At 36.1% G+C, this 57,671-nt stretch carries 45 protein-coding genes (2 of these 45 cut by a window edge); 18 read left to right on the forward strand and 27 right to left on the reverse strand.

Annotated elements, in window-relative coordinates; all coding sequences use genetic code 11:
• The 4 genes in view from ACFS3A_RS09335 to ACFS3A_RS09350 are tightly spaced (each overlapping or abutting the next) and all read right to left on the reverse strand, a layout consistent with a single transcriptional unit that may run on beyond the window.
• Positions 1-646 carry the 5' portion of an RnfABCDGE type electron transport complex subunit D gene (locus ACFS3A_RS09335; RefSeq protein ID WP_379825143.1) on the reverse strand. It extends 440 nt beyond the left edge of the window, so the window shows 646 of its 1,086 coding nt (coding positions 1-646); its start codon is at positions 644-646; the stop codon falls past the left edge of the window.
• Positions 643-1,917 (reverse strand): electron transport complex subunit RsxC, encoded by a 1,275-nt coding sequence (gene rsxC / locus ACFS3A_RS09340; RefSeq protein ID WP_379825145.1) that lies wholly within the window; start codon positions 1,915-1,917, stop codon positions 643-645. Before rsxC ends, ACFS3A_RS09335 begins: the two co-directional genes overlap by 4 nt.
• Positions 1,896-2,825, reverse strand: coding sequence for an FAD:protein FMN transferase (locus tag ACFS3A_RS09345; protein ID WP_379825146.1), 930 nt, complete (start codon positions 2,823-2,825; stop codon positions 1,896-1,898). The genes rsxC and ACFS3A_RS09345 overlap by 22 nt, the downstream gene beginning before the upstream one ends.
• Positions 2,806-3,129, reverse strand: a complete 324-nt coding sequence (locus ACFS3A_RS09350) for a hypothetical protein (RefSeq protein WP_379825147.1) — start codon at positions 3,127-3,129, stop codon at positions 2,806-2,808. Before ACFS3A_RS09350 ends, ACFS3A_RS09345 begins: the two co-directional genes overlap by 20 nt.
• Before the next feature lie 186 nt (positions 3,130-3,315).
• Here ACFS3A_RS09350 and ACFS3A_RS09355 point away from each other — a divergent pair, with 186 nt between their 5' ends.
• Complete coding sequence (locus ACFS3A_RS09355; RefSeq protein ID WP_379825148.1) at positions 3,316-3,477, forward strand: hypothetical protein; 162 nt, start codon at positions 3,316-3,318, stop codon at positions 3,475-3,477.
• A gap of 698 nt (positions 3,478-4,175) precedes the next feature.
• Here the strand turns inward: ACFS3A_RS09355 and ACFS3A_RS09360 are convergent.
• The 7 genes from ACFS3A_RS09360 to ACFS3A_RS09390 form a co-directional block, all read right to left on the reverse strand.
• A complete protein-coding gene (locus ACFS3A_RS09360; protein ID WP_379825149.1) occupies positions 4,176-4,742 on the reverse strand; it encodes a biliverdin-producing heme oxygenase in 567 nt (188 codons plus the stop codon).
• A gap of 83 nt (positions 4,743-4,825) precedes the next feature.
• On the reverse strand, positions 4,826-5,845 hold the full coding sequence (locus tag ACFS3A_RS09365; protein ID WP_379825150.1) for a hypothetical protein: 1,020 nt from the start codon (positions 5,843-5,845) through the stop codon (positions 4,826-4,828).
• A 239-nt stretch (positions 5,846-6,084) separates the two neighbouring features.
• Positions 6,085-6,765 carry a hypothetical protein gene (locus tag ACFS3A_RS09370; protein ID WP_379825151.1) on the reverse strand — a complete coding sequence of 227 codons (681 nt, stop codon included), beginning with the start codon at positions 6,763-6,765 and terminating at the stop codon, positions 6,085-6,087.
• Positions 6,766-6,854: 89 nt separating this feature from the next.
• Entirely contained in the window at positions 6,855-7,565 is a 711-nt protein-coding gene (locus ACFS3A_RS09375) for a hypothetical protein (protein ID WP_379825152.1), read from the reverse strand.
• 130 nt (positions 7,566-7,695) lie between these two features.
• Positions 7,696-8,487, reverse strand: coding sequence for an HmuY family protein (locus tag ACFS3A_RS09380; protein ID WP_379825153.1), 792 nt, complete (start codon positions 8,485-8,487; stop codon positions 7,696-7,698).
• An 8-nt stretch (positions 8,488-8,495) separates the two neighbouring features.
• Positions 8,496-9,218 (reverse strand): HmuY family protein, encoded by a 723-nt coding sequence (locus tag ACFS3A_RS09385; RefSeq protein ID WP_379825154.1) that lies wholly within the window; start codon positions 9,216-9,218, stop codon positions 8,496-8,498.
• Positions 9,219-9,277: 59 nt separating this feature from the next.
• A complete protein-coding gene (locus ACFS3A_RS09390; protein WP_379825155.1) occupies positions 9,278-11,728 on the reverse strand; it encodes a TonB-dependent receptor in 2,451 nt (816 codons plus the stop codon).
• Positions 11,729-12,038: 310 nt separating this feature from the next.
• Here ACFS3A_RS09390 and ACFS3A_RS09395 point away from each other — a divergent pair, with 310 nt between their 5' ends.
• The 3 genes from ACFS3A_RS09395 to ACFS3A_RS09405 are packed head-to-tail and all read left to right on the forward strand — an operon-like array spanning position 12,039 to position 15,808.
• Positions 12,039-12,887, forward strand: coding sequence for a heme/hemin ABC transporter substrate-binding protein (locus ACFS3A_RS09395; protein WP_379825157.1), 849 nt, complete (start codon positions 12,039-12,041; stop codon positions 12,885-12,887).
• Positions 12,888-12,894: 7 nt separating this feature from the next.
• Positions 12,895-13,938 carry a FecCD family ABC transporter permease gene (locus ACFS3A_RS09400; RefSeq protein WP_379825158.1) on the forward strand — a complete coding sequence of 348 codons (1,044 nt, stop codon included), beginning with the start codon at positions 12,895-12,897 and terminating at the stop codon, positions 13,936-13,938.
• Positions 13,939-13,957: 19 nt separating this feature from the next.
• Positions 13,958-15,808, forward strand: coding sequence for a heme ABC transporter ATP-binding protein (locus tag ACFS3A_RS09405; RefSeq protein WP_379825160.1), 1,851 nt, complete (start codon positions 13,958-13,960; stop codon positions 15,806-15,808).
• Here ACFS3A_RS09405 and ACFS3A_RS09410 read toward each other — a convergent pair.
• Together ACFS3A_RS09410 and ACFS3A_RS09415 are read right to left on the reverse strand one after the other, a co-directional pair.
• Positions 15,805-16,824 (reverse strand): helix-turn-helix transcriptional regulator, encoded by a 1,020-nt coding sequence (locus ACFS3A_RS09410; protein ID WP_379825161.1) that lies wholly within the window; start codon positions 16,822-16,824, stop codon positions 15,805-15,807. The genes ACFS3A_RS09405 and ACFS3A_RS09410 overlap by 4 nt on opposite strands.
• A gap of 855 nt (positions 16,825-17,679) precedes the next feature.
• The gene (locus tag ACFS3A_RS09415) at positions 17,680-18,309 is read right to left on the reverse strand and encodes a nitroreductase family protein (protein WP_379825162.1); all 630 of its coding nucleotides are present in this window, start codon (positions 18,307-18,309) and stop codon (positions 17,680-17,682) included.
• Positions 18,310-18,576: 267 nt separating this feature from the next.
• Here ACFS3A_RS09415 and ACFS3A_RS09420 point away from each other — a divergent pair, with 267 nt between their 5' ends.
• The 4 genes from ACFS3A_RS09420 to ACFS3A_RS09435 all read left to right on the forward strand — a co-directional run bounded on the left by ACFS3A_RS09420 (position 18,577) and on the right by ACFS3A_RS09435 (position 22,382).
• Positions 18,577-19,629, forward strand: coding sequence for a DUF1852 domain-containing protein (locus ACFS3A_RS09420; protein ID WP_379825163.1), 1,053 nt, complete (start codon positions 18,577-18,579; stop codon positions 19,627-19,629).
• A 30-nt stretch (positions 19,630-19,659) separates the two neighbouring features.
• On the forward strand, positions 19,660-20,691 hold the full coding sequence (locus tag ACFS3A_RS09425) for a methionine synthase (protein ID WP_379825164.1): 1,032 nt from the start codon (positions 19,660-19,662) through the stop codon (positions 20,689-20,691).
• A 58-nt stretch (positions 20,692-20,749) separates the two neighbouring features.
• Positions 20,750-21,742, forward strand: a complete 993-nt coding sequence (locus tag ACFS3A_RS09430; RefSeq protein WP_379825165.1) for a bile acid:sodium symporter family protein — start codon at positions 20,750-20,752, stop codon at positions 21,740-21,742.
• A gap of 187 nt (positions 21,743-21,929) precedes the next feature.
• Entirely contained in the window at positions 21,930-22,382 is a 453-nt protein-coding gene (locus tag ACFS3A_RS09435) for an Lrp/AsnC family transcriptional regulator (RefSeq protein ID WP_095929232.1), read from the forward strand.
• A gap of 184 nt (positions 22,383-22,566) precedes the next feature.
• On the opposite strand, the gene ACFS3A_RS09440 is transcribed toward ACFS3A_RS09435, so the two are convergent.
• Complete coding sequence (locus tag ACFS3A_RS09440) at positions 22,567-22,944, reverse strand: hypothetical protein (protein ID WP_379825166.1); 378 nt, start codon at positions 22,942-22,944, stop codon at positions 22,567-22,569.
• 55 nt (positions 22,945-22,999) lie between these two features.
• Here ACFS3A_RS09440 and ACFS3A_RS09445 point away from each other — a divergent pair, with 55 nt between their 5' ends.
• Positions 23,000-24,502: a S41 family peptidase gene (locus ACFS3A_RS09445; RefSeq protein ID WP_379825167.1), complete on the forward strand. Its 1,503-nt coding sequence runs from the start codon at positions 23,000-23,002 to the stop codon at positions 24,500-24,502.
• Between the two features lie 456 nt (positions 24,503-24,958).
• Here the strand turns inward: ACFS3A_RS09445 and ACFS3A_RS09450 are convergent, their stop codons facing one another.
• The 5 genes from ACFS3A_RS09450 to ACFS3A_RS09470 form a co-directional block, all read right to left on the reverse strand.
• The gene (locus ACFS3A_RS09450) at positions 24,959-26,296 is read right to left on the reverse strand and encodes a phosphatidylinositol-specific phospholipase C domain-containing protein (RefSeq protein WP_379825169.1); all 1,338 of its coding nucleotides are present in this window, start codon (positions 26,294-26,296) and stop codon (positions 24,959-24,961) included.
• Positions 26,297-27,571: 1,275 nt separating this feature from the next.
• Entirely contained in the window at positions 27,572-28,051 is a 480-nt protein-coding gene (locus ACFS3A_RS09455; RefSeq protein ID WP_379825170.1) for a (R)-mandelonitrile lyase, read from the reverse strand.
• Positions 28,051-28,623, reverse strand: coding sequence for a sugar O-acetyltransferase (locus ACFS3A_RS09460; RefSeq protein WP_379825171.1), 573 nt, complete (start codon positions 28,621-28,623; stop codon positions 28,051-28,053). The genes ACFS3A_RS09455 and ACFS3A_RS09460 overlap by 1 nt, the downstream gene beginning before the upstream one ends.
• A gap of 34 nt (positions 28,624-28,657) precedes the next feature.
• Positions 28,658-29,710, reverse strand: a complete 1,053-nt coding sequence (locus tag ACFS3A_RS09465) for an alpha/beta hydrolase (RefSeq protein WP_379825173.1) — start codon at positions 29,708-29,710, stop codon at positions 28,658-28,660.
• An 86-nt stretch (positions 29,711-29,796) separates the two neighbouring features.
• Positions 29,797-30,675 (reverse strand): helix-turn-helix domain-containing protein, encoded by an 879-nt coding sequence (locus ACFS3A_RS09470; RefSeq protein ID WP_379825174.1) that lies wholly within the window; start codon positions 30,673-30,675, stop codon positions 29,797-29,799.
• Between the two features lie 1,294 nt (positions 30,676-31,969).
• Here ACFS3A_RS09470 and ACFS3A_RS09475 point away from each other — a divergent pair.
• Positions 31,970-32,788, forward strand: a complete 819-nt coding sequence (locus ACFS3A_RS09475) for a formate/nitrite transporter family protein (protein WP_379825175.1) — start codon at positions 31,970-31,972, stop codon at positions 32,786-32,788.
• 125 nt (positions 32,789-32,913) lie between these two features.
• Here the strand turns inward: ACFS3A_RS09475 and ACFS3A_RS09480 are convergent, their stop codons facing one another.
• A complete protein-coding gene (locus ACFS3A_RS09480) occupies positions 32,914-33,432 on the reverse strand; it encodes a hypothetical protein (protein ID WP_379825176.1) in 519 nt (172 codons plus the stop codon).
• 839 nt (positions 33,433-34,271) lie between these two features.
• On the reverse strand, positions 34,272-34,919 hold the full coding sequence (locus ACFS3A_RS09485) for a hypothetical protein (protein ID WP_379825177.1): 648 nt from the start codon (positions 34,917-34,919) through the stop codon (positions 34,272-34,274).
• Positions 34,920-35,102: 183 nt separating this feature from the next.
• On the opposite strand from ACFS3A_RS09485, the gene ACFS3A_RS09490 reads away from it, so the two are divergent.
• The 5 genes from ACFS3A_RS09490 to ACFS3A_RS09510 all read left to right on the forward strand — a co-directional run bounded on the left by ACFS3A_RS09490 (position 35,103) and on the right by ACFS3A_RS09510 (position 49,094).
• Positions 35,103-35,804 (forward strand): outer membrane beta-barrel protein, encoded by a 702-nt coding sequence (locus ACFS3A_RS09490; RefSeq protein WP_379825178.1) that lies wholly within the window; start codon positions 35,103-35,105, stop codon positions 35,802-35,804.
• A 10-nt stretch (positions 35,805-35,814) separates the two neighbouring features.
• Positions 35,815-36,546: an outer membrane beta-barrel protein gene (locus ACFS3A_RS09495; protein ID WP_379825179.1), complete on the forward strand. Its 732-nt coding sequence runs from the start codon at positions 35,815-35,817 to the stop codon at positions 36,544-36,546.
• A gap of 30 nt (positions 36,547-36,576) precedes the next feature.
• A complete protein-coding gene (locus ACFS3A_RS09500) occupies positions 36,577-38,544 on the forward strand; it encodes a T9SS type A sorting domain-containing protein (RefSeq protein ID WP_379825181.1) in 1,968 nt (655 codons plus the stop codon).
• A gap of 79 nt (positions 38,545-38,623) precedes the next feature.
• On the forward strand, positions 38,624-48,520 hold the full coding sequence (locus ACFS3A_RS09505) for a SpvB/TcaC N-terminal domain-containing protein (protein ID WP_379825182.1): 9,897 nt from the start codon (positions 38,624-38,626) through the stop codon (positions 48,518-48,520).
• 1 nt (position 48,521) lies between these two features.
• Positions 48,522-49,094: a hypothetical protein gene (locus ACFS3A_RS09510; RefSeq protein WP_379825183.1), complete on the forward strand. Its 573-nt coding sequence runs from the start codon at positions 48,522-48,524 to the stop codon at positions 49,092-49,094.
• A gap of 619 nt (positions 49,095-49,713) precedes the next feature.
• Here the strand turns inward: ACFS3A_RS09510 and ACFS3A_RS09515 are convergent.
• Together ACFS3A_RS09515 and ACFS3A_RS09520 are read right to left on the reverse strand one after the other, a co-directional pair.
• Positions 49,714-50,070 carry a M23 family metallopeptidase gene (locus tag ACFS3A_RS09515; protein WP_379825184.1) on the reverse strand — a complete coding sequence of 119 codons (357 nt, stop codon included), beginning with the start codon at positions 50,068-50,070 and terminating at the stop codon, positions 49,714-49,716.
• A gap of 700 nt (positions 50,071-50,770) precedes the next feature.
• Positions 50,771-51,316, reverse strand: a complete 546-nt coding sequence (locus tag ACFS3A_RS09520; protein ID WP_379825186.1) for an AAA family ATPase — start codon at positions 51,314-51,316, stop codon at positions 50,771-50,773.
• Between the two features lie 302 nt (positions 51,317-51,618).
• Here ACFS3A_RS09520 and ACFS3A_RS09525 point away from each other — a divergent pair, with 302 nt between their 5' ends.
• Positions 51,619-52,434, forward strand: coding sequence for an oxidoreductase (locus tag ACFS3A_RS09525; RefSeq protein ID WP_379825188.1), 816 nt, complete (start codon positions 51,619-51,621; stop codon positions 52,432-52,434).
• 7 nt (positions 52,435-52,441) lie between these two features.
• Positions 52,442-53,239 (forward strand): helix-turn-helix domain-containing protein, encoded by a 798-nt coding sequence (locus ACFS3A_RS09530; RefSeq protein WP_379825190.1) that lies wholly within the window; start codon positions 52,442-52,444, stop codon positions 53,237-53,239.
• Positions 53,240-54,130: 891 nt separating this feature from the next.
• On the opposite strand, the gene ACFS3A_RS09535 is transcribed toward ACFS3A_RS09530, so the two are convergent.
• The 3 genes from ACFS3A_RS09535 to ACFS3A_RS09545 form a co-directional block, all read right to left on the reverse strand.
• A complete protein-coding gene (locus tag ACFS3A_RS09535; RefSeq protein ID WP_379825191.1) occupies positions 54,131-54,526 on the reverse strand; it encodes a DoxX family protein in 396 nt (131 codons plus the stop codon).
• Between the two features lie 29 nt (positions 54,527-54,555).
• Positions 54,556-55,275: a DsbA family oxidoreductase gene (locus tag ACFS3A_RS09540; protein WP_379825193.1), complete on the reverse strand. Its 720-nt coding sequence runs from the start codon at positions 55,273-55,275 to the stop codon at positions 54,556-54,558.
• A gap of 97 nt (positions 55,276-55,372) precedes the next feature.
• The gene (locus ACFS3A_RS09545) at positions 55,373-56,239 is read right to left on the reverse strand and encodes an SDR family oxidoreductase (RefSeq protein WP_379825194.1); all 867 of its coding nucleotides are present in this window, start codon (positions 56,237-56,239) and stop codon (positions 55,373-55,375) included.
• 108 nt (positions 56,240-56,347) lie between these two features.
• Between ACFS3A_RS09545 and ACFS3A_RS09550 the strand changes: the two genes are divergently transcribed.
• Complete coding sequence (locus ACFS3A_RS09550) at positions 56,348-56,701, forward strand: winged helix-turn-helix transcriptional regulator (protein WP_379825195.1); 354 nt, start codon at positions 56,348-56,350, stop codon at positions 56,699-56,701.
• A gap of 198 nt (positions 56,702-56,899) precedes the next feature.
• On the opposite strand, the gene ACFS3A_RS09555 is transcribed toward ACFS3A_RS09550, so the two are convergent.
• A protein-coding gene (locus ACFS3A_RS09555; RefSeq protein ID WP_379825196.1) for an alpha/beta fold hydrolase crosses the window boundary here: on the reverse strand, positions 56,900-57,671 show its 3' portion. Its footprint extends 173 nt past the window's final position; the window shows 772 of its 945 coding nt (coding positions 174-945); its start codon lies off the right edge, out of view; it ends in the stop codon at positions 56,900-56,902.

The following is a 57,671-nucleotide window of genomic DNA, read 5'->3' on the forward strand; positions in this document are numbered from 1 at the left end:
ATAGCAGCAGTGTAAAAACGGCTAAAAGTGCAAAAGGAATATGCCAGCTGATTCTGCTGCGTATTAACAAATAGAATCCGCCCAGAACTATAAAGAGAATAGAATATTCACCTACGGCACCGGAAGTTTTATAAACTATAGAACTCAGATATTCGCTCAGAACTGAATGGTTCATAGCCGGAAAAAGCTGATCGGTTGTTGTTTTTACAAATTCTTTTGTTTTCCATATATCAGAAGAGATCATAACCGAAGAAAAAAAGACGCTCATAAATTCTCTGCCGACAAGTGCAGGATTGAAGGTATTTTTGCCCAAACCTCCCCACAATATTTTTCCAAATAATATAGCAGCAGCAGCGCCAAAAGCTACTACATGTAACGGAACCAGCGGCGAGAGTGTAAGAACCAGCAGTAACGCAGAAACCAAAGCAGAACCATCCAGTATAGTATTGTATTTTTTTAGTAGAAAAACAGAAAATAGAAATTCTGTAATAAGGGCTGCTGTTATAGCAGTTATGAACTGCATCATTACCAGTCTTCCATACGCAAGACAGCCAATAATGACCAGTGGTAGTAATGCCAGCACAACGTCAAGCATCACCATTTGTGTGCCGTTGAATTTAGGTTTTATAAAAGGAGCTGTTTTCATTGTAGTGTTTTTTCTGCCGATGCAGACAGTTTTATTTTACCTTCAAAAATATTTTCCATCAATGCCACATTGCTGGGACAGATATAGGCACAGGCACCACATTCAATACAATCCTGTAAGTTAAAAGTACGGAGAGCTTTAAGATTTTGATCAATATTATGCCTTACGAATTCCAAAGGCATCAGTTTCTGCGGACAAACATCAATACATAGACCACATTTAATACAGTTATTTTCTGTTGCGTTCAGTTTTTTCAGAATCAGTAAACCACCGGATCCTTTTTCTATTGGCTGCAAAGGCGAATCGATGCTTTTTCCCATCATAGCACCTCCCATAACTACCGTCTGTTTTTCGGGATTCCATTGGTTATCAGTCAGATTTAAAATATGAGAAACCGGCGTACCTATTTTTACTTTGAAAATTCCACTTTTAGATGCGCTATTTCCGGAAACAGTAACAATACGGTCTATCATGGGACGCGATTTGAAAATGGCATTATAAACTGCCCTCAATGTCCCGATGTTATTGACCAGAATACCATGCCTTGAAGGAATAGTGCCTTTTCGAAGTTCCAGCTTTGTGATCGATTTAATAAGCTGCAATTCACCTCCCTGCGGATAAGTATCAGGAAGAATTTTCACTTTTATAGCTAATTTTATTTTCTGTGCATTTTCTAAAAGATGTACTTTTAAGGCTTTATTGTGTTTTTCAATACCAAAAACTATTTCAGTAGCACCAAGAACTTTTTGCAAAACTTTAGCGGCCTGCAAAAGTTCGGAAATTTCATATTTCATCAGCGCAGTATCACTGCTTAAATAAGGCTCACATTCGGCACCGTTAAAAATCAGGGTATTAATTTTTTCTTTTACTAAATTGTATTTTAAATGCGTAGGAAATTGTGATCCTCCAGCTCCTTTAACACCGCAGTCAAGAAGTATTTCCTGCAATACTTCAAGATTTATTCCTGAAAGATCAAAATAAGGAGCAGGCAGTGCAGTTTCTTTAAAATCATTTATCAAATGAACAACTGTTTTATTTCCAATACTGGTAAAAGCATTAATGATTCCTGAAGCAGGAGCATGTATTTTTCCGACAGCAATATCAGATCCTGCTGCAATTATTTGATATTTTTTAACAGCCTCTCCAATTTTTACAAGGGGTTCCATCGAGTCTTTGTATCCGGACAAGGGAATATAAAAATCTGACGGATCTGCTATAGATTCGATTTGTTTCTTCTTAGTCTCTTTCTTTAGCGAAGGTATTGAAAGCATTCTGTAAATGTTTTTTTATTGTCGTTGTCTATAATAAAATATTCAAAGTCAAAATCTTTTTTCAATTCGGCTATCACTTCATTTCGCATTACAGCCGGAACCGTGAAAAGCGCAGTAGAAAGTACATCTCCTACAAAGGCACTTTTTGTGAGCACTCCTGTTTGAATACTTTCAGCAGGATATCCGGTTATGCAGTTCAGGATATGACCATATTTTTTCCCGTCAATTATCAGATGATTATCCACGCTTCCTGAAAGGCTGAACGTCTGCGAGTTTATCTGCAGTCCGGTTTTAAATGCATCCTTAATAAAAGGGTCAGGAATATTAACTTTCCAAACTGGATGAGACGTATCATTTAATGAGGATATGGTGCTGCCTCCTGCATTTATTACAGCATCTGTAACGCCTTGTCCTTTAAGAAACTCAATAGCTTTATCAACCGCAAAAGCTTTTATAAAAGAACCGGTAATGATTTCCTGTTCAGTACCTATTTTAACTTTCAGACCGTCTGTAAGGATGGATCGAAAATCGACTTTTTCAAGTGCAGAAAGGAGTTCATTACTTTTCGGCAGTTTATGATTGTTTTCTTTATAAAATCCCCAGAGTTTTAGCAGTGGCATACATGTAATATCATAATGTCCTTTGGTAATAACCGAAACCTTTTGGATTGTGTTGATCATCTCAATGCAATCTTGGTCAACAGTAAACCAGTTTCCTCTCCTCTCATTGATGCAGCTGAAATAGGAACCGAATACATACGAATTATACTTTCGATCTATTTCTTCAAGCAATTCAAAAGATTTTTCCAAAAGCTGTTCACCATGTTCTATTGGAATCTTAATTTTGCAATTACAGTGGAAGATTCTTCGGGTCTGAGCCAGATATTGTTTAGGAGCTTTCTGAAGCATTTTCATCATCGTTTGTTTCCACAACAGTTTTGTTTTTCAGGGCTTTAAAGTTAATACTGCCGGTATGTATGGTTTGAAAATAAAGGGAGTTGTTTTTCCATATACGTTTAACAGAATCATATTGCAGTTTCTGAATCTCGAATTTCTGAGAAAAGGCTTCCTGTGCTTCTTTTCTTAGTTTCAGTGCTTCTTTTTTATCTTCTGCTTCCTTCAACAGACTTTCCCAAAAATTACGCTGTCCAAAAATCAACAACAGAATTCCCAGAATATAAAGAGCAATATATTTCGTTTTTATTTTAATCATTTTTATAGAAGAATTATAGCAATAGGGACTTATCAAAAATAAAATACCTCTGCTGAAAAGAAGGAAATTCAATGTTTCATTGAATTTATCAATGATGAATTGAATTGGTCATCAGTTTATTTGTGCAGGCTTTACGTTTTATTAAGAAAAAATAATGATCAAAATTGGTTTTTATAAAAAAGGATAATGAAAAGTATTCTTTATCACATGTATTTTACTTTCTCTCAGTTTTGTATTGGAGTTACGGGATTTTATCCGGATCATATCCAAAACGGCAGACCCATAATAAAAATTGCAGGAATTCCCAAAGTCTTATGGTTTATCAAAAACATCTTTTATGTTGCGTGAATCGTAAGATAAAAAGCTGAACTATTGAGAAATATTTTATAAAGATCAAAACACAAAACGGAATTGATCTGGAGGTTTGAAGGAAATACTTAAAAGCTTTACATCAAGTGTAACAAAAATTAGGGAAAAGGTCTTTAGTATAAAAATATGATGAAAAAACATCTTTTTTTATAATATTCTCTCTTACGTTTCATTTGGACAAAAACAATTCTCTAATTTAAATGATTAAAAGGATTATGTACGATGGGGAGATTAACTTGTTTATGATCTAAATTAAAAAAAGGGAGCATTTGCCTAATCAGCTTTAGTCAGGAGTATATAGACTTTACAATAATGTTAGCCGATTCAGATGAAAAAAAATAATGTAAGTATATCAGGCAAGGCTGGGGGGGAATCTTAGTGTTTATTTTATGACTGTTTTTGTGTACTGTTTTATTGGCCGGATATTTGTTTTTAGTTTGCATTTTTGATTATGTATTCCGGTTTTCAGTATATCAGGATCTCTTTTTTCTTTCGGGTAATGGTAAGGGCGTTACCAAATAAGCTACTATAAATACAGGTATTTTTTGTATTGCGTTACTTTCTGTGCTTGCTTATTGTAAATCAAAATCATTTGTCATCTGATAGTTATTCAGAAAACTATTATTTCTTTGAAGATAAAGGCGCTGTATAGCGCCTTTATCATTGATATGAGATTTCTATTGAACCTGAATCGGGGATGCTGTTTCAAATACATCACCAAACCTGCTGAAAGTTTCTCTGGCTGCATCTACTGCTTTTGCATTATCTGATTCTGTTTGTGGAAGAATATTCAAAGCTACCGTGAACGATGCCCATTTTAATCCGGATTCACTACCATAGCCGCTGAAGAATGAGAATCCTTTCTCAATCCCTTTTTTCTGAAGCATCTGTACAATGTAGGGACCGCCCATAATGGAGCCTTCAAGTACATACAAAGCGCCCATTGCCTGTATTGGATCTTTAATTTCGGTAGCAGCTGCCACCGGCAGTCTATCGATACTGCCGCCTAGCTCTTCTATATCTGTTTTGATATAGGAAGAGTTACGACGATTGCTGTAATCAGGTAATACGGTATTGATATAAGGAGCTATTGCTTTTTCAACTGCATTAAAGTAAGCATAGAAACATTTGAGTAGTTCTATGTAATCTAAATCGTTGTTAATGTTTTTAATGCGAAGAACTACTTTTTTTTCGGTTTCTTGATGGCCTGTCTTTGTGGCCTCTTTGATGATGGTGCTTAACATGTTACTTTGTGTTTTTCTTAGTGATGTAAAGCTTTGAGGCCTCTCACTAAGTAAGATTCTCAAAGCTATTCAATTTATTTCTATTATGGAGTTACAGTAAAATTACGCACAACCATAGTCTCTTTGGCTGCATCTGTAAAAAAGTATCTGTTATATGTCCCGGCAGGGGTGCCTGCAGGAACTTTTAGAACTGCTTCATATGCTGTACGGGAAACAATCTCCAAGGGATATCGCGTACCGGCTGTCCCTACTGAAATATAGATGCTAGTACCCGTATCCAGTTTTGTACCACGGATCTTGAAGGTGCCACCTGCAACAACGGAGAATCCAGCTGTAAAAGTCGAAATGGCCACTGTAGTGCTTTCAGTAACTGTAAAATTAAACCAGTTTGCTTCCTTTGAGTCCCTTAAAATATATTCACCGTTTTTTATTCGCAAATCGTATTTGCCCACTGGCGCATTGACTGGAAGATAAAAATAGATACCGTAATCTCTAAAAGGAGTGGTTCCGGTACCTTTGCCAAAATAAGCAATTTCACAGTCATATTCTGTTTTCTGGTCTGCTCCTGAAACCAGATAGACACGTGTCTGCTCCAAGTTTAACCACAAATCATCAATACCCCCCAAACCGCTGTTTACTATACTAGTCCAGCCGCCTAAGGTTCCTGTTGCTTCGCCTACAAATGCTTTAGGCTGGGGCTGGCGGAAATCAACTTTTAAAGTGTATTTTTTAATGGTGCCTGCTTCAGAGGTGACCGTGTAGGTCTCCCCATTTTTAAACGGAATCTCTACAGCCGACTTGGGACTGATCACGGCCTTTTCAGCCAGTACGATATTCGGGGTAATGGTTTTGGGCATAGCATAATAGCTTACCCATACTATTTTAATTGTATCATTGACTATCGCTGCCTGGATTGGCTGCTGGTCCGCGTGCTCCTGAATGGTAAAACTTTTGATAATGGCATCCCCCGACACATAGGTCACATCCCCCGGAATGTCATTATAGATAGTATTGTATTCTGTGTCGCAGGAAGCTACCACTGTGAGCAGCATAGCGCTTGCTGCCAGCAGATTATAAAAGTTGTATTTATATTGTTTTTTCATTTAATTATAATATTGATAATCATTTAGTATTATATCGGTCGTACTTTCTGAAATTAAACGTTCAACCGAATTTTCTGTCATAAGGCTGTTAAAAGGCAAATAAATGTAAAAAAAGGAGGCAGCCTTTTCTTTTTTTTATATAATTGCAGACTTAAACTAAGTCTGTGTTTTTTTAAAACTATCGGGCGGCGGTTTTGTTAAGCTTTTATGCCCGAACCCCGCAGTTCGGGCATTTCTAATTAAAGTACCTTAGTGTAGCTGTAGCTTACAGTACCGTAGAAAGGTGGTGTGCCGAAAGTCGGCACTATACTAGTGACAGTTATTAGATATGCTTCATCAGCATCTGTTGGATCTGTTGCTACCGTCGCGCTCGTCGCTACTGGATCCTTCCAGATTACTACTTTTTTAGTGATGGTTAAACCTCCCGGCTGAGCATATCCATAATAGCCTATTCCAAAATCCAACCCGCTTACAACACCATTTGCACTAACCACGTTTTCCGGTATGAAACTGCCGCAAGAAGGACTTGTCCCTTTAGTTGTTGCATTGGCATTTTTTACAGTAATTGCTGAAGCAATAGAGCTCCATCCACTTGAGCAGGTATAGCTCGGATCGACCACACCAATATACCATCCAGTTGTTTTAGGACGGATACCTCCGCCGTACATTCCCTCGAAGTCAACGCTGACTGTTCCTATTGTTTTTGGGGTTGGAATCCATGCGCAGTAATCTCCCGAAGATCCTGTTAGATTCTTATAGACAACCGCATTGTCCGTAGTCACTGTACTGCAGTCAGCCGCTAGGATAGCTGCAGATTTTGCTGTTTTGCTGGTTACAGATTCCGACTTAGCAGATGAGGCGCTGCCCTGGATCTCATCTACTGAATTATTATCACATGAAGTGAAAAATACGGCAGCCATTAAATAAACTGATAAAACTAATTTTTTCATAATTAAAAATGTTTTGTAGGTAAATACTATTTATAATGCTGCCCGATAGTTATAATGTTTTATTGAAAGGTAACAGGATAAGTCATTCTTCTGGTTATGCCGTAGCTTTCGAGCTGAAGCCAGTATTTTTTCTGCTTATCGGCGGAAAATGTTTTGTACTGGTCTGAATTCCAGTTCACAGCCGCAAATTTCAGAGACATGCTGGCACTGTTGATTTCATCTAAGGTATAGTTCCATACTTTAGCACCTGTTTCATCAGTAAGATACAGTTTGGTAACCGCTCCAGAAACCATTAGGTTGCTTCCTGTAACTGTTATACTTATCCCGATTGTTCTTGTTGCAGTGGCAGTTGAAAGCTCATTTAAGACAATATCCGGATACTGCAATACCACATTGAGCTTATACTTGGCTGTGGTGCCGTCATTCCCCGTTACAGTATATTCAATCGGCTGGGTTGAAAAGACAGGTACCAGCTCTTTTGCCGCAGGCGAAACGGTACTTCCCTGTGGAAGCTCTATTTCCACTTCCATAAATTCGAGTTGGTAATAGGCCGGCAGATAAGTTGTAATGGTTTTCGCATCATGATCAACCGCACTATAAATGGCCTGCTTTTGTCCCGGATTTATAATTTTATAGCTCAGGATTTTGTTTTTGCTCTGGTCAGTAATGATCTCGGTTACATCTTCGCCCTTGCGGTCTTCATAGACATCTTCTTCTTTGGTGCAGCTCCATAAGGCGGCACCGCAGGTTAATAAAAAGAGGTAATGCAATAATTTATTTTTCATTGATTAATATTTATTTAGACTTAATAAAAATAGTAATTAAAAATTGTACTACAAAATAAAAGTTAATGGAATTTTAAATTTAAATATAATTTTTGGAAAGAAGGCCCATAAAGCCTTAGCCCTTGATTTCAAATTTTGTGCTTCCCTTGGGAATGAGCACATATTCAAAAGTGAAATACATTTTAGGGGCTGTTCTTGTAAATTCCTCGCGCTTGAATAGGTTTTTGTAAACGGAAATCATCTTTATTTTTGCATAATCCCCATTAGCGGTCTTTAAAATCAGCGTGCGTGCAGCCACAGTTTTACCACTTTTAAGGATCAGTGGTGTTCCAAGGGCATAGGCAATATGTTTGTTATCATAAGAGCCGTCTCTTACCAGATCACCGTCAAAATCGTATAAGTACCAGCCTTTGCCTGAACCGAATGCACCGTTTTCATCTGTACCATATACTTCCTTGCCAGTTTTAAAAAGGTTTTCAGCCGGTATTTCAGTCACTTCTTCAAAAGACTTGTCCACTATGTAGATGCCTCCTGAGGCTGAAGTGCCTGCACCGAAATTTCCGGGATCCTTACCATTGTTTCCCGACATAAAGCTACTGTAAAGGCCGCTGAAAGCCAGATCCCATCTATTAGTTTTCCTATATTCGCTCCCCATTTCTTTATTATCTGCCAGACTGTAATACAAAGTGGTTTTATCTTCATATTCATTTCCGTCTGCAAGGGTATAGCCAAAATTCTCTACTCTTATTACCTTATAGTAATTTGTTGTTTCTGAGGGATTGCCACCATCGGGGTCAGGCGCAGGACTGCTTTCATCACCTGATGAACAGGATGCCAGAAACATCATGCTGAAAAAAGACAACAGGAATGTCTTCAGCACTTGATACATTTTTAATTTGATTTTCATATTGGTTATTATTTAGTTTTTAAGTTTTTACTACCGTCATTCTGCACATAATATCGGAAAGTAAGATAGGGGGCTGGCCAGTTAAGGTTAGTGACTGCAGGGGGATTTCCCTGATAAGCGTTAATGAGTTCAAGCTTTGCATATTTTCCGTCAGGGAGATGGATAACATAGGTTCTGCTTTTAATGGCCAGCATAATATGGGTGTCAAGGCTGTAGAAAAACCAACCGTCAGCGCCCTGATTGACTGCCCATCCGATTTTATTGATTTCGCTGGCTGTAAACTCCTGGTCTGATGGCGCAGCATCAACTTCGGCATAAGGCTTATCAATTTTTATAACAGCGCTGCTTGCTGGACCGCCAAAACCCGGATTAAACTCATAGTTTCCTTTGTTGACATATACCTCGCTGTTATACGGACCGGTAAAAGCAATATCCCATTCTTTTGTTTTTAAATATTGGGCAGAATCTGCCGCATTGCGGATCCAGATTTGTTTTCTGTCGCTGAAACGGAAAAGAAACGTATCAAAACCTTTCTTGGTTTTTCCTGGAGTATCACCACCCATGGAAGCATTAGTATCACCTGCTAGATCACGGATTACGGTGCTTTTTCCGTCTTCAAGGGCTTCTCCTGAATCCCCATCTTCATTGCTGCTGCATGAAATAGTCAGTATAGTACCAGCCAAAGCATACACAAGGCTGTATCTTCTTATTGTTGTTTTTATTATCCTCATTTTCATATCTGTCTTTTCTTTATTTATGATGATTTCACCTTTTATTAATTATTCTGATTTTATTCTTTATAAAACCGGTATTTAATACCCAGTAACATGATTCGTCCAGGCTGACCTGGCATTAACCTGTCGGTATAGTCCATAATATTGTCAGCCGTGAGCTGAAGGCTCAGACGCTCTTTTATTAGTTTCTTTTCTATTGCTGCATTCAATAAAAAATGTCCATCTACAAAAATGTCGTACTGATCTAGAAAACGGTTATTGTTACTGTCTACAAAACCATATTTACCACGGTAGTTTATCCTTATATTTCCTGTAATGTCCCATGGCTCATAAGTGTAAGCAGCACGTAGGTTGGCCATGTGGCGGGAACGGTTCTCTATTCCGAAATAATCTGAGAGTTTAGATTTGCGGTATATTCCTGTGGCATTGTCGCGAATAGAGGCGTAGGCACCGGTTCCATTGCTTATGCTATCCATTACGCCTCTGTCTTTGGCTATCAGGTATTGGTATCCTGCACTAAGATCTAGTCCGGAAACCGGTTTTATCGACATTGACATTTCCAGTCCGGTATTGAAGGATCTCGGCAAATTTTGGTAGGTGTAAATATCTCTTATACTGGTTCCCGTGGCAACACGTATGCTGTTAATCTGATTGGATATTTTATGGTAAAATGCGTTAACATCAATCTTAATATATTGCTTAGGAGTGTAAGTAAAACCTCCATTAAAGGAAAGTGATTTTTCTGCCTGAAGATTTTGGTCCAGCTGATTGACCAGATATTCCCTTACTTCGCTGATCTGTCCGTTATTTTTCATTTCTTCCAGAGTAGCGCGCAACACTTCAGTACCGATGACAAGATAGTTGGCTGTTGGATTCATGAATACCTGATAGCGTTGACGGTAATCCGGTGTCTTGAAACCGCTTCCCAGGGCCGCTTTCAGGGTAATTTTTGGATTAATATGGTATTGTAATCCTAAGCTGGGGTTGAACCTGCCGCCGTAGCTGCTATTATGGTCATATCGCAGGCCGCCTACCGCTTCAAATTTATCACTCACCTTCCAGTCACCCTGCAGATAGGCAAAGCTGCTCCACATGCCGCCAGGTACATTAAAATCACGATTGTCCATCTGTTCAGAAGTACCGCCTAATCCGGCGGTAAATTTCAAATCTGCAGCCGGAGCGTAAGCAAATTGCTGTTCAAAACGATGCAGTGTCTGAGCAAATTTTTCTGCACTGACCTGCGAACTACTTTGCTGCCACAATATGCTCATATCAGATTCATATCGGGTTAGATAGTAGCGGCTCATACTTCTGAAGCCGTTATTAAAAAGAATGTCATAAGTAACAGAAGCATTAATATCTGTAATATCCTGGCTGTCGGCCGCCGAATTTTGATTTTCACTGCTTCCGAATATCTGCTCCATAAAAGACCTGCGAAGGGCATATCTTCCTGAAGCACCTAAAGTGCTGTTTTCGGTAAGACGATAACGCATACGTCCCTGTAGCGTATAATCGTCATAAGGTGGTGCAGTGGTACCGGCTGCCATGAAATTGGGGTCCGTATTGAAACCGTCTGTGCGATAATAATTAGCCGATATATTAGCTGAGCCCCTCTGATAGTGAAAGGGAGTTTCACCTTCGAGTGTCGCATCCACAATATTTAGGGAACCGTAACGAATGGAAGCCAGTCCCTGCGGTTGAAATGCCCCGTGGCGTGTTACTATATTAATTGCTCCGCCCAATGCTTCGCTTCCAAAAAGACAGGAAGATGCTCCTTTGATAATTTCGATTCGTTCGATATTGCTCACACTAATTCTGGAAAGATCAAAATTACCACTGTTTCTTCCTACCATCGGCTGGCCGTCAATAAGAATCATAACATAATCACTGCCGAAGCCCTGCATTTGGACGCCAACAGCTCTTGCTCCTCCGCCAATATCATTGACTACAGCAATCCCTGTTTGTTCTTTTAATATTTCATCGAGCCTACGGCTACCCATTTGTGCAATGGTCTCTTTGGTAATAACGGTAACAGGCATGGCACTACGCTGAATATCAAGCAGGTTATCGACTTTGGTCTGCTTACTGTATACCGTTATCTGTTCCAATGCGTTTTCCTGTTCTTCTAAAGCAATATTGATGCTGTTTTTTTTATCGGCTTCAATCAGAACACTGTTTTGATAGAGTTTGTATCCAATATAGGAAACAGTGATAGTATATTCTCCTGCAATAATATTTTTGAACGTAAAGTTTCCGTTTTTATCTGTTTGTGACTGATGCATGTCAGGCTGAAGAGAAAGACCCGCACCAGAAACTGGCAGACCGTTTTTATCGATTATTTTTCCCGTAAGAATTCCTCTTATTGTCACCTGTCCATGAATTATAACTGGGAATAACAGTAATAGGATCAACGAATATATTTGTTTTAAGATAATCAATTTCAATTTCAAAAGCCGTTTGTTATTTTTATTCATTCTAAACAAGAATTGTTGTGCAATATTACTCATTACAGACGGTAGAAGGTTTGTTTCATCCGTTTTTTCTTTTGTTCTATCCGTTTTATTTTTTGTTCTATCCGTTTTTTATTTATCAAAAACGAAGAAAAAACAAGTAAACAATACTGCTTTAGGTGAAATGTAAGTATTTGTAAATTAGTTATATGTGTTGGTTTTTAACACTGTGATCGGAGAAATTCAAATTTGTTCAATTCGTTTTTTAACATCCATAACTATTTGTATTTAGATCAATTAAATACTTCTTTTGCACTTAATAATGATCCATAACAATAACTTTTTATCCCTTAAATACCTAATAGAAATGAAGATGAGAATCTGGAGAAATCGGCTGCTAATAAGCCTGTTATTTTTTTGTTCATTCCTTATTTATGCCCAGCCTAAACGTATCATTACATTAGGCGGAGCCATTACTGAGACAGTTGCAGAACTTGGTTTTGAAAAGCAGATTATTGCCGTGGATGTGACCAGCGAATATCCGCAGTCTATTAAAAAACTGCCCAAAGTAAGTAAGAACCGTTCGGTCTCTGCTGAAGGTTTAATGGGCTATCGTCCAGATTTGATTATTGCTCCTTACGGGGATGTGCCCTATGGAGTTATTCAGTCTTTAAAAGGTGCAGGGATTAGATTTGTGGCAGTTAAACAGGAATATAGTGTGAAAGGAGCATTACAGTTTATTCGAGAAGTGGGCACGGCACTGGGAGAGAAGGAGAAGGGAAACAAACTGGCTCTGGAAACCGGAAAACGTATTGATAAAGCACTACAGACTGTAAAACTTAATAAAAAGAAACCAGAAGTGCTCTTTATATATGCCAGAGGAACAGGAACAATGACTGTGGCAGGAAAAGGTAGCAATATGGATGCCATCATTGCACTGGCTGGAGGAAGGAATGCCATACAGGAATTTAACAGGTACAAAACCTACAGTACAGAAGCGCTCGTGAGCGCTAATCCTGATGTACTGTTTTTATTTGATTTTGGAATTGAAAGTCTTGGAGGCACCAGTGGATTGCTTAAAATGCCAGGGGTGGCCTATACAAATGCCGGAAAAAATAAAAGAATAGCGGTTATGGATGGTCCATTGATGATTAATTTCGCAACGAGACTGGATCAGGCAATATTGGTTTTGCATAAGGAATTCATAAAAAGTTAAATAAAAAATGACAAATAATAAAACAATATATATCACCTTAACTTTCGGGCTTTTTGCTGTTGTGTTATTTTCTTTAGGTTTGGGTGCTATGTATATTCCTGTTTTGGATGTGATTACCATATTGGCGAAGAAGATGGAGATTATAAACTTTACAGCTGCCGATGATTTGGCGGAAAATGTACTGCTCTATGTAAGGCTGCCAAGAATAATATTAGGATTATTAGTAGGTGCTGCTTTAGGAATTTCGGGTGCTGCCATACAGGGAATTTTTCGCAATCCTTTAGCAGAACCTGGATTAATCGGAATTTCAGCAGGAGCATCATTGTTTGCAGTATTGATCATTGGGATGGAGTCTCTTTTGCTGGTTTCCCTCAGTGAACTTTTAGGATTCTATCTTCTGGCGTTTGGTGCTTTTGCTGGAGCTGGACTTGCTGCAATGTCAGTATATCAGTTTTCCAGGACAGATGGAAAACCCAATGTAGCCACTATGTTGCTGGCAGGTATTGCAATAAATGCTTTGGCGGGGGCGCTTACCGGATTACTCACTTACACAGCTGATGAACAACAGCTGAGAACCATTACCTTCTGGATGCTTGGAAGTCTGGGCGGTGCAAATTGGGATATGATTATCGGTATTACTCCTTTTATTCTGATTCCATTGTTTTTGTTACCTCTTTATGGGAAAGGACTGAATTTATTTGCAATCGGGGAACATCAGGCAGAGCAGATCGGTATGAACCCCCAAAAAATCAAAAATAGGGTGGTTATTCTTTCAACATTAGCAGTTGGAGCCTGTGTATCGGTAACAGGAATTATTGGTTTTGTAGGACTGCTGGTACCCCACATTGTACGAATGATAGGAGGAGCTGACCATCGGTTGGTTTTGCCCGCATCTGCGCTTCTGGGCGCATTAGTGCTTACAGTATCAGACCTGCTGGCAAGAATACTGGCTGCTCCAGTTGAGCTTCCTATAGGTGTAATCACGGCGCTATTGGGAGCACCTGTATTTCTGTACATATTATATAAAGACAAAAAGAAAATATTGCAATAATTAATAGTAAAGAAAGTCTATGTTAAGAGTAGAATCAGTTAGCTATAAAATCGATAATAGACATTTATTAAAAGATATCACTTTCAGCATTCGAAATGGCGAAATGGTAGCAATACTCGGAGCCAATGGAGCTGGAAAATCCACTCTGATGAAAATATTATGCAGAGAAAAACAGCCCTCTGAAGGACGTGTGGTTTATGATGCTAAAAATCTAAATGATTATTCGGCAAAAGAACTTGCGGGCAAACGTGCTACGTTGTACCAGCAAAATACAGTAAGTCTCGCATTTACTGTTCAGGAAATTGTTTTGATGGGACGTTATGCAAAAGATAAAGGTAATACAGATTCAGCCAATAAGCTTGCGCTGAAAGAAACCATGGAAATTTGTGGTATTACTCATCTGGCAGAACGTTCTATGCTCACACTCTCCGGAGGAGAGCAGCAGAGGGTACATCTGGCAAGAGTGTTATCTCAGGTTTGGGATAATAAGGAGGCTTTATTATTATTGGACGAGCCCGTTTCCAGTATGGATATGCTCTATCAACACCAAACTTTGGCAATAGCCAATGCATTATCGAAAAAAGGTTTTATGGTAGTGTGCGTCCTGCACGAGATTAATTTGGCAGCACAATATGCTGATCGTGTTATTATGCTCAAAGGCGGAAGAAAGTGGTGGGACGGTGCTCCTGAAGAGGTATTGACAAGCCGTAATATTTTTACCGCATTTGGTGTTCATACCCAGGTACAGACCGACCCTAGGACTTTGATTACACAGATAACACCAAATGGTCTTAAGCTTGATGCAGCTGTATTCAATACTAATCTGGCAGGGTATTATAATAGACGTTCACTTAAAGAACGCTTTATTTCGTATCGAGATGAGTATCCTGCCAGACCCTTATGGCAGATAGCCGAAACCCTCGGGGTTACTCCCGCAGAAATAATGTTTGAAGGACTGGGCGAAAATGTTATTTTACTGCGTCCTGAAATGGAAGCTATATTAATGAGGATAGAAGAATTAGGATTGGTGAAAGCGGTTACCTGTAATGAAAACTGTGAGACAGAAAGGATAGGTGTTTACCGAAATTTTTCAAAACAGGAATACATAACGCTTTTTTTAGGGGAAGACATTGACCTGAGGATTTTTGAAGACAAATGGAAGACTGCTCTGGCTGTAGAAGATAAAGGAAAGGAAAGCCTGCAGTTTTTTGACAGTAACGGAAAAAACCTTCATCAAATTTATCTGACAGGAGGTAGTTACAGACAAGCTTATCTTGATCTTATATCCGAATTTAAGCAGAAAGATCAGTCCGCCCCTGTAATAGAAAAGAGAAAACAAAAATACAAGCAGGAAAAGCGGGATGCGGAAATTGATATCATTGATTTTCATCAGTCATGGAATACTATGACAGATACACATGAATTCTATGGTTTAATAAAACGCTTTGGGTTAACGCGTACACAAGCACTAAGGTTGGCTCCGCCAAGAAGGGCGGTTCAGGTGAGTCTGGAATCTTTCCGTCGTACTATTTTGCATTGTTCGGACACCAAAATTCCTATTATGATGTTTACAGCTAATGAAGGATGTGTGCAGATTAATACCGGGCAGTTATCCAATGTCCATAGCAATGGAGCCTGGCTAAATTTTTCTGAAAGATCCGGAGGACAAACCAGAATCAATGAAGATGCTGTACATAGTGTTTGGCATGTGGTTAAGCCGACAGCAGATGGTGATGTTAATTCTTTAGAATTATACGGTGCAGACGGCAATATGATTATCCAGTTTTTTGGTGAACGTAAACCAGGTATTGCAGAGCTGGAAAGCTGGAAACAAGTATTGGTGGATAATTTGGGACAGTCCTCCCGTTAGAGCCTGACCTCACTTGGAGGTAGTCCATAATAGCGTTTAAAAGCATTGGTAAAACTGGCCTGATGTTTAAAACCAACCATAGTTCCTACTTCATACATATTGTTTTTCTTTTCTTCCGTGATGAGCCTTCGAGCCTCTACCATGCGTATTCGGGTAACGAAATCATAAATAGTGGTACCAAAGTATTTCTTAAAACCGGTACGCATCTTAGATTCGTTAATCAGAGCCGATCTGGCCAGTTCTTTTTGTGTAGGAGGATTGACGTAATGTCTTTCCAGTAGCTCACGGACAGCTTCGAGTTTTTCTATATCTTCTTCATGAAGCACTTCTTTATCATTGTGAAGATATTGACCAAACTGCTCCAGCTGAAACATAATGATCTCCATAATTCTGGTGTCGATAAACATTCTTTTCAGATGGCCCTCATGCTTGCACTCCTTAATACTGTTGATGGAATGGCGCATTTCCGGTGTGACATACAAATCCCCTTCAATAAATGAAGTACTGACTCCTTTTTCCATCTGCCTTACAAAATCTTCATGCAGGGGAGATGCCATGTCTACTAAATTGAAGTAATAATCTTTAGAAAGTACAATAAGAAAATAAATATATTCCAGTTCAGGTCTAATTTCATGGCACTCTTTTCCTGAAGGAATATAACGGATATTATGGTGACTGTGCCCATATCCGGTTCCTTTCATTGCACCGTTATTTTTCTCTTTGCTGAAAATGAACTGGCAGGCAATCGCATCACCGTCTATTTCGGATTCTATTTTCACAGTTTCGCTGAAGCTCATTTCGGAATGAAGCAAGAACATTCCATTAGTAGACAGCTGATAATTTTTCATATCAACCGGTGAGTGTTTTATACTTATCTGTCGTTCAGACAACCGGTGTCCTCCCACATATTTTTCCGGGATTTCTTCCAGAAAAAGCCATTCGTTATAATTTTCTATTTTAGCCCGGATCAACATATCTATTGGTTTTGTAAGATAACTATCCTTATTTGGAGTCATGCAAATATATATTTTTATTTAAAAACATTCTAAATAATAGCTTTTTTTATTTTTAAATTTATAGCTGTTTCGCATTTCATACAATTGACAAAAAAAATAAAATATCTTTTGTTTTAAGAAATCAATCAGGTCAGAGCTAATAGTATAAATAGAAAAAAACTTTTACAGTAGATAAAAAATATTAAGTAAGAATTAAGAAAATCTAGGTATTTTTATTTAAAAACAAGAGATTGATCCTGATGATTGTAAATCCGGGTACTGCTAAACAAAACAGTATTTCAAATATGATAACTACTTTTAATCAATCCAGTTCAAACTGTAACTAATTATAATGGCATTAAATTAATTATTCTTTGTTTTACTGTTAATTTCATTAAACTCTTTTGGGCAAAAAAAAGAAAGCATTCGTGTATAATGAATCCGAAATCAATTTTTAAAATGATGTTTTTACAATCGGTAAAGAACTTTTTAAATATATTGGAAATTGAAAAACCGTTGATCTAAATTCAGTAAAATCATCAGTTTCTGATTTAGAGAAGATGAATTCTGAGATAAAAAAAGTCAAAAATACGACGGTAAAAATCCACCTGATTTTTATTATTCCAATTGCTAAAATTTCTTTTAAAGTCCTGCATTATAAAATAAGCGGGACTTTTTTCTTAATCACAGATTGTGGAATATTATAAAAGGTAATGATGGACTTTAAAGTAGCAGATAACGATGACAATTTTAAAAACAGTCAGTACTATCAGAGTATCTTAAAAAAATACTTTAGCTTTTTGTGGCATAAAATGTATCAAGTCTACAAGGCTGAACAGATAGCTTTACAGTAATAAGTAACATATCTAAGTAATATTAGTAAACTTTAGTTATCATTTCATCTATAGGCAAACGAACTTTTTTAGTAGCTGCCATATAGTCTTTTTCCGAATCACGATATCCTAAAGCAAGGATAACTGTAGAATGCAGCCCTTTCTCTTTCAAACCCAAAACGGTATCGATAGTGGCAGCATTAAATCCTTCAATAGGAGTGGCGTCCACTTTCAATTCTGCCGCAGCAATAAGTGCTGTTCCTAGTGCAATATAAGCTTGTTTGGCCGCCCAAAAAGCTTTTTGTTCTGCGTTAATAGTGCTGAAATAGGAATGTAGTCCATTTTTAAATCCTGATAAGGTACCAGCATCAAGACCTCTTTGTTTTTCTGTCATTGCGATGTAATCGTCAATGTAACTCGAAGTCATGTCATTGAATGCAGCAAAAACCAACAAATGAGAGCAAGAGCTAATCTGTCCATTATACGAATCAGCACCTAATTTTTTTTGGATTTCGGGATTGCTTACAACAAAAACACGGTAAGCTTGCAGACCGCAAGAAGATGCTGAAAGATTTATAGACTCTAAAATCTGATCGACCTTCTCTTCTGTTACTTTAATGTTATTGTAAGCTTTTGTGGCGTAGCGCCATTTTAAATTTTCTATCAAATTCATTACTATCGCTATCTTAAATTTTGGCAAATATAAATGATATTATTTTCTTTTTGGAGTTTTTGAAGCGCTCTGGGAAACTTCAAATCCATCATCTTCGTTAGCTAAAGAATAATTATCTGTTTTCCTTCATTATTATACTTGTTTAAAGATTAATAATCTTTTAAAACGAATGATAAAAGAATAATTATCTGATTTTAACTATAAATAAAAATATTAAATCTTTTATTTTCAAATTTGCAGGGTAAAAAAACTAAATATTATCGTCGGATGAAAGCGAACATACAAGAAGATAGAGCAATAAACGAATGGCAGGATATTGAAAACATCCAGAATACAATTCAGAATGATTTTGCATTCACACTAAAGATCACTTGTTTAGATGAAAATTATCACCCCTCAAGTAAAACGCGTTTGACAACCAATTTTGCCAACTTGGCCAGAGGAGCTAATCGCCAGCAAAACTTACGCAATGCCTTAAATATGATTAACAATCGATTCAATGCATTGGCTCATTTGGATAATCCAAAAGCAGATCGTTACCATGTGGAACTTGAAATCCTCACCGTAACAATGAGTATTGATTATAAGAACGGTAGTAACGATCTACCGATGATTGAAGTTTTAAAAACAAATATTATTGACCGTAAGACTGGCCAGCAAATCGAAGGAGTTGCCGGAAATAATTATTCCTCTTATGTTCGGGATTATGATTTCAGTATTTTATTGATTGAGCACAATAAAAACAAATCTAATTTTTCTATTCCTGAAAATTTTGGTGATTTGCACGGAAAACTTTATAAGTGCTTTGTGAGTTCCGCCACTTATAAAGAGCACTTTAAAATGTCACCGATCATTTGCCTGAGTGTATCGAGCAACAAAACGTATACTCGCACTGAGTATCAGCATCCGGTTCTGGGTTTTGAGTATCTGCAGGATCAGTATTCTATCACTGATGAATATTTCTCTAAAATGGGCTTAAAAGTTCGTTTTTTTATGCCTCCGAATAGTGTGGCACCGATGGCTTTTTATCATTCCGGAGATTTGCTTGCTGATTATACTGATCTTGGATTAATCAGTTCCATCAGCACGATGGAGACTTTTCAGAAGATTTATCGCCCCGAAATTTACAATGCAAATTCAGTGGCTGGGGAAATCTATCAACCTAGTCTTAAACACGAAGATTATTCACTGACTCGCGTGGATTATGACCGCGAAGAGCGAAGCCGATTGGCTATTGAACAAGGTAAGTATGCAGAAGAGCATTTCATTAAGCCTTACCAAAGTCTCCTGGAAAAATGGTCTGCTAATTTTGCTCTTTAATTGATTACAACGCATTAAAATTATACTATTATGAAGAAATTATTATTACCCACCTCTATTGTTGGAAGTTTACCCAAACCTGCCTGGCTTGCGCCACCCGAAAAACTTTGGTCACCATGGAAATTAGAAGGCGATCAGCTACTTGAAGGAAAACAAGATGCTTTGCGCATTTCTCTGCAGGAACAACAATTGGCAGATCTGGATATCATTTGTGACGGCGAGCAGACACGCCAGCATTTTGTAACCACTTTTATCGAGCATTTAAGCGGTGTAGATTTTGAAAATCGTAAAACAGTAAAAATTCGTAACCGTTATGACGCGAGTGTTCCAGTGGTTGTAGGTGAGGTTGCACGTCAAAAAGCAGTTTTTGTTGAAGATGCTAAATTTTTACGCAAACAAACTAATAAGCCTATAAAATGGGCATTGCCAGGCCCGCTGACAATGGTAGATACCTTGTACGACGACCATTATAAAAGCCGTGAAAAATTGGCATGGGAATTTGCGAAAGCACTCAATGAAGAAGCAAGAGAACTTCAAGACGCAGGAGTAGATATTATCCAGTTTGATGAACCTGCATTTAATGTGTTCTTTGATGAAGTAAACGATTGGGGAATGGCAGCATTAGAAAGAGCCATTGAAGGTTTACACTGTCAAACTGCGGTTCATATTTGCTATGGTTATGGAATACAGGCAAATACTGACTGGAAAAAGACATTAGGTTCTGAATGGCGCCAATACGAAGAAATTTTTCCGAAAATTCAAAAATCAAAAATTGATGTGGTCTCTTTAGAATGTCACAACTCCAATGTACCTTTAAATTTAATGGAACTTGTTCGCGGTAAAAAAGTAATGGTCGGTGCCATTGATGTAGCAACCAATACTATCGAAACGCCTGAAGAAGTAGCTAATACCTTGCGTAAAGCTCTTGAATTTGTAGATGCCGAAAATCTTTACCCTTCTACAAATTGCGGTATGGCCCCGCTATCTCGAAACATAGCCAGAGGTAAGTTAAGTGCTTTAAGCGCAGGAGCAGAAATTATACGTAAAGAACTTGGGATTTAGTCTCAATATATTAATAATTGGAGTCCGTGCCTCCACGGGGAATAATATTTAAAACACATTGAAGAAATTATTACAAGTATTAAAGAAAGCAGGTTTCGACGGTTTCCTGTTAATGATAGCCACCATGATTCTGATGGCTTATTTTATGCCAAAGCCAGGAATGGTCAAAGAACCTGTTTCGCTTGAAGAAATTGCCAATGCTGGTGTTTCCTTGATTTTCTTGTTTTATGGCATGCGGCTAAGTGTTGAGAAACTAAAAGCAGGACTATCTAACTGGAAAATGCACATTGTCGTCCAGTTTACAACCTTTTTATTTTTTCCGCTCCTTGTTTTGGCATTTCGCCCGTTGTTTGTCAATAATGGCTTTGAGCTGCTTTGGCTGGGTGTGTTTTTTCTGGCAGCATTGCCGTCCACAGTTTCTTCTTCTGTGGTCATGGTTTCGATTGCCAAGGGAAACATTCCTGCTGCCATTTTCAATGCGAGCATTTCAAGTTTGATTGGAGTGGTGGTTACGCCGCTCTGGGTTGGGCTGTTTATAGCTTCTGCGACAGGCGATTTTGATATTGCTCATATCGTCATAAAGTTGATTCTTCAAGTCTTACTGCCTGTCATCATTGGTATATGCCTCAATTCCCGTTTCGGTGCCATTGCCGAAAAATACAAGAAACAGCTCAAATATTTCGATCAGGCAGTTATTCTAACGATTATTTACACATCCTTTTGTAAGTCATTTTCCGAACATCTTTTTGAAGGTTTCACCGCGCTTGAACTTGCTGGACTCGCTGCAGGAATGATAGCATTGTTTTTTGCCGTATTCTTTTGTGTCGGACTACTAAGCCGCCTGCTTGGTTTTTCAGATGAAGACCGTATTACTGTATTATTCTGCGGGTCTAAAAAGTCATTGGTGCACGGCACCGTTATGTCAAAAGTACTTTTTCAGCACAGTACTATTACCGGCATCGTATTGCTGCCGCTGATGCTTTATCATGCCTTGCAATTAATTGCCGCTAGTATTATCGCTCAGGGTATGGCTCGACGAAAAGAAGTATAATTTTATTTATGACGTGGTCATGATAAAACAGTTTCTTTTAGATTTTTATACTATGAAAATAAACTTTTCAGTATTTTATGTTTTTGATTTATATGAAATAAGATTTTTGTATTGTTTTTGGTTATATTTGAAGAATTTAATTCTGTCTTTAAAAATAAGTTAAAACCTCTTTAAAGTAAAATATTCTATGGAACAAATAGACGATATTGATCTTCAGTTATTAAATATACTACACGATAATTCTAAATACACCGTAAAAGAGCTTGCTAAAATGGTAAATCTTTCGGCATCACCTGTTTTTGAGCGGATTAAAAGATTAGAGAACAGCGGTTACATTAAGAAATATATAGCCCTGTTGGATGCAGAAAAATTAAACAGGGGATTTATCGTTTTTTGCAATATCAAATTGAAACAGCACGATCGTAATATTGGGAACCAGTTTGTTAGTGATATTATGAAAATAGAAGAAGTTGTGGAATGTTACAATATTTCAGGTGATTACGATTTTTTAATGAAAGTCTCTGCCAAAGACATGAAGCACTATCAGGATTTTGTATTTAATAAATTGGGATCAGTTGAAAGTATAGGGAGTACCCAAAGTACGTTTGTTATGTCTGAGATAAAAAATCTCTACGGATAGTGCCGCGATGGCTTATTTATTTGAAATTTACTTTAGCTTTTTGTATGAGAAATGGTATCAAGTCCTAATTGAAATTATTATTAAAGGTTCTTGAAACATTTTTTGTTCCATTACTCTCCACAAGAAATACTTGAACTGGGGTTTGGAATAATTACACCAAACGGGTTCATTTAAACTTTTTCACTTAGTCTGTGATTAATTTGAATTTTACAGGTTGAAAAAATAGATTTGAATTTTTCTCAAAATAAATTCCATTTTCTTTTTCATCAAATTTTACTTTGTAATTATGAATTATGGTAGTTTGTGCAATCATATTTATCTGGTAAGTATCCCCAATTTTATTTGCTTTGGATATATCCTGAACAATACCATTAATCACAACCGATTTAGGAACAACAGCAGTGTCATTTAATTTAAAACTAACTATATATCCTCTTTCACTATTGTTGTTATAACTTTTGTACGTTTGATTTTTAATATCTAAAAGTTGTCTGGAACAGGAAAGAAAAAAAAGTCCGAAAGAAAACAATAAAAAGAAGGCTTTAGGAATACTATTTTTCATAATTTTAGCGTTTTACACCCACAAATTTAACTTAAATTAAACGATTGAAAAAATAATGAAATTAAAATATATTGTTAAGATATTACTTGTAGGATTGGTTTTTACAGCTTGCAGCAAGGATTCTGATTCTGACACTAATGAAGCCACAACTACTAAGCCAGACGAGATTAACAACTTTGTTTGGAAAGCTATGAATTCTTGGTACTACTGGCAGTCCAACGTTCCCAATTTGTCTGATAGTAAAATCAGTTCTGCCGAAGTATATAACAATTTAATCAACGGAAAAACTCCCGATGCGCTTTTTTATTCACTCTTATATCAAAGAGGAACTGTTGATAGATTTTCCTGGATTGAAAATAGTAATGAGATAGTGCGTGTTTCAAAAATTGCAGAAGTTGAAAAAAAAGGAGGCTTTAATTACGCAATCTACCCTAAAGACGCATCCAATACAAATATGGTAGCCTTAATTAACTACATTGTACCTAATTCACCAGCAGCTTTGGCAGGATTGAAAAGAGGCGACGTTATTACAAAAATAAATGGAAGCCAGCTTACTGCAAGTAATTATGATCAGCTAGAAAACACACAAATTACAATTACTTTGGCAGCAAGCGTGCAATTTTCAAGCGGTGGTTTAGTAACCACAGACAAAGCAGGAACTGTGAGTGTATCAAAAGCTGAAATTGATGAAAACCCAGTTGCTTATTACGAAAAGAAAGTGTATGGAGCAAAGAATATCGGTTATCTGGTTTTTAATGGTTTTAAATCTGATTATAATGATGAACTCAATTTGGCTTTCGCTAAAATGAAATCGGATGGAATTAACGAATTGGTTTTAGACTTAAGATACAATGGAGGCGGTTCATTAGAAACGGCAGTTGCCCTAGCGCAAATGATTAATGGCAGTTTTACAAATAAACCCTATATTTATTTAGACTTCAATGATAAACACAATAGTGAAGACGGCTATGAAAATCTTTCCGAAAAAGTAAACATTTTTAACTTGGTTGATAACGAACCAACTTTTCAGAGAGAAGAAAGTATAAACAGCCTTGCTTTGACAAAAATATATGTGCTGGTAAGTTTTCAAACTGCTTCTGCTAGTGAGCTCACGATACAATGTCTAAAAAAATACATTAACGTAATCACAATAGGAGAAGAAACCGTTGGCAAATTTGTTGGATCAAACACACTATACGATTCTCCTGCTAATAATTATACGTCCTATGCCAATCGAAGCACTAAACACAAATGGCAATTGCAACCCATTACTTTTTCATATTACAATAAAGACAAAGACGCAAATCCAGTGAAAATTGTACCTGATTACGAAATCAATCCTTATAGTACTTTCTTAAATCTGGTTGAATTTGGAAACGTAAAAGATCCTTATTTGAATAAAGCTCTCGAATTAATTACAGGCCAAACTATGCGAACTACAGCAAAAGACGCCAATCCTTCTTTTTCATTAAAAATTGACAATCTTGCTACATTGAATCCTACAAATACTGCCAGAGGTTTATATATAGAGGATTTTAAAAGGTTGAAAAAACAATAAATTAGGAGCGGAACTAAATTTAGAAATTAAAATCATTAATCTTAACTAAGGCTAATTCAATTTAGATAAAATTCGTGTTTAAAGTATAAATCAGCTCTTTTAATCTCATTAAAAGAGCTTTGTTTTTTATAGGAATAAACTTGTCTATCTCAACGATGCGATGGAGCAGCTGGAGGGACAGATTGTCTCGGCTAAAATAACGATGGTCAGACTCTCATCACTACAGCTCTATTATGTGCTTTCCGGAAATGATTTTACTATGAACATTAATAATCCTTTGGAATAAGAGATTGTCTGCATGGGAAACAATCCGCAAAAAATACAGATATAAGGAGCTGTATTATCGCTCTATGTAAACCGTCTGGTGAAGCTGGTCAATAAAAAAGAAAAGCTGAAATCCAGTCTTATTTTTGATGATTGATAAAAGCTGTTTTCAGTTTTCCTTTTGGCCGGTAACTATTTAATTGGCAGCAGAGCCCATTGTTCTGCCCAGTCGTTATAGTTTTTTTTGAAAATTTTTACAGGCGAACCGTCTTCGGTCTTTGATTCATATAAATCAAGCAGGGAATTGGGTGCATTTTTAGGCTCTAATACGAAATAACCATTTTCGAGTTTGGTTATTTTCCACTTTTGATTGTTGCCGTTGTTTTGCTTATGAATAATAATATTTGTTCCGTCTGCCTGCAGATTTCCTCTAACATCCAGTACAGAGTCTGTTGCATTTTGTGTCAGGGTATGGATATAGAAATAGCCTTCGCCCGCATCGGCTAATTTCCATCGCTGGTTCATTTGGTCCTTGGATGCATGAACAATAACCTGTGTTCCGTCTGTTTTAATATTTCCTTTTACATCCAGACATTTGTTTAAGTCCAGTCTGGACCTGATTTCATAAATATTGCCTGTTCTCAGGGGCTCTGCGGATGTAAAATTGAAAGGATTAAAAGTCAAAAGACGGTTGATTAATCTGCCGTTTTGCGGTATTTCAGGAAAATCCATTGGAATCATGCCGTAATGACCGGATGTAAATTTAGAAAGATAATCGAGTAGCAACACGTTGGTTACTTCCGCAAGAGATCTGGGCGGAAAAAAAAGACTTCCGCCTCCATCAACCGTGCCGCTTGTAAAGTTTATAAATAACCTCTCCTTGTCATTTTGGGCTTCATCCCATAAAGGCCGTACAAACTTTTCAAATTTATTTTTCATTTTCAATGAGGAAAAATCTTTGTATTCATCCTGAACTGCAAACTTAACTTTTGCGTTGTTTTCCCATCTTTCAGTGCTGTTTTTAGGCCAGCTGCCATAAGCATTTATTCCTACAGGAAATCCCAGTCCGTCCGGTGTCTTAAAGCGGCGGACAAGAACAGCTTTTCCACGTGCTTCGGAAACTGTCGGAATGTGGTCAAGTGTATGCCAATAGCTTAAATCTTTAATAATCGGCCAGAGTTTTTCATACAATTCCTCATTGTCCTGATTACCTTCATGTGAAATGCACATAATAATGCATTCGGTCGGAAACTGATGCAGCAACACAGAGCAGCTCGTCAGTATATTCTCAATTGTAATATCCAGATATTTAGTACCGTGGTAGGCATAAATTTTACCTCCTTTTACTTTTAATCTGATGTCCCAGAACCGTATGCCGCTTTTAAACTGCTTTTCAAGGTTCATTGTCTGGCATTGAAATAGCCCCCCTGTCGTATAGGTGCAGGTATCGTGCGTGCCGGGAATGGTCAACTGGTGCAGTTTTTTTGTACCGTCCAGATAATTCATCCAGTTTGCTGTAAAATCAATCATAGTTTTATCGGTTTTATTTGTAGTTTAAAGCTAATGACTTTGAATTTTAATACTAAAAAAATTGTTATGAATGGCTTTTTTTTTGTTTTGAAAGAGGGTTTTAACGCTTTTTTTGTTTTAAGAAAACTTCTGCCGCATAAATTGCGGTATAGGCCGAAATTCGGATATCGGAGAAAAGGAGCAGTTTAAAAAGCTGACCCAGTGGCGCACAATTCCTCCAGTTTTTTGTTTTTGGATTCTGGCTGGCAGCCCTGAAAATCTGCGAATAAGACATTATTGAAACCGTCTAAAAGTTGAAAAAATAATAATATTATTGTTTATAGAAACGAATTTAGAAATCAATTAAAAGGTGTTTTATCTCAGACAGTTTTTTGTTTTGGAAATATTGAACCAGGGATTGATTCATATGAATAAACCTCAATCCAATACATGGATTGAGGTTTGATTTTAAAGATCTGCATTAGGGTTTGCCGATTACCATAATTCGGGTAACGTTAAGGTTTCCATATTTTTGAAGGTCTTCCTTTGACCATTCAAATTCTTTTCCTTGAGGCCTTTTATCGAAATCCCAGTCCAAAGTCTCCTTAACATAAACATATAACCCCAAGGTGTTTTCACTGTCGGCTTTTTTTTCTAAGTTCTTCCCTGCTGATGAAACGGAAGCTGAAATTATTCTGGAATTACTATATTTAGTATCAAAAAATTACGATAAACCAAAAGAGAAAAAAATCCTATTATCCTTAACGGGATTTCGAACCATCGTTCAGCTTTGATTAATTCTCCAATAGCGACACTTTAAGATTGTTTATTTCAAACAGACTAAGAATTTATTGTAAAAAAATCGAACCACAAATATTAGGCTGTGAAGGCTTGAAAAATCTAAATATCAGTCTATAAAAAAAGAGACAACTATTTTCTAGTTGTCCCTTAAGTGACTTACTGAACAATTTACAAACCATTTTGTGAATGATTTAAAGAAACTGACTTACTTTTTGTTAAATTTATAAGATAATTATTTTAAGTTTTAATTCTAGAGCAGTTTGTACATATAGTAAGGGGCAAATGCCAAAAAATGTTAAAAAGATATATACTTAAATTAGTTATAAGTACTCTTTTTATATTTTATCTTGCATTAGTTATTTGTGAGATAAAAAGTTATCAAACACAAAATGATAATGCCATTATTTGTCTACAGAATTTGGTGTTTACTATTTTTGAGGGAATTAATAAAAAATAGAAAAGCCAGATTTATTTTTTGGCTTTATTTCTCCCTGGCTACTTATTTGCAGATTCATAGTCTTCGTCACTAACAGCTTCAAGCCATGTGACCTGGCTGTCATCTTTAAAATTTGTAATAGCAATATGCACCATTTTTGAATCAGCAGATGCCCCGTGCCAGTGCTTTATATTTTCAGGGATGTTTATTACGTCTCCTTTGCTAATCTTTTGAGCTTGTTTCCCTTCTTCTTGGTAAATTCCACTTCCTTCCGTAACTAGTAAAACCTGTCCTTTAGGATGAGTATGCCAGTTAGTTCTGGCTCGTGGCAAAAATGTTACACTTCCAGCAGAAAAGTCATTGTTTTTATCACGAGCAACTAAAGACTTTAAAAAAGCATTGCCTGTAAACCATTCGTTTGGTAGAGGTTCACCCTGAGGAAAAATTTCTGTTGTACTCATTTTATTTTCTATTTTAGAATTACAGCCACTAAATATTACAGTTATAGTAAATATAGTGATTAATATTTTTATTTTCATTAGGTTATAGCTTTAATAACTTTTGCGGGGACCCCTCCAACGATAGTATTGGCTAGAACATTTTTTGTAACTACTGCTCCAGCCGCAACGATTGAATTCTCACCAATAGTTACGCCAGAAAGAATAGTTGCCGCAGTTCCTATCCAAGCATTTTTTTTTATTCTTACTGCTCCAGGCACAAGTGATTGTCTGTTTTGACCGGAAATAGGATGCCCTTCAGAGATAATATTTACTCTTGGCGCAATCAGTACATTATCTTCTATAGTAATACCTCCTAAATCCAAAAAAGTACAGTCAAAATTAATAAAGACATTTTTACCTATTTTAGTGTTTTTTCCATAATTAATATGGATTGGTGTAAATACAGTAGTACTCTTATCAATTTCACTATTAGTGATTTCGCTTAAGATAGATCGTATTTCCGAAGGATCATCTGTATTGTTCAAACGAAGAAGCATTTTTTTGGTGGCGAAAGATTCTTCAAGCAGTCTATAAGCTTGATTGTTTGATGAAGAGATAGTTTCGCCATTTAAAAGTTGTTTAAAAATATCTCTATTCGCTTTTGTGCCCATGTTGGTTTTCAATTTTTTAAAATAGCATGACTAGCTATTTTAGATTATTCTTAAAAAATGCATCCAGTTTATCGAATGGAATTTTGTCCAATCTATCGTATAGATCAACGTGAACTGCATCTGCTATAATCAGGAGTTCTTTTGGTTCAGCGGCAGCTTTGTAGATATCTTCACTAAAATATCTCGAATGAGCATTTTCGCCGGCAATAATCAAAATAGGTCTTGGAGAAATTTCTTTGATGTAGGTTAGTATTGGCATATTCATCAAAGAGAAACCATTTGTTTTTGTCCAGGCAGCATTTGAGTTTATTGAACGTTTATGAAAACCTCTAGCTGTTTTGTAATAAGCATAATAATCTTTTACAAATTGTGGTTCATTACCTTTTATATCATCTGGATTAGGGCAGTTTCCATACTCTGGTGTGCCTGCTTCTGCATCTTTCCAGCGCTGGATGCTCATTTGCTCTAGTATTTTGGTGCGCTCTTCTAAGTTTACTTTGTCATAATACCCTTTTGATGCTGCTCGTGGAATATCATACATACTTGTCGTAACTACCGCTTTTATACGTTTGTCAATTGCAACCGCGTTTAGTGCAAAACCGCCAAAACCGCATATTCCGATAATACCTATTTTGTTTCTGTCTACATTTTTTTGTAATCCAAGAAAATCTACAGAAGCGCTAAAATCTTCCGTATTGATATCTGATGAGGCAATATTACGAGGCTCGCCACCACTTTCCCCAGTATAAGAAGGATCAAATGCCAAAACTGCATAGCCGCGTTCTGCCATTTGATTCGCATATAAACCTGATGATTGTTCTTTAACAGCACCAAAAGGCCCACTGATAGCTAAAGCCTGAAGCAACTTTTCATTAGGATTTTTTGGAAGATATAAATCCCCAGACAGAGTAATGCCGTATCGGTTTTTAAAACTTACTTTCTGGCGGGTTACTTTATCACTTAATTGAAATGTATAATGTTCTTGTTCTGTTTTCATGTTTTTTTTATTTTGAATAGATTCTTTTTTTTGTGCGAATGTCTGTCCGATAACTAAAACAGACATAGCTATAAATACTGTTATTCTCATATCAAATTATATTTTAGATTACAGTACAAAAGTAAAACGGCACCAGATGGTGCCGTTAAAGAATATCAAACTAAAAATTAAGAATATCAAACTTCGATGTTTCGTAGTGATTTAGGATTGGTTCCAGTATGTTTTTTGAAAAAATTATTAAAATAGGTCGGGTAAGCAAAACCTAATGCATATCCTATTTCGGCAATATTCCAATCTGTATGTTGCAAAAGGGCTTTTGCCTCTGCAGTAATTCTTTCAGTAATATGAGTTGTTGTCGATTTTCCAGTAATTTCTTTAACAGCGCGATTTAAATAATTGACATGGATATGAAGATTTTCGGCATAATGTTGTGCAGTTGTAAGCTTTAACGGATTATCAGCGTTTTCAATTGGAAATTGTCTTTCGAGCAGTTCCAAAAATATCGAGGCAATTCGGGCAGTTCCGTTTTTACCAACATTATAATTTTCTGAAGGCTGCAACTTCAACGATTCGTGGATTATTAAATTAATATAATTACGTATTAATTCATCTTTGTATATATAATCACTTTGCTGTTCATCAATCATTTTCTGAAAAAGACCATTTAGAAAAAGTCTTTGTTCTTCGGAGATTTGTAGTACAGGAGTGCCGCCAATTTTAAAGAAAGGAGATTGATGAAGACTTTCTGATCGTTCGGAGTTTTTTAAAAAATCTTCAGAAAAAAGTATGGTATAGCCGATGTACTTTGTAGAAATCGTTTCCCATGAATAAGGAATATTAGGATTGCCAAAAAATAAAATAGTTCCGTCTTGATCAAAACTTTTATCTGCATAGTGTATTTTACTATGGCCAGTAGTAAGGCAGATTTTAAAAAATTCTTTCCTGCTGTAAGTTCGGGTTGCATTACTATCGTCTTCAATCTGAAAGGCTTTAAAGCCTTTTAGTTTAAGTTCGTTATTAAACTCAGAAATACTGCGTACTATTTTCTTTTCCATAAGAACAAAATTAATAAATTCAAATTTATTAAGTGTTTATGAATGACTTAAACTAATCTCTTATTTAAGAAAAATTGAGGCTTGCATAAATTGCAAGCCTCAATTACATGTTACAAAGTTAATAACCTTTCTTCAATAATAATGAAATGACCTTCACGATAGTTTATAAGCCATTTGTCGTTTTGAAGTATGTATTTATCATCATATCTAACGCTGTAGTCTGTCAAGACATTTTTTCCATCAATTTCTCTTATCATTTTTATTTGGGCAAATGATACGCCAGAAGCAGTATCATAGAAATAAATCAATTTTTAACGTCAGCTGAACAACATATTTAATATCAAATAATTACAATAAACCACAAGAAAAAAAATCGTATATCCTTAACGAGATTTCGAACCATTATTCAGCTTCGATTAAATCTTTAATAAAGCCACTTAAAAGACTGTTTATTTCAAATAAACTAAGAATTTCTTGTAAAAAAATCGAACCACAAATATTAGACTTTGAAGGCTTGAAAATTATGCTTAAATTTTATCAATCCACAGGTTTTTGTATTGATCCGAAAAATCTAAGTGTTTGTGCATAAAAAAAGAGACAACTATTATATAGTTGTCTCTTTTTGTGACGGCGACAGGACAAATTACAACATCATTTTTGGATGATTTGAAGAAATTGGCTTTCTATATGTAGTGTCTGTCTTCCATTGGCTATGTAAATTTGGTTTAGATGTCTTGTTGGGGATTGATGCAAAAAATTATAAAAACTCAATTGGTTTATACCAGTAAACTAACATACAATTCTACAAATATTATGGAGGATTTGTAAAGATTGTTTTAAGTTGTGGCGGGATTGTCTTTCTTTGGCCTTATGAAATAATTAATTGTTGTTCCATTGGAGCTAAAAATTGGTTTATTTCTCTTTCCTATGATATTGTTGTTTGGATGAAGTTGAAAATTGACTTGTTTTTCAGCTTGCCAATTGGGAAACTGATTTATGGGAAAAGAATAGGGATTTAAAAAAGTACGCCAATTTAATAAGTGAATTGGTCATGTATCCTGTCATAGTTTTTTATGACAGAGACATCCCGTTCAAAATCCTAACAATTTATTATTGGGGTTTTTTAATTTTAGATAGTACCCAACTGCAACTTAAATACGATCCATTACATTTTAATGCTCTATTTTTTTAAAACAACTTTTTAAAAAAAAATACGTATTAATTAAGTATTTGTACTTATATTTGTACGTATATTTTTTTTTGAAAGCATTAATCTAATCTAAATCTTTAAATTATGATGGACTATATCAGACCCCATGAGGTTGCAGAAAACATGATGGCCGCTGCAGTGAGCAAATCCCAATTGAGTATAAAAGATTTACTGATAAGAGGAGCTCTGTCGGGAGCTCTGCTGGCAATTTCCGTGGCTCTTGCTTTGATGGCAACTGCCCAGACTTCATTAAGTCTCATAGGAGCTTTTGTATTTCCTGTTGGATTTGTAATAATCGTTATCCTGGGGCTTGAATTAGTAACCGGGAGTTTTTCACTGGTGCCGTTAGCCTGGCTTGAGGGTAAAATTTCAGGTTTTAGAATGATTAAAAATCTGAGCTGGGTATTTATAGGTAATTTGCTTGGGAGCCTGCTGTTTGCAGTTTTATTCTGGGCGGCAAGTACAGAGACCGGGCAGATAAAAGATTTGGGTTTAATTGAACAGGCGATAATAAAAATCAGTGAGAAAAAAACTATTGGCTATGCCGGCCACGGAATGCCGGGATTGTTTTCTGCTTTCGTGAAGGCTGTTCTCTGCAATTGGATGGTCTGCATGGGGGTCATTATGTCAATGACTTCAAAGTCAACATTAGGCAAAATACTGGCGGCGGGCATTCCTATTTTTATTTTTTTTGCATTGGGATACGAACATGCGGTTGTCAATATGTTTGTGATTCCTGCAGGTATGATGTTTGGAGCTAAAGTTAGCATTTCTGACTGGTGGCTGTACAACCAGTTTATCGTTACTGCCGGCAATATAATAGGCGGACTGCTTTTTACAGGTATGGCTGTTTATTATACACATGTAGATAAGACTAAAACGGTTACCGACAATAAACTGTGATTTGATTTTTTAATGAATTTCAGGTTTACCAGCATAAAATGCTTTTTCTTTTTTAGCTTTTCGGTATCAATTTCATCAGCAGGCTGGGAGCCAAAAGCCGGATTAAACGCGGAGGAAAAGCTGCATCAAAAACCATTTGAAGTTTTGAAGCTTTCGGCGGCAGTATGAAGAAGGGCTTCCTTTTCATACACCGCGGCATAGAGTTTTTTTTTCTTCCGTGCCAGAGCAATAAGGGCATTATGTCCATTTTTCAGTTCGTTGTCTTTTAATGTTCGCATAACCGCCTGCTGCTCTATTTCTTTGCTGTCGAATGCATGAAGTTCTTTAAGGGACTCGTAATATTCAAGGTAGGCGGTTTTAAGCGATTCTCCTTTCGGGATGCCGTCAGCAGAAAGCTTACTGATATCGGAAATGAGTATATCAAACTCTAAGGTCTGCTGTTTCACAGCCGTTAAAGCGCCTTTATAATCTTCTTTCTCCAGAGATTGCAGCTTTTTTTCGCCCGGACCTTCTTTTCCAACGATAATCTCAAAAGCTCTTCGTTCCGACCGATCGAGCGACTTCTTAAAATCGGCCGCATCTGATGATTTGCATGCACTCAATGTTAGAAATAGAAATGCAGCCAGACAAACAGTTAACTTCATTTTATTATAATTTTAGTAATATTAATTTAATTAGAGCAATAACTTCCTAAACGATCTTAAAATAATTCAGGTATTTAAAAAAGTTTATATACTAAGTTATGCATTATAAGGTTCTTGTAAAAAATATAAATAATAATTGTAAAATCACCATAAAGAAAACAGTTTAAAAGCACTTTAACGGCCAGTCTTATCGGTGAATCCCCGGGAGGATAAATAGAATTTCAGTCTTTTTCTAATCAATATCAGATTTTATTTTTTGGTTCAATGATGTTAGTTAGTCTTTATTGTTTTAGCTGTAGGGTAGATCGAAGACAAATGCAATTTCCAATACGCAATGAGATATTAGTTTTTTAGTCTTTTTTTTTGAGCTTTTCCCGCTATGCGTTGCAATCTTGCGTGCCGAACAGCGGCACATAAGTATTTCCACTGCTATCGGGGCTAAAAGGCTGAATCCATTTGATGTTTCGGTTTTCAGTTTTTAGTAATAATTTGAAATAGTGTTGACAAAATGTATAAGATTCGAACCTAAGCTTGTTAGACCATGAATCAGCTGGATTTTTAATTTTCCAACCTGCGTTCAGGCTGAACATACCGATCCTATAATCCCGATTTTCATAATTTTTAGATTTAATTTTACTTCGGACCATTTAACTATGGAAAGACCTGCGTCGGGAGAAAATTATCTAAAACAACTACTAATTTAAAGATACAAAAAATTATAGGATATTCATCGCCGGTTTTGACTTGCGAAATATCTTTTCAGCGGCTGTGATTTCAAAACACAGAGGGTTTGTACCCTGGTTCCAGACCTGCTGGATTTCCGCTCATTATGGATAGGATCATGGGCAGGTATTGTGTTCAAAAATCGCTTTGAGCTGATCGATTGCTTGCGTTTGGCTGAAATCTGTTTTTTGTATGGCGTCCATTATCTGCGGGCAGTCTCCAAAAGCTTCAGCGGCCATTTTACGGATTAATGAATCGGTGCCTACAGCCAGATTACTGCCGCTGGATTCTGAATAACCAAAAACGAGTTCTTCACTGTCTTTCTTTCCAAAAAAATAAGCAGTATTTCCATAAGTAATCACTCTGCTGGTTCCTCCTGCATTGGGCCTGTTACTACCTGTTTCTGTAATATAACCGATTCTTGCATTTTTATCATAGATCATGTAAAACCACTTTTTTTTACTTGATCTCGAAAACTTTCCACTTAAAATGTTTGCTGTTACAGCATATAAATTTTCAGCTATATAGGTGGTACCATCAGCATCTTCAAACTCAATTCTTTTGATTTCTCTGCTTGCTATTTTTTCTATTTTACTTCTATCATCAGTTTTGAAATTAACTTTTGAATCAGTGCTTTGTACTTTTTCTGCCAAGCCTTTTTTGATAACCCCATTTTCCATAAATAAAGTTGCTCTAAGGTATTTTGCCTGTAGAGTACTACTAAACAACATCAAAATAAACAGAAAAAAAATAGGATGTTTCATGATCTTTTTAATTTATGAAAGAAATATGTAGAGTGATTTTTCTATGAATCAAGCAAATATAGAAGTAATCTTCAAATTATTTACTACATGAAATCAGGTATATTGTCGGATTTATCGCCTGTTTTGTCGGCTTTTTGTTGGTCAAAACTATATTTAATATTTATATTCGTAAAAATTTTTTTAATGAAAGTAATATTCCACTTAATAATATTCAGTTGTTTTTTTAACATAAGCCTTTATAGTCAAAATGAAACCAATATTACCTACGGATTAAAAGTGGGTGGTATTCATTCCTCCTTTAGTAATCTGCCTGAAACGATAAAAGGCCGTGATAATACTTTTGACAACAGTACTCTGGAAAGCAAAGGCAAATATGGTCTTGAAACGGGATTTTTTCTTAACTGTAAACTGTATGATACTCGTGTTGCTATACAGCCTGAAATCTTATTCAGACAGTCTGGAGAAACCGTGAAATATCGAGATGTTGTTGGGAAAGAATTTGAACTCGGACTTAATTATGCTTATTTAGAAATAGGGGCTTTATACAAAGTTTATCCTTACGAAGGTTTAAATTTAGGATTTGGAGCTTTCTACGGAATCAATTTATCTCCTAATGATATTAGTTATTCTTCTAATGAAGCGGACGGAATGTATGATGTAGCAACAAGACAGTTCTACAAAGATGGTCTTGATGGTGCTGATGATTTTGCGCTTTGTTTTGCATTGGGTTATGAGCTTCATAAAAGTATTCACTTCGATTTTCGCTATTATCTGGGTGTAAAAGATATGGTTAAAAGTAATGCATCTTCTTTTCAGTTTATAGAGAACCAAAACAAAAGCAGTGTTTTTTGTTTTTCTGTAGGCTATAGTTTTCATAAATGGTAATTAAAAAATAATGAAAAAAATTATTCTTCTGTTTTTATTGATAAGCACAAAATCTGTTTTCGCGCAAAGCGAGAGAGAAATTACATACGGCCTTTTTGCGGGAGGTATTTATTCGAAAATGTCCAATCTTCCAGACGTTATTGTACCAAAAGGTATTTACGACGGTTACACTTTAAAAGAGGAAGGAAAATTTGGAGGAGTTGGCGGTTTTTTCATTAACTGGAAATATCCTTATGCAAAATTGGCAATTCAAACTGAGGTTTCTTATTCTGGTCAGTCAACAGATTTGAATTATGAAGATATCAAAGGACTGAAATATAAAATGACTTTTGCTTTCAACTATATTAATGTGGGGGCACAGCTTAAGTTTTATCCTTACAAGGGATTTTACATTGGAGCGGGTCCATATGTCGGATTTAATATCTCGGGTGATAATATCAAATATTCATCAAATGCACAGGAAATATTTGCTGAATCAGGAGTTCCTTTTGAAACAGATGCAAATGTTCAAAAAGTACTGAGAGAATCTTTGAGCGGCAAAAATTACTTCTACGGAATGCTTGCAGCAGGATACGAATTTAGCTCTAACTTTTCTATTGGAGCACGATATACCATTGGACTTTCGGATGCTTTAATGACGGAAGAAAATGGACATCGCTACAGCGAAAACAAAAACAAAGTCAATAGTATTTCATTGATTATAGGTTACTCTTTTGACTTTGATGATTTAGGGAATTTTTAGAAAAACAGCATCGCAACAATCAGTTTTACTATGAATAAAAAGATTTTTTTACTGGTAATTTTAATCACAGTATTTACTGTAAGTTTGACATTCTCGCAGCAAAAAGTACTGCCTGGAGCTGTTTCAGAACCTTTTTTTTGGTTAAAATCTAAAAGTGCAGGCGAAAGTTATTACTGGGAGAGTCTTGTAGACAATAAAGAAGCAAAAGTATCTCTTCAAAAACAAGATGGAGCTGTTTTTAATTTTAATCCAAGTATTGTTTTTGATACTGCCCATGATTCATTAATTGTTCCGTTAGGCGTTAACAGCAAAAGACGTCATACCCTTTTTATGGTGTATAAAGTAAAAGACAGTTTAAAGGAACAGTTTTTATGGACCATAAATGATCCTCAAAAAATAATAGCTACGGCAACAAATAAAAGATTGGTCGATTTAAAGAAATATTCTTACCAGTCCTATCAGGAAAAAATCAAACCCCATAAAGCCAATATTCATTTCTTTCAGCAGCATGTTACTGATAGTGTTGCAAAGTTGTCATCGCTTATTATTGGCCAGAAATCAAAATCAGAAAAACTACCGCCAGAAGATTTTAAAGGAAGCATAAGCGAGATTCTGGTTTACAACCGTGTTTTAAATGGTTTAGAAACTCAAAAAGCAGCAAGTTATTTGGCTGTAAAATACGGGATTTCACTTTCCCAGTTTGATAATAAAAACTATTTAAACAGTAAAGGAGAAACTATTTGGGATGTCGATAAACATAAAGGATTTACATCTTCTATAACCGCAGTTGGTCGTGATGATGCCAGCGGATTGCTGCAAGTAAAGAGCAGTAATATGGCAGAAGAAGGGCTTTTGACAATCGAAATGAAAAGTAAAACAAATACGATTCCTAATAATTACTTTACTTTTTGGAGTGATAATGGCAAAAATCTTCTAGTTAAAAAACAAGAACAAGGAGAGCCGATTGGTGTTTCGAGAGAATGGCAATTGGATTTTACAAATCCATCAGATTTGAGTTTAGACTGGTCTTTTAACCCATCTTTTATAAAAGGAACGCTGCCTAAAGATACTTATTACTGGTTATTGGTTGATTATTCGGGAAAAGGAACTTATGATGAGAATGATTCAGAATATATACGTTTGGCTAGTACTGCCAGTACAGAGAAATTAGTTTTAAATGATTTTGATTGGAACAAACATAAATCTGGAACAGCAAAATTTACTTTAAAAGTAGCACCAGAAATGTTCAGCAGAGTCTGGATTACAGAAGCCATTTGTGGTGTAACAGGTTCAGGTGAATTAAATTATACTATTGAAGGAGGTGAAGCACCTTTTACTGTTACTGTTAAAAAAGAGGGAAGTGAAGCCGTTGTAAAACAATGGAATCAGGCGGCAAAAAGTCAGAGTGGAGTGCAGCTTTCTTCGGGAACTTATGATTATATCGTAAAAGATAAAAGAGGAAATCTGTATGCTGAAACTGTATTTGTTGCCGATAAAGAAGGAACTTTTCCTAACCTGAAATCGGAGTATTTATTGACAGATGGTAATGCGGTGCTTTTGGATGCAAGTAAGGATCTTCCAACGGGAAATTATCAATATGAATGGTTTTACGAAGGTAATTTTGTTGATGATAATCCAAAAATTCTAATAGATCAAGCCGGCGATTACGAGCTGAGATTGATAAATGATCAAGAATGTAAAACGTCTAAGAAAATTAGTGTGCTAACAGACGGTCAGGAAATTACAGATCGCAGTGTTTTGATCTTATATCCAAATCCTACACCCGACGGTAAATTTGCTCTTGCAATGCAGTTTCCTAAAAAGACAAATGCCACAATCAGTATTTATTCTTTGACAGGATCACTTTTAAAAGAAAAAAAATACAGCCAGATCGAAACTTATCTGCATGAAGATACTATCACAGCACCTTCTGGAATGTATCTGGTACAGGTAAAATCAGATTTTAGCACTAAAGCCTTTAAAGTTATTGTGAAATAATTCTACAGTCGAAGAAAAGTTCTTCCTGCAGAACGAAATATAATATAAACCGATTATTAGTAATCGATTAACCAGCTCTATGAAAAAGAAAATTATATTCCTGCTATTTTTAATAGGTACATTTTTGTTTGCTTCCAATTTAGGTGATTATAAAATTCCTTCTTTTATTACGGATAAGTTTTCAGAAAAAGAATCCGCGATTTCAGAATCAAAATCAGATGCAGCTATTGAGGTAAAGAATGAAAGTGAAGGCACAAAATTATTTTCTGCTGATATTGAACAAGGAATTATAGGAATCAACAGCCTTGATGAAGTTGATGATGCTTATGATAATGTTTTTCATCTTAAAATTGATGAATTACCGCAAGCTGATGAAAACGTCTATCTGGAATATGATTTGTTTGGTTACGATGAGACAGCATCGATCTCAAGAAGTCTAAACAATGAACCAAGTATTGGAGGACAATTTTTATCGCAAAATAAAGCCTGGACCAAACAAGCCGAATTATTATCTGAGAATTCTCTTCGAACTGGTGATAACGTTTTATTGTTTACAGCGCCAGAAGGAGTTTCAAATGGATATAAAATTAAAAACGTACGAATAGTATATAAAAATGTTCCAGAAGAAAATAATTTTAAACTTCTGAAAGCAGCAAATAAATTGTACATAAAAGGGACAAATTTTCCATCCAAAATAAAGAAACTTACCATTGCAGGAATTTCTATAGATGTAAATCAGCCAGAATTTGAATTGGTTTTAGATGCAGAAAATACTACTCAATTTATTCCTGTGCTAAAAGAGACTGTGACAGGTCTAATTTTAAAAGAAAAAATAGAATTAAATCAGTTTTTAAAAGTAGAAAGTTTTAGACCAATTGAAAATGCCAAAGAACGTGTTTTTAAGAATATTAATTTTGAGACAGCCAATAATTTAGAGTACAAAAACTTTTCTGCAGTATTTCCAGTTGGTGCCTTAAAAAACAATCTTACCATTTCGGTAAGTGGTTTAAGAAAAATAGATATTGCACCTTTAAACGCTTCAATGGTGAATGTTACTAATGGGAATGCAGGATTTAGATTACTGCCTCATGGAACCATTTTTGAAAAAGCAGCAACACTTTCACTTCCTTACAGCAAAAAGGCAATTCCAGAAGGATATACAGAAAAGGATATAAATGTATTTTATTTTGATGAAAACAAACGTCTTTGGCAGGAAGTCAGCAAAGATTCGTTAGACATTAAACAGGGATTAATTACAGCAAAAACAACACATTTTACCGATTTTATTGCAGGAATTGTAAAAATGCCGGAATCTCCAGAAACTTCTGGTTATACACCAACAAGCATAAAAGATTTAAAAGCAGCTAGTCCGCTGGTTGGAATTCAATCTATAGAACCGCCAACTCCAAACGCACGAGGAACTGCAAGTACTTCTTTTCCTATTGTCGTTCCAAATGGAAGAGGAGGAATGCAGCCTTCTTTAAAATTACAGTATGATAGTGATGGCGCCCATAGTTGGGCTGGAATGGGCTGGGATGTCTCTGTTCCTTCAGTAAGTATTGAAACGCGCTGGGGAGCACCACGATATGATGCAGCAAACGAAACAGAAAGTTATACTATTAGCGGAGAAGCTTTAATACCAAATTCACACAGGGTAGAATGGATTGGAAGAACACCAGATAAACAGTTCTTTCCAAGACGCGAAGGTGCTTTCCAGCAGATCATTCGTAAAGGAGCATCACCAAAAGATTATTATTGGGTAGTAAAAGATAAAAGCGGAAATGCTAGTTATTATGGAGGTACAATGTCTGGACTTTCAGTAAATGGTGTGCTTCAAGACGCGAACGGAAACATTGGGTATTGGGCACTTTGTCTTCAAGTTGATTTGAACGGAAATACAGTAGAATACGAGTATGACAAAAGAGATGGAGGTATTTATCTTAAAAAAATATATTATACAGGTTTCGGTTCTCAAAAAGGAAATTACAATGTTACGTTTGTAAAAAATGGTGATTTAGGCGAACCGAATCGTCAGGATGTACAGCTTTCAGCAAGATTAGGTTTTAAGCAGTTAAACAATCAATTATTACGAAAAATTGAAGTGCGTTACAAAAACGACATGATTCGCAGTTATGAACTGCAATACAAAGAAGGAGCTTTTAAAAAGACTTTGTTAGAATCGGTTTCAGAATATGATACAGAGGCCAAGTTGTTTTACACCAATAAATTAGACTACTTTGATGATGTTCGTGATGCTTCAGGAAAATACAATCCGTTTGGACCTGAAGAAAGTTGGAGTGTACCAAGTGACAATTTAAAAAACAACTCTATTCCGTCTTTTACTAATGCTTTGTTTTCGGGAAAACATTCTCTGGTAAGCAGTACAGAAGGATCTACAACAGGAGTAAGTTATAGGCTGGGTCTGGGGTTTGCTACTAATGCCGGAAGTTTAAAAGGATTTACTATTGGCGGTCATGGAGGAAATAACTGGGGAAATTCTGAAACTATTGCCACTTTAGAGGATATAGACGGAGATGGATTGCCAGATAAAGTATTTAAAAATAATAATGGTGTTTATTATCGAAAAAACTTGGCCGGAACTGGAAAGCTGGCTTTTGGAGATCTTCAAGAACTTAATATCAGTGATGTAGGATTTTCAAAATCTAGTTCGTTTAACTGGGGTGTCGATTTAAATATGACTTATGGAAATATTGGTTTTGATCAACAGCGTTCCAGTAATAAAACCAAAGCCTATTTCATGGATTTTAATGGAGATGGTCTTGTTGATTTTGTTCGTAATGGACAGGTATATTACAACCGATTAGAAAATGGAATCCCGACTTTCAAGAATAGCAGTGCGGGTACGCCGTCACCAGTTTTTGGAGGAGGAAATATTACTATTCCAGGTTACACAACTATTTCTTTGGAAGAGATAGAAAAACAAAATCCGCTTCACGATGTTGTGCGTATGTGGGAAGCTCCTGTAAAAGGGATAATTTCGGTATCACATCAATATCAATTAGTTCCTGAATCTACTCCAGAACGAATTAAAAGACGTGAGGAATATGTAAATAATGCTGGTGAAGACAAAGCCGATGGGGTTCATTTGTATTTTCAAAAAGGAAATACAGTAATTTGGAACGAAGCAATTGCGGCTACAGATTACGGTACTAAGAGCAAACAAAATACGGCCATTGCTGTAGAAAAAGGAGAACGATTGTATTTTAGAGTTAGCTCTGTTAAAGATGGGAATTTTGACACTGTAAACTGGGATCCAACCATTACTTATTCGCAGATTAAACACTTTGACAGGGGAACTAATGGAAATACGACCGAAAGTGATTTTACCGTTCCAGCTTCTTTACAAGATGTAAACGCGTATTCCTTGGCCACTTATCAAGCAAGTACCGATTTTTTCAGCAGCTCTAATGAAGGCGGAGTAGTGCCGGTAGCAGGAAATGTCGTTTTGAAAGGGATTTTAAATAAACCTGTTACCTCAGATCACATCAAACTGGTTATCAAAAAAACATATTTAGATTTGTCTCAGATTCCAGTTATTCTTTATGAAAAAACTTTCTTAGCCAATGAGGTTAGTTCATTCGATTTGTCATCAATTACGCTGCCAGCATTTGAAGCTGAGACTATGGCATCATTGTCCTTACAGACAGAAACCAATATCAATTGGCAGACAATTTCTTTTCCGCCGACTGTTACTGTTCCTGCTTATCCGGGAGAATTGGTAAAAGAAGTTCCCTTAGGAGTTTCTCATTTGTTTTACAACAAACGAGAAGGAAATTATAATATGACTGGTGTAACTTCTACTTCGTCAGGAAAAGTAAAACTAAGTATTCTGGCTCAGGATTTGACACTCGCAACTCCTGCTCAATATCCAGGTAATATTAATGATTTTGATGGAGATGTTATTATTTCTGCTAAACAAAATAATACATTATTAGCACGTAATCGTTATCAAATTACAGGAGGTATTTTGAGTTTGGTAAATAATACATTTGATAATTCCGTTACGTATCCGGATGCTGTTTTGGGAGTTCCAATTCAATTAGAAATGACAGTTTCTAATGCACGATCTATAACGATTATTAAAAATTATCCAAAAGCTGATGCCTTAAATATTCAAGTTCAAGTTACAGATATAGTCAATGCTTCAGTATGGAACCAAGCTACAGATGATTTCAGTATTTATAGTCTTTTGAATGACGATGAAAGAAGTTTAGGATTGTATTATCGTCAATGGTGTGGATTTGCTATTAATGGAAATTTAGCATCAAATACTATTGATCAGACACTTCTAAAAAAATCAGATGCCTACAGCACAACACCCGATTTAGGAAATACAGATCCTGAAAGTTATGAAGGAACTGACTATGAAGTTGCAAAAAGTTATTTTGTATCAATAAATCCGTCTTATACTAAAGCAAAATGGGAAGGTTTAGAGGAAGGAATATACATACAAGGACCAACAATTGGTACATCAAGACTGGGAGAAGATGATATTTCGGAGTATACTGACTTTACACTTCCTAATCTGCCTGGCGGCAGTACTTCTGCGCTGGATATGATAAGCGAAAGTAAAAGTAAAAGTCTTTCTGCAGGAGCATCTGTTGGACCTGCCAATGTTGGTTATAGTAAGTCAATTGATGGCGACTCTTACGTAACACAAACAATGAGCGATTTTAATGGAGATAAATTTCCAGATTATATTCGTGGAGAAAATGTGCAGCTTACAGCTCCAGTTGGGAAAATTTCTAACGAAGTAGTCAATATGGGAGATAACTTCAGCCATTCTAAAACAAGTACTGAGGGACCAAATTTTGGAGGAAGCTACAGCCACGGAGCTCCATCAAATTCAATTAGTATGACCGTTGGTAAATCTAACGTAAAAAGAGATGCTGCTAAAGAAACCGCGTCAAAAGAGGCAGAAAAGGGAGGTAATAGTATTGCGGTAAGTGCTTCTCAAGGAAAAGGAGAAGATCATGCGGCAATGATTCATAGTGATATTAATGGGGATGGACTTCCAGATAAAATTTCAGATTCTGGTGATGTTTATTTGAACACTGGATACGGATTTTTACCGGCAGAAAAATGGAACCACAATAGTTTGAATGGAGGAAAATCAACAGATTGGAGTGCTGGTTTAGGTTTTAGTATCAAACAAGGATCTATTTCTGGTGGAGCCAATTATGCAAGATCACAATCTGATAGTGAAGAATCTCTTATGGATATTAATGGTGACGGACTTGCTGATAAAATTAAATATGAAGGAAGTAACATGCAGGTTTCCTTAAACTTAGGTAATTCTTTTGCAGCACCAGTTGTCTATCCGAAATATTCAGAAATGAATCAGAATAAAGGAGTAAGCTACGGAATGAATGCTAATTTCTCAATAGACATTGTTATTTGGCTGCTTCGTATTACACCAACTCTTGGAGGAAGCCAAGGATGGAGCACAAACCGTTCTGAAGGAACTTTTATGGATATTGATGGTGATGGAAATTTAGATTATGTGGTTTCAAAAGAAGATGGACATTTGACAGCACAATTATCAAATATCAAAAGGACTAATAAACTAAAAGGCGTTACCAATGGCGCAGGAAATAGCTATACGGTAGATTACGAACTAATAAAACCAAGTTACGAAAATCCAACAGCTAAATGGGTTTTACAAATGGTTACAGTTTTTGATGGACATGTTGGAGATGGTATTGATAATTCGATAGCTAAATTTAGATATGAAAATGCTTATCATGATCGTCGCGAAAGAGAGTTTTATGGTTTTGAAAAGGTAATCGAAGAAGAAATAGATGCGTCTGATAATTCATTATTTTCGACAACGGTTCAAGAATATCACAATCACGATTATTTTAGAAAAAATCTTTTAAAGCGCAGCTATACTTTAGATAAGGATGGCAAAATACGCAAAGAGTCTGAAAATGAATACAGCTTAGTAGATGTTGCTACACAAGCCAGTATTTCGGAATCTGAATTAAATTTACCATCATGTGACGATAAAAGAGTTTTTGCTGGATTAATTCATACCAACGAAAAAGTTTACGAAGCAGGAGGTGAATATCTAGAAACGAATATTTTCAATACTTATGATGCAAACGGAAACATCATTCAGTACGAAGATTTAGGAAATGGTTCAGCTGATGATAAAGTTACAGCCAAAATAGCATATCATGAAAGTACTAATCCATATTATGGAGGTATAGCAAAACAGTTAGAAGTTTACACAAGTGAAGGATTAAGACGTAAAAGAACCGCGGCGGTAAATCCTGCAACAGCAGAAGTAACTCAGATAAGCAATTACAGTGCAGCAGATAAAATTGCTGTTACTGACATTGCATACGACACTTACGGAAATATCGAAAAAATTACTGGTCCTGTCAATCATAAAGGACAGCGTATGACTTTGGAATATGTATTTGATTCAGAAAATCACCAATACATGACCGAAATAAAAGACGCCTTTGGTTATCAGAACAAAGTAGAATTCGATTACCGTTTTGGAGTGCCTCTTAAAACAACAGATCGTAACGATCAAAGTACTATTTATACTTTGGATACAAAAGGTCGTGTGTCAACAATAAAAGGCCCTTATGAAATTGCTTCAGGCAGACCATACACGATTGCTTATGAATATTTTCCAGAAGCAGAAGTTCCGTATGCCAAAACTAGAAATTATGATCCAGAACTTGACAAAGACATCGAAACCTACACGTATACAGATGGATTAGGAAGACCTTTGCAGGTAAAGAAAACAGCAAGTTTATTTACACAGTCCGGAAGTCCAGATCAGGAAGCTCACGTTGTTTCGGGGCGTATAATTTATGATGGATTAGAAAGACCAATAGCCACCTACTATCCAACGACGACGACTACGATGGATAATAATTTTAGTACAGCAATGTCTAATGTTGAGCCAACTAAAACCGATTATGATGAGGTTGGACGTCCAATAAAAGTAACATTGCCAGATGGAAGCACCAATACAACATCTTATACCATTATCAATCATGATGGACTGTCAGTACTAAATACAACACAGACAGATGCTTTAAACAGAACAAGTTCAACTTATACAGATGCTGCAGGGCAAAATGTAGCCGTTGTACAAAATGATTTGGTAACAAAGATTGAAACTAATGCTCTGGGAGAAACGGTAAAAGTAACGGATGCCATTGATCATATTACCAAAATGAGTTACGACTGGGTAGGAAAACGTATTGAATATACACATCCAGATGCTGGAACAACAACTATGGAATATGATTTGGCAGGAAATTTAACTAAACGCATAACACAAGATTTAAAAAATACTGTTCCAAATGGTGGTGCTGTAGAATATGTCTATAATTATAATCGTTTAGAATTTATAAAATACCCTAAGAATCCACAGAATAATGTACAATATAATTATGGAAAAGCTGATGGAACTCCATCTCGACGAGGAAGAGTGTGGTTTGTACAAGATGCAACTGGAGGACAAGAATTTTTCTTTGGTAAATTAGGAGAGATAGAAAAAGAAATTCGCACACTTCGTATTACGCCTACAGATGTACAGACTTATATTTCACAATTTGAATACGATACATGGAATCGTATCCAGAAAATGACTTATCCTGATGGAGAAGTAGTAGAATACACTTATAACCGCGCTGGAAATCTGCAAAGTATGAAAGGTAAAAAAGAAAGCCATACTTACGATTATATCAAGCAATTAAGTTATGATGAATTCGAACAGCGTAAATACCTGAAATATGGTAACGACACCGAAACGAATTATACTTATGATGCCGTAATGAGAAGATTACAGCAGTTACAAGTAAGAAGCGGAGAAAGACAGGTCTTAAACAATGCTTATGGTTATGATAATGTTGGAAATGTATTAAGCATTAAAAATACAGCTCCAATAATAAACAACAGCTTAGGAGGAACCTCTTCTCAAGAATACCAATATGATGATTATTATAGATTAAAATCGGCAAAAGGTTCTTATCAAGGAGAGTTTACCAAAGCCAGTTATGAACTCAATATGAGTTACAATAAAATGCATAATATTACCAAAAAAGATTTGATGCATACCGTTAATAATGAGCAAAAAGGATATGTTCTAGATTACGCTTACGATAACGAATTACATCCGCATGCGCCGAGTAAAATTGCTGAAACAGCTAAAGAAGATCCTCGCGAATATCTATATGATGGAAACGGAAACCCAACAAGTTATACAGAAACTCAAAGTTTCAGAAAAATGACTTGGGACGAGGAAAATCGACTAATGGGAATTAATGATAATGGAAGAATTTATCAATTTTCTTATGATAGTAATGGAGAACGTGTAATTAAAAGTTCAGCCGATTCTCAAAATGTTGTGATAAACGGAGAAAACGCCGCTACAATTATACATACAGATGATTATACAGGATATGTAAGTCCGTATTTTGTAATAAGAAAAGGTAAATTTACCAAACATTATTTTGAAGGAAGTGGACGAATTGTGAGCAAATTGGGTAACGGAACTTTTGCCCAGCCGTTAGGTTTAACAGCAGGAGGAGTAAATTACACCAATCTTAGTGCAGAACAGCAAAAGGCGTTAGATGCTTATGTGAAAAGTTTAGGTTTACCACCAGGACCTCCAACACAGCAAGGAATCTATGCTACGCCAGAATTTACAGGGAATCCGTATCCAAGTGAAGTACTTAAACCTGTAGAAGAAAATCAAGAACCTCCAGAAGGATGGCCTAGAAACCCAATTTTTAATGCTCCGGGAGATGTTCCAGGTCCGCCAGTACAATTTGGCCCTCCAATAGAACCAACTACCGTACAAGCAGGAGAAGGTTTTACAGGAACCGGAATGCCAGAAAATGATATTTTTTATTTTCATGCTGATCATTTGGGAAGTACTTCCTATATTACAGCCAAAAATGGTTCTATTTCACAGCACGTAGAATACATTGCTTTTGGTGAGATTTTGTTTGAAGAACATGCAACTTCGTTTTCGTCTCCTTATTTGTTTAACGGCAAGGAATTAGATAGAGAAACAAACTTAACCTATTATGGAGCAAGGTATCTCGATATGAAAGCTAGTTTGTGGTTAAGTGTCGATCCTTTAATGTTTAAAGAGGACTTTTTTGATGAGCCAGAATCGAGTAACGGAGGAGGGTTTAATTCATTCAACTTAACATCTTATGCATTTTCATACAATAACCCTGTAAAATATGTAGATCCAGATGGAGAATGTCCTAATTGTGCCACTGCTGCCGCAGGAGCATTGATTGGCGGTATTATAGGAGGTGCCATAGAAGCAGGAACCCAATTATACAAAAACGGTAAAGTAGATAATTGGAAAGCTGTGGGTGGTGCCGCGGTACAAGGTGCTGTTGTAGGAGGAGCCGCAGGATTTACTGGAGGAGCCAGTTTATTGGTAACGGCAGGTGTTTCTGGTGGAGCTAATGCCGTTGGAGGTGCTGCGAGCAGAGCAATTCAGGGACAAAAAACAACCGTTAGAGATGTTGTAGTTGATGGAACCGTAGGAGCTGTTTTAGGAGCTGGAGGTAAATTGGTAGGGAATGCCGTTAAAAATTCGACGAATAATTTATCACGAAGCGCTAAAGGAAAATTAGGAGAAGCCATTACAGAAATCAAATACAGAGGTCGAGGTTATGTCAGTCAAGGCAAGGCTCAGGTTATGACTGGCGGAAGGACTCCAACAGGAAGACAAGCCAAAGCATTGTTTGACCATGATATGAAAAACATATTTACAGGACGCCGTTTGACGGTGGAAAGTAAATTTAATACATCTGGATTAACCAGAAATCAAAGAACAGCAATTAATAGAGGTGCTAATGTTATAATAGACAGAACAACAAGCCAAGGTCTGGGCAATGCAGCAAAAACAGCTACAGTTGGTACAGGTGGAGGTATAGCAGCTCAAAGAAATACAAGAGATTAATATGAGTACAAGTTTTAAAAAATCGGATAAGGAGCTCTTGGATGCCAGGAATGCTATTTTCAAGGAGTATGGAATTCCGGGACTGGAGAGGAACGGCTACGCGAAGTCCCCATTCAAAAGCTCGTGGTTCGGGCAGTATGATACAAATATACGAGGCTATTCCTATGAGCTTTGCAGGCTGGCAGATAACGGTGAGCTACACCTTGTCAATGCCACGATGGTGAAGGACGACAAATGGATCAAGATAAACCTGAATATCTTCCGGTTAGGTGAAAAGTTGGAATCGTTGGATCAACTTGGGGACTGCGAAGGGATCAACTTCCATCTTCCGCCGCACGAGTCCACAAGCATGCGTCTGAGGAGCGATGACTACAAGGGGCCGCCGCTGTTCCATATGATGTTTTCTCCGGAATACAAATTAGGCAATGTAGGTTCTGAAAGCAGTTTTGAAAAAGAGGTCAGGAAACTGGCGAATCTGGTGGGTAAGGACATGGCCAATATCCGATCCTTTGAGAGTAGGTGGCATGAACTGCACCAGCCGCGTACGACCGATGTGGAAGGCAATGTAATATAGGCAGCGGCTAGGTAGTGTTTCAAAGTTAGTGATATGAGATTTTAAAATTTTAACCTTTTGATATTGAATAAATTTTAGAAATAAATAATTTAAAGATGAGCAGTAAAGCTCATCTTTTTTGTTTCAATACTGCCTTAGTTAGTTAGTTAGTTAGTTAGTTAGTTAGTTAGTTAGTTAGTTAGTTAGTTAGTTAGTTAGTTAGTTAGTTAGTTAGTTAGTTAGTTAGTTAGTTAGTTAGTTTTAGATTGTGGGCTTTCTTTTTTTTTAAGACTGTTTTAATTTTTGTTTTTGGCCAGTGAAGGGGAGGCTGGTTGGAACGGGAAGTTAGTTTGAATGTCAAACATGATTTAATAAGTTAAAAAATGTTGGAAAATTCTTTTAGACGATGTGGTTTGAGTCCTGTTACCGCTACTAAGTAAATCTTCAGAGAAATATTGAGCTTTTTTGTTATATAAGATTTTCAAAAACAATGTTTGATTGCATATTTGCATTTAATCATGTTCCAGCTTTAAAAAAAATAGAAAGCCTGAGAATTTGATTTCTTAGGCTTTTTTGTGATTCAGTAATTTAATTTTTGCCAATTTGGTTAAGATGCCGAAAGATTGAAAATTATCATTTTTTAATTTTTCCGCACTATCTGAGAAGTAATCGGCTCTCCTCTTTCTGTAAAAACATCGTCGGCATAGTAGTTTTGAAACTGCATGGGAAGACCAACGCCTGTTGCAAGAGAGGAAGTCGTCTGCATATGGTAATGCAGATGCGGGCCTGTAGAGTTGCCGCTGTTTCCTGCCAGACCAACCTTTTGGCCTCTCTTTACCATATCACCTACTGCTACTATTATGGAATTCTTTTTTAAATGAAGCATAAACGAATATTCTCCATTCAAATGATCAATAACAATATAATTCCCTAACCGCTGCTTACTGTTTATAATTCCGGGAACATTATCCAGAAATAAATCAATTTTTTGCCTCACGCAGACAACAAGTTATAATCGAATACATGAGAGCACAAAGAATTAAGTACTAATGAAATAGTAAAAGATTTTCATATCAGATTTCATTATATGACATTGAATAATAGAAAACAATTTGGGATAATATAGGATAATTTCTATTGTTTTTTTGGTGTTCGAATCCTGTTAAGTTATCGAATGGTAAATCAACTATTTGTGCTATTTTTTATATGAATATATACACTAAAGCAATTTTGCTATTATTTGAAAGAAAGAGAATAATAGCAAAATGATTGAAAATCAGCGTATTTAGTAGTGTAAATAAAAAATGGCGCCAATTGTCTTCAATTGGCGCCATCTGGCTGAGTGACGGCGACAGGACAAATTACAACATCATTTTTGGATGATTTGAAGAAATTGGCTTACTATATGTAGTGCCTGTCTTTCATTGGCTTTAAGAATTTGGTTTGGATGTCCTTAGTAGGATTGATGCAAAAATTGTAAAACTCAATTGATTCATCGCATTAAACTGATATATAAATTTATAAAATTTATGTAGGATTTTAAAAGAATGTTTTAAGTTAAGGCAGGATTGTCTTTCTTTGGCTTTAAGAATTTCTTTATGCAACTTATGTATTGTGGTACAAAAATAATCCCTTTCAGTGTGGGTTAGAGATTGGTTTTTATAAAGACATAGAGAAAATATTTAAAAATCCTGATATCATCTACTTATTTCGTTCAAAAGAAAATCTACTCTTTCCCTTGCGTTTATTTTTGGAACCTCAATAACTTTGTAGCCGTATTCTGAGTATGTTTCTTTCATTCTGGTAAATGTAGCTTGAGCTTCATCCCAGCTCTGCTTCCTTTCATCATCGGTTTTATAAATTTCTTCCCAAGGCGGCAGTATAAAAACTTTCTTATTATACGCGTACTTTTTTAATATCTCGTTTTTCTTTTTTGATATTGGAATGTTTTCCATTTTCATATAACATATTGAATCTAAAATCCCCCTGTCAAAGAAAATCGGCATGGAAGCTTCTACATTTACTTCATCATAACTTCTCACCGAAGCATTAAACATTAATTCAGCATAAAGGTCTTTATTTTTCCATGGCAATCCTTCACCGCTAACTGAATGCTGCTGCTTAATTATCTTTCGGGCATCTTCTTGAACTACTTGAAAATTATTTTTGGCCAGTTCATCTATTAAAGTTGTCTTGCCAACTCCAGGACCGCCAGTAATAATATATAAATTGTCTTTTTTCATTAGGGGTAATTTTTTTTAAATTTATTTCCACTTTTAAATTTAACTAAATTATCTTAATCTAAACAAGGAATAGATCAACTACGGACACATTTGATTAGCAATTAATAAGAGAAAATAGGAGAATATAAGACAGTTTATGAAATTATATCTTAACGTAAAAAAATGTAAATTATAAGGTGTCAATATTTTTACAGCTAAAATTTAATCTTTGAACCTGTAGCGAAATACATTTGAACTTCTGACGAAAACAAAAAGAAAACTAACTTATGACCTTTGATGTATTAATAAAAAAATAAGACACAATGGAAAAAGTAGTTTTAATTACAGGAGCATCAGCAGGTATAGGAAGAGAAACAGCAAAAGTTCTTGCCAAGAAAGGTTTTAAAGTTTATGCAGCCGCAAGAAGAACTGATAAACTAAAGGAGTTAGTGCTTTTTAATGTTACTCCTTTATTTGTAGATATGGCAGATGAAAATACAATGCAGACCGCTGTTGAGAGAATAATACAAGCTGAGAAGAGAATTGATGTATTGATAAATTGTGCAGGTTACGGGGTTTATGGACCTTTAGAAGATGTTTCTATTCAGAAGGCAAGAGAACAGATGGAGGTAAACGTAATTGGTCCAGCGAGGCTTATACAGCTTGTCCTTCCAAAGATGAGAGATAATAGATACGGCAAAATCATAAATATTACTTCTGGCGGAGGAAAATTTTCAACACCTTACGGCAGCTGGTATCATTCCAGTAAATTTGCATTCGAAGGATTAAGTGATTCATTAAGAAATGAAGTAAAGCAGTTCGGTATCGATGTGATAGTTATAGAACCCGGTTCGGTTAAATCTGAATTTTCGGCAATAGCTGTGAACAGTCTTGTAGAAAATACAAAGACCAACGATTATAAAGGGGCGGTTTCCAGAATCTCACAGTCGTATAAAGCAATGGATAAAAATGTATCATCTCCATCACTAATTGCAGAATTGATTTTAAAAGCAATAGAAGCGAAAAGTCCTAAAACGAGATATGCGGGAGGATTCGGCATAAAACCAACACTGTTTCTCAGATGGCTGTTATCCGACAAATTATTTGATAGAATGCTTCAGAGCCAATTAAAGTATTAGTTATAAAATGACAAATCAGCTTATTGAGAATTTTATGTTCGTGCGGGAACGGGATAAAACATTTGATAAATATCAAATGGTGCCTGAGCTTACTTTGAGTTTTATGATCAGCGGCAGAAAGGAACTCAGGTTTGTGGATGAAGTAATTCATGGTCATAGCGGCAGTACAGCTCTCATCCGTAAAAATGAACTGCTTAAATCCATACAGATGTCAGATGAAAATGGCGAGCTTTATGAATCAATCAGTATTTTTTTTACACCGGAAATTATCCGCAGCTATGCCGCGAGTAACAACATCTCCCCGCATGGAAAATTTAAAGGGAAACCCTATGTCGATCTGACTGGATCAAAATTCATAAGAGCTTATTTTGAATCTCTGATTCCTTATTTCGTACAGCCTCAAAAACTAACCAGCAAAATTGCGGCACTTAAAACACAGGAAGCAATTGAGCTGCTTCTTGATTTCGATATTAAAATTGAGCAATTAATATTTGACTTGTCGGAACCTTTTAAAATTGATTTGGAAAAGTTTATGAATAAGAATTTTATTTTTAATGTTCCCATTAAAGAGTTTGCACGTCTTACAGGAAGAAGTCTTTCTACTTTTAAGCGGGATTTTAAGAATATCTACAATTCAACACCTGAGAAATGGATAAAAGAAAAACGTTTAGTCGAAGCAAAATTTTTAATTACAGAAAAACAGCAGCGTCCGTCAGAGGTTTGTTATAATGTAGGTTTTGAAAATTTAGCCCATTTTTCTACAGCATTTAAGGAGAGATTTGGAGAGAGCCCTTCGAAAATTTAATTTTAAGAATACTTTTTGCGTAATCCCAGAAATAAACCAATTTTTGATCTCAGTTGAAAACAATATTTAATATAAAAAAATTACGATAAACCAAAAGAGAAAAAAATCCTATATCCTTAACGGGATTTCGAACCATCGTTCAGCTTCGATTAAATCTCTGATAGCGCCACTTTAAGACTGTTTATTTCAAACAGACTAAGAATTTCTTGTGAAAAAATCGAACCACAAATATTAGGCTGTGAAGGCTTGAAAAATCTACGTATTAGGGCATAAAAAAAGAGACAACTATTGTCTAGTTGTCTCCTTAAGTGAGGAACAGGACAAATTTCAACATCTTTTTTGGATGATTTGAAGAAATTGGCGTATTATATGTAAGGTCTGTCTTCTATTGGCTTTGTAAATTTGGTTTAGATGTCCTGTTGGGGATTGATGAAAAAAATATAAAAACTCAATTGGTTTATGGCAAAACACTAATATAAAATTCTACAAATATTATGAAGGATTTGAAAAGATTGTTATGCTTAAGGCAGAATTGTCTTTCATTGGCTTTATGAATTTGGTTTGGATTTCCTGTCGGGGATTGAAAAAAAAATCTAACTGGTATAAAATTATTAAAAATATAATTTAATAATTTTATACTTTATTTAATTAAAGTATAAAAAGTCAACTTGACTGACTTAGCATTTATTTAATATTTATGCTGTATACTATTTAATTTTAATAAAATATTTACCCAGCTTGAACTTCTTTTCTCAATACTTTTTAAAAATCTACAGGAGCTGTTCAGACGGCACCTCATGTTGATAATAAATAATTCGCACCAATATTATCAAAAGGTTGATCAAGATGTATTTAATTTTTCTTTTTGGCTGATCTTTGGAAGTGTAAATCTTATGTTTTGATATATTGTTTGGGTATTACGTTTTTTTTACGTTTTAAGAAAGTAAGATACGATACTATAGTAAACGCAACAATTACAATAGTTACACCAAATTTATCTATTCCGCCGCCATTACAAATCAATACGTAAGTTGCGCCTATAAAATAAAAAATGAAGCCAAAATACGCTGCCTCATGAAGTTTTTTCAAAGCGGGAATCAAAATGGCTATTGCCCCTAATACCTTAACGGTTCCTAAAAAAGGCATCAGATACTGTGGTAGTCCCAGTTCTCTGTTTACTTTTACCAGGGACTCTAACTGAAGTATATTCAATATACCTGCAAGCCCAACAAATGCGACAAAAATTGTCGTTACCCAATACACTATTGTAATTCCCTTATTACTCATTTTTATTTAATTTATTATTTATATTTCTTTTAATCGCATTTACCTTCAGGAGTGCATATCGGACCATTAACTACTTCAATAAAATTCTTTCGATCCTCCTGCCATGAAGCATAAGCTTTTTGAAGTGTCTCTAAAAACACCTCTAGGTTTTGGGCTCCGCTGATGGCATACTTTTGGTTTACAAGAAAAAAAGGAACTCCGGTAGCGCCAAGATTTTTTACTGTTTCCCCATCCTGTTGCACTTCTTCTGCATACTGATCCGAAGAAAGCACTTTTTTAATTTTATCTTCTTTCAGTCCAGCCTCCACGCCAAGCCTAATCAATGTTGGATGATCACTCATCAGAGCGCCTTCTGTAAAGTAAGCCCTAAAGAAACGTTCTTCAATTTCATTTGTCAAATGATCTTTCTTAGCCAGTTGGATCAAACGATGCGCATCAAAAGAATTGGTAATTTTAGCATGGTCCAATTGATAGTCAAGACCTTCTTCTTTGGCTGTCTGGATCAAAGTTTCATGAACCTTAATTGACCACTCTCTGCTTTGTCCTTTTAATTCGGCTACGTAAGTGTAAAAATCTTTATCAGGCTGATTGGTTAGCGATGGATTTATCTGAAAACTATGCCAGACTACTTCTACGGAATCTTTGTGAGCAAACCCTGCAAGTCCTTTTTCAAATCGTCTCTTGCCGATATAACAAAACGGACACATTAGATCACTCCATATTTCTACTTTCATTTTTTGTAAGCTCATATTTTTTGCTTTTATATTTTCTTTTTTCGTTTGCGAGCAAGCTGTAGTAATACACAATACGCTCAGAAGAAAAATGCCCACTGCTATTTTCATGGTTTTACTCTTTAGAATAAACTGACTCGAGATAAGTTTTTAGAGTTGTTGCTTTTCTTCCCAGGAGCTTTTCAAAATCATTACTTGGAGCATCAAATGAACCTTGCTTAATAGCTTCTCCAAAAGAGGTCATTCCTGCGATAGCCTCTTCAGGATATCCTTGTTTTGTCAATTTCTCTACAAATTCTTCTTTCTCTGTATTAAGGTAAGTAACCTCTTTACCCGATATCTCGCTCAGCATATTGGCAATTTGCTCGAATGAGTACGAGTTATCTCCCGCCATTTTGTACACATTAAAATCATGTCCAGTCTCAGAAAGAATTTTTGCTGCAGCTTCAGCGATATTCTCTCTTGTGATAAAAGCTGCTTTACCGTCTGCTGATGGAAAGGAAACCCCAGAATCTAAAACAGTACTGCCCAAGAACCCCGGTACTATATTGGCGTATAGATTATTTTTTAAAATAGTGTAGGTAAGGCCCGATTCTTTTAAATAGGCTATTGTATTTAAATGAGAATTGATCACAATAGAAATCGGCGAATTTTCGGTTTCTTTAATATTTGAACCAGTGTAAATAATATGGCCTACCTCGCTTTGAACTGCTGCATTAATAGCATTTCTATGATGGGCTTCCATCTTTATAATATCCCCTGAAGAGATTAATAAAAGTTTGTCTATTCCCTTGAAAGCTTCCACTAAAGAATCATAGTCGCCGTAGTCGCCAATTTTAATATTTACGCCTTTTGCAATTAAATTCTGGGCTTTCTGCAAATCCCTTACCAATGCCGTTATTTCATCAGCGGGTATTTTTTCTAATAGAAAATCAATTGTTGCTGTTCCCAATTGTCCCGTTGCACCTGTTACTAAAATCATAATTTTGTGTTGTTTATTACAATACAAAATTATATATCTTTGCTATCTCTTTTATAGTACTATCCTTTTGGATAGTGCTTTCCAGAAAGATAGTATAAACAAATACTCATGAAAAAGACTATAGATGCTCCAGAAAAAGGGGAGTGTGTAAAAATGATTTTACCTGTTAGAGATGCCCTTGAGGTATTAAACGGCCGCTGGAAATTACCCATTATTATCTCGCTGTCATTTGGCAACAAAAGATTTGGGGAAATATCCAAAGAAATAAAAGGGATTACCGATAAGATGCTCTCAAAAGAGCTGAAAGAACTCGAAGCAAACAAAATGATTACCAGAACAGTTCATGATACTTTTCCCCCTATGGTTGAGTATTCAATAACCAAACACGGGCAGTCACTTGATATGGTAATCATTGCATTGCGGAATTGGGGTATTGAGCATCGAAAAGAGATTATTGGATAATATTTTAGCCTACTAGCTTTATTGCTTCATAGCATTCTGGACACGCTGGCTGTCTACAAATATAATTTTTTCATCTTTGAGTTTCCAAACATATGCAAATCTTACCTTGAAGTCTTGCTGTAGCTTTATTGATACCTTTGAACTATTCACCTTCCAAATCTTTGAACTAACCAATTTTTTGCCTCAGTCGAGCAACAATTAATAATTGTAGTTATGAGAGCAAGAATTGATTATATACTGTGCTATTTCCTGTGGCTTTTCTTCAGGAAGAAAGTGACCGGCATTTTCGATTACAATTGAAGTTACATTTTCCGCTATCAGCTTGGTCATTTCGCCAACGCCAGCTCCGAGTGAATATTCTCCTCCGATAGCAGTAACCGGCACTTTGATTTTTTTCTGAAGTAAAGGTGTGGTCTGATCTATAGAATCAAAGACTCCTCTGTAGATTCCAAAAGCTCCCTGGAAACCATTATTGCCAGAAAATGTACGGTAGATTTCTTCAATCTGCTCACTATCTATAACATTTTTTCCTGCAGTCATCCAATCATAGAACCAGGTAAGGAATTCACGTTCTCTTCCTGTAAAAAGTACTTCAAGTGCCTTTGGAGCGTGAGGAAGAATCCACCACCACATTGGCCCCATCTGGCTTTCCATGGTTTCACGGGTGAATGAAAGATGCGGGCTGAGCACCTGATCAAGCATCACTACCATTTCTATATAAAATAACGATGTAATTTCCTGCGGATGGTCAGCGCTCCATATAAGAGCAGGTGCGGCTCCCATATCGTGTGCTGCCAGTGTAATAGGTTTTCCTTTTCCAAAATCCAGCTTTTTCACTAAAGCCCTGAAATCCTCACTGATTGTGCGGGCATCATATCCGATAGTACCTTCCGGTTTATCAGAATCCCCATATCCTCTCATATCAGGAATTAAAACGGTAAGTCCTGCATCAATAAGAATTGCTGCCGCT

This window comes from Flavobacterium notoginsengisoli, from assembly GCF_042686225.1.
Lineage (GTDB): Bacteria > Bacteroidota > Bacteroidia > Flavobacteriales > Flavobacteriaceae > Flavobacterium > Flavobacterium notoginsengisoli.

Coding starts and splice junctions, on each gene's coding strand:
- rsxC (WP_379825145.1), bottom strand. CDS start 1,917: ATGCTTTCAATACCTTCGCTAAAGAAAGAGACTAAGAAGAAACAAATC.
- ACFS3A_RS09345 (WP_379825146.1), bottom strand. CDS start 2,825: ATGCTTCAGAAAGCTCCTAAACAATATCTGGCTCAGACCCGAAGAATC.
- ACFS3A_RS09350 (WP_379825147.1), bottom strand. CDS start 3,129: ATGATTAAAATAAAAACGAAATATATTGCTCTTTATATTCTGGGAATT.
- ACFS3A_RS09355 (WP_379825148.1), top strand. CDS start 3,316: ATGAAAAGTATTCTTTATCACATGTATTTTACTTTCTCTCAGTTTTGT.
- ACFS3A_RS09360 (WP_379825149.1), bottom strand. CDS start 4,742: ATGTTAAGCACCATCATCAAAGAGGCCACAAAGACAGGCCATCAAGAA.
- ACFS3A_RS09365 (WP_379825150.1), bottom strand. CDS start 5,845: ATGAAAAAACAATATAAATACAACTTTTATAATCTGCTGGCAGCAAGC.
- ACFS3A_RS09370 (WP_379825151.1), bottom strand. CDS start 6,765: ATGGCTGCCGTATTTTTCACTTCATGTGATAATAATTCAGTAGATGAG.
- ACFS3A_RS09380 (WP_379825153.1), bottom strand. CDS start 8,487: ATGAAAATCAAATTAAAAATGTATCAAGTGCTGAAGACATTCCTGTTG.
- ACFS3A_RS09385 (WP_379825154.1), bottom strand. CDS start 9,218: ATGAGGATAATAAAAACAACAATAAGAAGATACAGCCTTGTGTATGCT.
- ACFS3A_RS09390 (WP_379825155.1), bottom strand. CDS start 11,728: ATGAGTAATATTGCACAACAATTCTTGTTTAGAATGAATAAAAATAAC.
- ACFS3A_RS09395 (WP_379825157.1), top strand. CDS start 12,039: ATGAAGATGAGAATCTGGAGAAATCGGCTGCTAATAAGCCTGTTATTT.
- ACFS3A_RS09400 (WP_379825158.1), top strand. CDS start 12,895: ATGACAAATAATAAAACAATATATATCACCTTAACTTTCGGGCTTTTT.
- ACFS3A_RS09405 (WP_379825160.1), top strand. CDS start 13,958: ATGTTAAGAGTAGAATCAGTTAGCTATAAAATCGATAATAGACATTTA.
- ACFS3A_RS09410 (WP_379825161.1), bottom strand. CDS start 16,824: ATGACTCCAAATAAGGATAGTTATCTTACAAAACCAATAGATATGTTG.
- ACFS3A_RS09415 (WP_379825162.1), bottom strand. CDS start 18,309: ATGAATTTGATAGAAAATTTAAAATGGCGCTACGCCACAAAAGCTTAC.
- ACFS3A_RS09420 (WP_379825163.1), top strand. CDS start 18,577: ATGAAAGCGAACATACAAGAAGATAGAGCAATAAACGAATGGCAGGAT.
- ACFS3A_RS09425 (WP_379825164.1), top strand. CDS start 19,660: ATGAAGAAATTATTATTACCCACCTCTATTGTTGGAAGTTTACCCAAA.
- ACFS3A_RS09435 (WP_095929232.1), top strand. CDS start 21,930: ATGGAACAAATAGACGATATTGATCTTCAGTTATTAAATATACTACAC.
- ACFS3A_RS09440 (WP_379825166.1), bottom strand. CDS start 22,944: ATGAAAAATAGTATTCCTAAAGCCTTCTTTTTATTGTTTTCTTTCGGA.
- ACFS3A_RS09445 (WP_379825167.1), top strand. CDS start 23,000: ATGAAATTAAAATATATTGTTAAGATATTACTTGTAGGATTGGTTTTT.
- ACFS3A_RS09450 (WP_379825169.1), bottom strand. CDS start 26,296: ATGATTGATTTTACAGCAAACTGGATGAATTATCTGGACGGTACAAAA.
- ACFS3A_RS09455 (WP_379825170.1), bottom strand. CDS start 28,051: ATGAAAATAAAAATATTAATCACTATATTTACTATAACTGTAATATTT.
- ACFS3A_RS09460 (WP_379825171.1), bottom strand. CDS start 28,623: ATGGGCACAAAAGCGAATAGAGATATTTTTAAACAACTTTTAAATGGC.
- ACFS3A_RS09465 (WP_379825173.1), bottom strand. CDS start 29,710: ATGAGAATAACAGTATTTATAGCTATGTCTGTTTTAGTTATCGGACAG.
- ACFS3A_RS09470 (WP_379825174.1), bottom strand. CDS start 30,675: ATGGAAAAGAAAATAGTACGCAGTATTTCTGAGTTTAATAACGAACTT.
- ACFS3A_RS09475 (WP_379825175.1), top strand. CDS start 31,970: ATGATGGACTATATCAGACCCCATGAGGTTGCAGAAAACATGATGGCC.
- ACFS3A_RS09480 (WP_379825176.1), bottom strand. CDS start 33,432: ATGAAGTTAACTGTTTGTCTGGCTGCATTTCTATTTCTAACATTGAGT.
- ACFS3A_RS09485 (WP_379825177.1), bottom strand. CDS start 34,919: ATGAAACATCCTATTTTTTTTCTGTTTATTTTGATGTTGTTTAGTAGT.
- ACFS3A_RS09490 (WP_379825178.1), top strand. CDS start 35,103: ATGAAAGTAATATTCCACTTAATAATATTCAGTTGTTTTTTTAACATA.
- ACFS3A_RS09495 (WP_379825179.1), top strand. CDS start 35,815: ATGAAAAAAATTATTCTTCTGTTTTTATTGATAAGCACAAAATCTGTT.
- ACFS3A_RS09500 (WP_379825181.1), top strand. CDS start 36,577: ATGAATAAAAAGATTTTTTTACTGGTAATTTTAATCACAGTATTTACT.
- ACFS3A_RS09505 (WP_379825182.1), top strand. CDS start 38,624: ATGAAAAAGAAAATTATATTCCTGCTATTTTTAATAGGTACATTTTTG.
- ACFS3A_RS09510 (WP_379825183.1), top strand. CDS start 48,522: ATGAGTACAAGTTTTAAAAAATCGGATAAGGAGCTCTTGGATGCCAGG.
- ACFS3A_RS09520 (WP_379825186.1), bottom strand. CDS start 51,316: ATGAAAAAAGACAATTTATATATTATTACTGGCGGTCCTGGAGTTGGC.
- ACFS3A_RS09525 (WP_379825188.1), top strand. CDS start 51,619: ATGGAAAAAGTAGTTTTAATTACAGGAGCATCAGCAGGTATAGGAAGA.
- ACFS3A_RS09530 (WP_379825190.1), top strand. CDS start 52,442: ATGACAAATCAGCTTATTGAGAATTTTATGTTCGTGCGGGAACGGGAT.
- ACFS3A_RS09535 (WP_379825191.1), bottom strand. CDS start 54,526: ATGAGTAATAAGGGAATTACAATAGTGTATTGGGTAACGACAATTTTT.
- ACFS3A_RS09540 (WP_379825193.1), bottom strand. CDS start 55,275: ATGAGCTTACAAAAAATGAAAGTAGAAATATGGAGTGATCTAATGTGT.
- ACFS3A_RS09545 (WP_379825194.1), bottom strand. CDS start 56,239: ATGATTTTAGTAACAGGTGCAACGGGACAATTGGGAACAGCAACAATT.
- ACFS3A_RS09550 (WP_379825195.1), top strand. CDS start 56,348: ATGAAAAAGACTATAGATGCTCCAGAAAAAGGGGAGTGTGTAAAAATG.